We start from the raw sequence: 56370 nt of genomic DNA, 5'->3' as shown, positions 1-56370 counted from the left end.
CATCGCAGCGTTCCTGCGCACCCGGGTGTACAGGCCGGAGTCGCTGGTGTGGCTGGAGGGCTACCAGGCCCTACTGCGCTGGCGGGCGGAGAACGAGATCACCGGCGTCTACGCCGTCCCGTACGACGTGGAGACCGAGGTCGGCGTCACCAAGGACTTCCCCCTCGGACGCTGGGTGCACCAGCAGCGCAAAGCCCTGCGCGCCGGGGAACTGGAGGACCGACGCAGGACGCTGCTGGACGCCCCGGAGGCCGGGATGCTCTGGGAGCCGGGCGAGGAAGCCTGGGAGGCCAAGCTAGCCGCCCTGCGGTCGTTCCGGCGGGCCACCGGGCACCTCGCACCGCGTCAGGACGCGGTCTGGGGCGAGGGTGAGACGATGGTGCCCGTTGGGCAGCATCTGGCGAATCTGCGCCGGAAGGGCGGTCTGGGGAAGGACGCGGAGCGGGCGGTGGAGCGGGCGAAGCAGCTGACCGCGGTCGACCCGGACTGGGACTGCCCGTGGCCGCTGGACTGGCAGCGGCACTACCGCGTCCTCGCGGACCTGGTCGACGCCGACGGTGTCCTGCCGGCCATCGAACCCGGGGTGCTGTTCGAGGGCGATGACCTGGGCAAGTGGCTGGAGCGGCAGAAGAATCCGGGCACCTGGACGCAGCTGTCGACCGAGCAGCAGGAGCGGCTGGCCGCGTTGGGCGTGCAGCCCTCTGAGGCCCCGTCTCCCGCCCCGGCGGCCACTCGTACGACGAAGGGCCCGGGTAAGGCGCAGCAGGCGTTCCAGCGCGGCCTCGCGGCCCTCGCGCAGTGGATCGAGCGGGAAGGCCACCGCCCGGTACCCCGGAAGGCAGTGGAGACCTTGCCCGACGGGACAGAAACCAAGCTCGGCATCTGGTACAGCAACACCAAGGCCAGGCGGGACAAGCTCACCGAAGAACAGCTGTTCTCGCTCCGGAAGTTGGGCGTCGAATGGGCGTAAGACAGGACAGGAGGCAGCCGGTCGGGGAGCGCCAGGCGACCTGCCCCTCCTTGTCCAGATGTGGCTCAGCTCTCGGGTTCGCCGATGTAGGTGTTCGGCATAATGATCTGTTCGATGTCAGGGGAGAGAAGTGGTACTGGTACGGCCTGCGTAGAAATCACCTGTGCGCCGGTGGCTTGGGCGGCATCGGCAATGTCACGGAGAACTTCGTGAACGACGTCGCTTGCGATTCCCTGCTGGAAGGGGTTGTCGAGCATGAGAAGTCCCGGGTACGGGCAGTCGCCTCCCAGGTCCCTGGCCAGGAATAGTAGGGCCCTGCTGTAGGCAAGGAAGAACAACACTCGCGCTTCGGCTCCGAGAACTTGGTTCCAGGGGCGGGTCCCGACGTAGAAGGTCAGGTCGTCCGCGCTGATCGCCACATTCCCTGCTACCCAGACATCATCGCGGTGGCGGTTGAGGAATTCGTTCATCCGATCAGCGAACAGGGCGCAGCGGTCGATGGGCGTTCGCCCTGTGATGGGGGTTTCATCGAGTTGCTGCTTCAGTCGGTTCAGCCTGTCTTGGGCCGCCTGGCTCGTCTGCGTGGCGACAGTCTTGCGGGTGAGCATCTGCTCGATGGCGGGCAGCGCCATGAGTTTTTGCTCCAGAGTGGCGGTCTGGGCAGCCATCTCTTCGAGTCTGGCCATGAACGGTGCGAGGCGGGCGGCCCGGTCGACGTTCAGCTGCCTGGCAATGTCTTGATGGGTGCTTTGGGCGTGCCGGTGGTCGGCTTTTGCTCGGTCGAGGTCGCGGCTGGTTCGGGCGATGACTTCCTGGAGGTCGTCGGCCTCTGCGGCCAGGGACCGCTTCTCCAGTTCTCCGCGTCGTCTGCGCTGGTCCTCGGTCACTGGCTGGGTGCAGACGTAGCAAGTGCCCTCTGGGTGATCGCGATGGATGTCGATCTTCTGCTCGCAGGCAGGACACAGGCGCACCGGAAGGCTGTCGAAGATGTCGACGGAGGCTAGAAGGCGTTCCATGCGGGCGATCTCTGCCCGAACCGTGTTGTGAGACTGCATGTGGGCAGTCAGGACCTGCTCGAGGCCGGCGACGGCTTCGGCGGTGCTTGTGAGGCTCCGGGTCGCGTGCTCGTACTGCTGCGACAGAGTGGCGTCGTAGCCATGGCTCACTGCCTCGGCATCGCCTTCTTGGCCTCCTCCAGCAACAACCTGCTCCACTTCGCGGGTCAGCTGGGAACGTTGCCTGACAACCGCGTCGAGATCGGCCCGCAAGTCGGTTCTGATGGAGTTGACCTGCTGCTCGCTCCTGGGGGTCGGGAGCTGCAGGTTCTCGCAGACGGCTGCGACGGCTCGGTCTGCGCTGTCATGCACCTCTCGTTCGGCCGCCTGCGCCTGCGCGAGTCGGCGTTGTGCTGCCGCAAGCTCGAAGTCGTGGTTGCTGTACCTGGTCGGGGCGAAACCCAAGAGGTAGCTGATGACGGCTCGCCTCAGGAACTCTTGTTCCTTGTCGGCGAATTGAGTCCACGAGTCCTCATTGCGGTAGACGTGGCGTAGCAGACTGCGGAACGTCAGAGGTGTGAGCTCGGTGGCGGTGGTGGCCTGGATACCTTTGGGAATGCTGAGGATCGGCCAGTCGAGCTTGTGCAGAATGCGGTCGGAGAACTCTCCGACGGGGAATTCATCGCCGTTCAGTACGACCTTGTTCTGGCGCCCGTACTGGAGGCTACGCCGGATTTCCGTCGGAGTGCCGTCCAGGGTCAGTTCGACGCTGACCTCTACGTACTCGTCGGCGACAGCCGCTTTCAGGGCCTCAGTTGGGCTGTCCCGGTTGCCGAGACAGTAGTCGATAGCCTTGAGCGTGGTGGTCTTCGAGCTGTTCCTGACACCAGACAGAATGCTGAGACCAGCGGTGTTGAAGGTGTACGTGTCCATCTCGCCTGACGTGTGGACCAGCGTGACCGACTCGACTCGCAGTCCTTTACGGAAGGGTGTCGTAGGCGTCGTCATGGCCTGATCTCCTGGTTGTAGGCAAGGTCCGCCACTTCCTCGGGGAAGAGTTGGTAGACAAGGTTCTTTAGATCGGTCCCGGACCACTGCGCCAAGTTGTCCCTCATGGCACGGCAACGAGTGACGATGGGATGGAACTCGTCCATGTCCGCCAGCGCTGCGGCCGCTCGCTTTCCTCCCGACGTCAAGCGGACGCGCTCTGGTCTGTGGCTGGTGGTGATGGTGATGAGACCGCGGGCCATGAGGAAGGCCAGGAACTGTCTGTAGCGGGGGTCCCAGGGACCGAACCGGTACCGGATCATCGGGGCCTCTACTTCCTCGGGCATCGATGCTCGAAAGGCCTCCTGGCTGCTCAGGCTGCTGGCGAGTTCAGCGTGTGCGCGCTCGAGGAAGGCCGGGTAGCGCAGGAAGAAGTCGAGCTTTGCGAGCTTGGTTCGGCCAGCAATATGAGGACCGGGGTCGCTGCCGCACTCGGCAACCAGGAGGAGTAGCCGCGAGGCGTGGAAGTCGGGCGAGTCGTCAGGGTCCCACGGCCGGTGGGGCGGTGGGACGGCGTTTGCACCGATGCTATGACGCATCGGCGTACCGGTTCTGGCAGCGAGCGGTGATGTCCGCGAGTACGGCGTGAGCTCGCGCGAGGGTCACGGTGCCGCTGCTCACCGCAGGCAGGCTTTCGATACGGGTGAGGGTCTCGACGTATGCCTCTGAGCCGGCGGGGATGCGTCCGGCGCGTCGCTCAGCCATGACGCGTGTGCAGATGGCGTGGACGTCGTCGGCGAAGGCATCCATCGCCTCGCGGGCTGGACCTAGGCTGGCACGCCAGGCATGACGGTATTTCAGCGCGTTATCCAGATGCCCTGCCGCTTCGTCTGCCGGGACTCCGGCGACCGCGAGCTTGTCAGTGAGTTTCGTGAGAGGGGCAGTGCTTCCGTCTGGTCTTCGCCCAGTGGCCCGTGCGATCGCATCATGGAGCATGTCTTGGAAGTCGTGGGTGCCCACTGTGCGTGGCACTGGAGCAAGCGCGTCGCGTGCGATGCGAACCCCCAACCACACCAGGACGTCTTCGATGTCAGTAGTCATGGGCGGATGCCCCAAGACCTTGGTCACGATCGGTCCGAGCCGACGTAGAGCCCTGTCCTCAACCTGCTCGATCGTGCGGCCCTCAACCAGGACCTCTAGACGGTCGACGCACCAGCCGATGTCGCGCTCTTCGGGAAGATCCACGCCCTTGAGCCGAACAATGATGTCATCACGAATCTTCGACGGGACAGAACCACGTTGCTGTCCGCGATCGACGACGAACGCGTGAAAATCGACGTGCGGACTCTCATTGACGATGAAGGTGAACCGAGTCTCTGCTGGAAGCGGTTTCCCAAGGAACAGCTTTCCCAAGTAGCTCGTCTCCGGCTTCTTCGGAATGTCGGGTGCACACACGTTGGCGACACTGTGCCGCTTGCCAGCTTCTTCGATGGTTTTCACCTGGCGGTATGAGGGCGCGTGACCATTACGACAGACGATGTCTTCCAGGTCCTCCCAGGAGACCTGAGTCCACAAGCCCTCATGCATGTCGAGGCAGTCCAGAAGCGTCACCGCGTCCTGGTAAGCGAAGCCACGCCGACTTCGACGTCCGCCGTCAGCCGGCGCTGCAGACATCCGCACCCCGATGCGTCACGCGCCCGTAAGGCGACACAGAACTGGCCAACGCCCCTGAGGCTCGCACCCACACCCCCTAGATCATCCGAGGCGGCCAAGTACACCACCGAGTAACAGAGTGTGGCAATACGCATGACAATCAGCGACAAGGGCACTCACCTGTCCCCGCCCTCACGACTGTCGAGCGAATCGCCGGCGGACTGCATGCCCGGTGCCCGGGCTTGCTGCACAACCCTGGAAGGACACCGCCGTTCTCAGCACAGAGTCCGACCATGGAGACGATCCGATGCAGCGCCGCAAACTGCTGCGTGGTGCGCTGGCCGCCAGCCTCACCGCGCCTGCCCTAGCCGCCACCCGGAGCGACATCGACCCGCCCCTCTCCTCCGATGCTCCCCAGGACTGGCCGACCTCGAGGCCGCAGCCGAGAGCTACGGGTACGCGACTCACCTGGTGTTGGCGCCGGTCCTGTGCTGGGGCCCGGTACTAGGCCGCACGACTAGTGAACGAACTCGACCGCTGGCGCGCGTAGGTGATCAGTTCATCGTCATGTCTTGAGTGTGTGCAACGCGGAACCCTGTCGAGAGAGCCCAGCCTGGGCCGCCCGCGCCGGATCCAACGAGCAACTGATCGCGATGCTGGTCGAGCGGGCCCAGTCAGAGGGGCTGCAACCGAGGGCTACTGCAGCAGAGGTAGATGGCTGGTCACCACCGGGCATGTGCTTGCTCTGCCACCTTCAGGAGGGTGGCGCTGAGAACGTCCCGCTGCCTGCCGTGCTCTTTCATGGCATGGCAGTTCGGGCATAGAGCGACCATTTGTACTGGATGGTCCCGCCCGCCTTCGGAGATCCTTTTAACGTGGTCAACTTCTAGGATCGGCCGTCCGTCGTCCTTAACGTCGGCTGGTTGGCCACCGCATGCCGGGTTCTCGCAACGGCCTCCACATCTAAGGAGGACTGCTTTCCTGGCTAGATCAAGTCGAACTATTTCGTGGTTTACGCGCTCGACTCGACGGCCGCGTGTTGCCGCTTCACGCCGCTCGACGGAGGAGACGAGTTCCCGGTATCGGGCAATGTCCCGGCTGTCTGGTGCAGCGTCGACGTCTGAGGCGACCACCGCAGCTGGCACAACGGCAGGGACACGACTCCCTTCGCACTTCAAATGTCTGGACCGGCCGTCCGCAAGCCCCGCGTTTCCGCACACCGGGCAGCGTCGCTGCCCGGCTGAGCCTGTGGCGTTCGCAGGCTTCGGTATCGCACCGGCGTTCGCGCCAAGTCGGGAGTCTCGGGAGTCTGTTTCCACCTGATGGGACGGGTGTATGGCTGTACTGCTCGTAGCGTTCTGACCCCGCACACCTTGGAGAAGCGGAGCTAGATCGCTACGAAACATGTTCGCGGCAGTCACGACCCATGGCAGGTCTCGGCCGTGAGGTTTCCATGGGGCCCCGGCCTGTGCATCCGCGCCGTACGGTCGATCCAGTGTTGTTTCCACCTCGGCGGACCGTTCGCCAGGCTGCCTTGGGTGGTGGACGTGGTAGGCCCTCGTCGTACCAGCTGCAGGTGCGCGGGTCTGGCGCAGCTTCTGGCTGACAGATTCGAAGAGGGCATCGGTGCGCTGTGGAGATTCACCATCTATCTGAAGCAACACGCTGATTCGGCGGCTGTGCTCATGAGGCGGAGGGTCGCCAATACGGATGCGTAGGTCTCCATACGTGAACTCCTGCACCACGACCGTTCGCGCAGAGACCATGATGGTTGCGTCCGGGGCGTCCATCTGGTCGATCAGGTTCCGCAAGAAGCGGTATCGCGCTTGGGCTGCCTCTACCTCTCTTTTGGCACCCGGTTTTTTCCACCGGGACAAAACTTGGACCCTTGAGAATTGGGGCTGTTCGAGGCCCTGCGAGGTGATCTCCATGCGGTTCGGCTCACCCAAGCTGTTGATCATCCGAGTGGACCAACCGTATGCGACCAGATCATCCACTGTGATCAACTTCCCATGCGGCATACGTACTGCCAGTTCCGGTGGGATGGATTGGCTCACGCTGACTCCTTCGCTTCAGACAGTTCCTGGTAGAGGATGGTGCGGCTGATGCCGGAGTCGGCGGCGACTTCGTCAGCAGTGACGTCTCGGTCATCTTCGTCGCCGATTCGCTGCTGTGATGTCAATCGCATTTCTTACTCCTCTGCGGCCGGAGCCGAACCCGCGCCCAACAGCGTGGCTTTTATGCCCGAGCGCAGGCTCCGCCGCGACCACCAACAACCACCCCGCTGCGTTCTCCGCGGTAGCAGGTGTGTCTGGGCCCCGGACCAACTGGTCTGGGCACGCAGGCCTTCTACAGATCGAACTCCAGGTGTTCCACGTCCGTGAAGCGGACTTCTTCGAGGCTTCCGGCGCGGCGGCCGCTGTCCTGGAAGTAGACCTCCTTGAGCGCTTCGGCCGCGATCTCCTGGAGCTCGTGGTCGCCGGCGCCGGCTTCTTGGGCGTCGAAGAGTCGGGCGGCGTACTGCGGTGGCAGGGCGACGGTGAGGTGGCGGATGCGGTCCTGGTCGGTCGACCCGATGGGGGCGGTGTAGCCGAGGCGGGCGCGGGTGTCGATGACGATGCCGCTGGTGGTCGCCGCCTTCTTGCGGGCCCTGGCCCGGATCTGTGGCTGCCAGCGGGCTTTCACCTCGCGTTCCATGCGTGTGGCGAGGTCCGGGCGGGGCTTTTTGATCTGGTCTTTCACGTACCGTTCGACGGTGCGCTGGGAGATCCGCAGCATCTGGGCGACCGCCTTGGTGCCCCCCAACTGCTTGACCAGGTAGCGCATCTGCGCGGGCGCGCTCTTGGGCGCCGGGCGGGTGAACGCCTTCTGCACCGCAGCGTCCAGGCCGTCCCCGAACATGCTCATCGCCTGCCCACTCCCCTATTCGCCGTTGTCGGCGTCGGTGACGGTGCCGTCCTTGATGTACCGGGCGAGGTTGAGCTCCGGTGCGGTGAACCGCTCGCGGACCTCCTCGCCCCACAGCACGCTCTGGGTGCCCTCGTGCTTGACCAGGCCGGGGTTGATGCCGAGCTTGAAGCCGCCCGGCAGCGGCTTGCCGTCCCGGTAGGGCAGGAAGTCCAGCGGGCTCTCACCGTTGGCTGCGTAGACGACGCAGTCGGACAGGACCGCGACCGGGTACTGCCCGGTGAACGCCGCATGCTTGACGATCTTGCGGTGCAGGTTGATCCGGGTACGGGAGATGACCGCCGCACGGATGTCCGGCCGCCAGGTGGGACGCGACAGCGCCCGCCACGGCTCGCCCGGCCGCCAGCCCTCACCCCGGGGCCGCTCGCGCAGCTTGCCCAGGCCGCCCTTCACCGTCGCCTTGATGGCCGAGACGACGATCGCCAGCTCCGGGTCCCGGTCCTTGTAGCCGTCCATCGCCGCCAGGAAATCCTCCGGCGACAGGTCGGCGTGGACGCCGAGGTCGGCCATCGTGACGAGGTAGGCGTCACGCAGCCGGTTGTACCAGCCGTCCAGGTAGCGGCCGTTCTCGTACCGCACGTAGGCCTCGACCGGCGTGACCTCGTAGCCGAGCTCCGCCGCGTAGGCGACAGTCGGGGTCGCGTACCAGGCCGGGCCCTTAGGCCGGTCGCCCTTCGGCGTGAACGGGCTGGGCAGCAACGCTGCGTCCAGGTCTGCCCACTTGTCCTTGCCGACCTTCACCCGCGACAGGTCCACGTGGGAGAGGTCGACCAGCCAGGAGCCAGGCAGCTTCGGATCGAACACGGGTGCCTTGACGTGCGTGGGTGCGCCGAGGCCGACGGTCAGGCCGTTGGCGCCGGCGGCGAAGGCCATGTTCACGTCGATGCCGACCAGATGCCGCAGGGTGCACTCGGCATCGGTCATCGGCCGCGCCCAGTCGTACGCCTCCTCGAACAGCTTCTCCGCAGGACCGCGGACGTAGAAGCGTGGCAGGTCCTTGAGGAGGGGGTGCCCGTCGGGGGCCTCACACGGCGCCGGGTCGACCGGATCCCTGCCCAGACTGCCGGGATTGTGCTCGGAGTGCCGCTTGCCGTCGGCATCCGGCTCGGAGGCCCTGGTCGGCGGGTGCAGCGCGGTCATCAGCTCCAAGCCGGTCACCGCCGTCGACCCGCGGGGCGTCATCACCCGGGACGCGAACACGCCCAGGACGCGGGCGAGTTCGGATGGCGCCAGCTGCCCCACCTCACCCCAGTGCCGGGTGCCCAGCGCGTGCCAGGACGGAATGCACAGCTGCACGCACTGGCGGTCCGAGCCCTGCGCGGGGCGGTAGATCCGCGCCCACGGCCCGAGCCCGCGCTTGGTCAGCTTCCACTCCGCGCGCACCAGTTGCCTGACAACCTTGTGGCTCTCCGGAATCCGTCCGGCGAGACGCTCGTCGTCGGCGAGGGTGACGGGCAGGCCGTAACGCTCCAGCGCAGCCTCGGTCAGGACCAGCAGCGGGTCACCGTCCTTGCCCGGCCCGGACAGCCGCGGCTGACCGAGCTTCGCCTCCTTGAGCGTCCAGTCCACCAGGGACGGCAGAGACTTGGCGGGCACGTCCAGGATCAGGCCGCCGGTGCAGTACGCCAGCACCTGACCGTCCTCGACGTCGACGACCGCCAGCGGCCCGTTCACAAACCGCGGATCGGCAACGTCAGCCGGACTGCCGGCCGGGGCCGGCTTCTGTGCGCCCGGACGACGCGACGTCGACGACGGCCGGGCGGTACGCGACGAACGCGGCGCAGCCTCGGAAGCCGGGGCGGCGGGGGCAACAGGGGGCTGGGGGTGCTCGGTTACGGTCCCAGCCACAGTCTCGGACGCCGGACCGGTGGACACAGGACGCGCCTGCGCCGGGGCGGGCGCGGATGCCGCCGGAGCAGCCGGCTCGTCCGGGGCGGGGTAGAGCTCCGCGAGCTGCCGCAGCAGCCGTGCGTACGCCTCACGTTCCGGACCGCGCGGCTCGGTCTTGCCGGACTCCCAGCCGCTGACGGTCGCCCGCCGCACGTCCAGGGCGGCCGCGACCTCATCCAGAGTCAGGCCGTGCGCGGTACGCAGCCGCTTGCGCTCCACCGCAGGCGGCAACGGCGACCGGGACGCGACCAACGCATCAACCGCATCGAACAACTCAGACATGCAGCACCTCCAGAACATCACCCTACCCCCGAAGACCGTACAGACGGCGTATATTGACCGTACGAGTTGCGGACGAAGTGCGTCCGAAGGCCAAGAATGGCCCCGAGAGTGCCCTGCGACAGTGGACGATCGCGGTAACCGCGCCGGCCAGTGATACCCGGACCGGGATCGGCGCCGAGAGGCCAACGGCTGCGACCGTTGGAGTCCGTGTCCGTGCGCGTCGGCCCGGACTGGTGAGTCCGGGCCGAGGTGTTCGCGGGGTTCCTACGGGACGGGCGGAAACGCGATGGCTGCCGCCCAGGCGGTGGCGGCCGCACCGAACATCTCGGTACTGCCCGGCAGTCCTTGGATGAAGAGGTAGGTCGCAACGGCGAATGAGAAGCAGCCAAAAGCCGTCAGTGCGATCCGCGTGCACGTCCGGGCAACGCGCAGGGCACGGCGGCGCCGGGCGCGGCGGGAGCGACTGCGCCGGCGGGCGCGCTGGTGTCGCTGCAGCACGCGTACGTCCGCCTCGATCACCGCGATCTGCCGGCGGCGGTGGAGGTCGGCCTCGATCACCGTGATCTGGTACCGCTTGAAGTCGAGGGCGGCCTCGGCCGCGCCCGCCTCGCCGCGGCGGCCGGCCAGGTCCAGCTCGGCCTCGGCGAGAAGCTCCTCGAGGAAGTTCCGCTCGCCGGGCGGCCTTCCCTCGGGCGTCGGGCCGCCGGGCGAAGGGTTGGGGGATGACATCGCGCTTTCCTCCTATGCACGTGGCCGGGGCCGAAATGCCTGTGGCCCGACCGGGGTTGCTTCCCAGTCGGGCCACAGGCTTCATCCGTTACACGCGGTCCCTGTTCCTTCTGTGCCGCTGGCCTCGCACGCGTTCGTGGATCCTTCTGTAGGAGTGGAACCGCGTGGCGGTCCTGGGCCTGCCCTCAGGTTCGGTGTCGTTCTTCGTGCCCATGTGGAGGTGGCTCGAGTACTGGGACACCGCAACCGCAAGAACGGGAGTGATCAGGTGCAGGAAGGCGAGGTTCTGGGACCAGATCGCCATGGTCGTCGCGGCGCAGATGCTGGCCAGGCCGGCCAGCATTCCTGCCCGGGGAAGGGCGCGGCCGGGGCTGATACGGGATCGCTTCTCACGCCTTCTCGGGGTGCTGCCGGGGCGCCGCGTGGGCGGCTTGGCGATCATGCGCCTGGTCCAGCGGGGAGCCGTCTTGGGCTGCGGCTGGTTCGGCCGCGCAGCAGTTGCTGAAGCGGGGCTCGTGTTCGTCTTGTTCGCTTCGGTGTTCTGCGGTGCGGTGTTCTTCGCCTCGAACAGGAGGAGCTCCTCGCCGCGCTGGAGGATCGCGTCGAGGCGGGCGGCTTTCGTCTCCTCGCTTGCCGGGTCGTGGAGGGGCTCGGCGAAGAACTCCGCGAAGTCGGCCTCGAACTGCGCGTCGGGCTCCGCGAACAGCTCCTCGCCGGCGAGTGGCAGCGGCGGGTACGTCGGCGCGGGAGCGGCCTGGATGTCGTCGCGTTCGTCGTTCACTCGCCTGTCCCTTCGTCTCGCATCTTCTTGGCCTTCGCGCGCCCGCGCGCCAGGTGCTGGCGTTCGAGGTTCTCGCTGATGCCCTTGATCAGGGCGCGTTCGGCTGCCGGGTAGCCGTCGTACTCGAGCTGGACGCTCAGGCGCTGTTGTTCGGGCAGCTTGGCCATCACCTCTTTGAGCTCGGTGATCTCATAGGCGTTCTCCGGGAGGGCCTCGGCGTCGGTGACCTCCGGCTCGCGGCCGCGGCTATGGGCGAGAACATCGCCGTTTCTCCGGTCATGGGCGAGGTCCTCGGCCGTGCGGCGGTGCACGTTGTTCCTGATGATGTCCACGCACCGCCTCTGCAGAATGCGCAGGAAGTACCTCACGCGGTTTTCTTGATCTAACTCTTGCAGTGGCTCCCATTTCACCCACATCTGCGCCATCGCTTCCTGAGTGGCGGCCTCCGCCTCCCACTGCAGCAGCCGGTAACGGTGATGATTCCGGCCGTATCGCACCCCGTTGAGGTACCACTGCCGATAGAACGCCTCGAATTCCTGCTGTCTGCGGTGGTGGCCGGTCATGGGCGCCCGCCGTGTTCACCGGTCGTCATGGTCTTCCCGTCGCGCGTGCCGCGGGCGCCATGGCGCCCCGATCCGAAACAGTCGCCCGCCACCCGCCCTTCGTTACACCCGGCGGCCAGAAACTTTTTCTGCGGGAGCCGGACACCGGCCCGGCGCAGCAGTATCTGCTCGCGACGGCCTTGTCCGAGACGGTTGGAGCGATCCCGCCGAGAGCGGGGGGATAGTGCGGCCGGCAGTGCGGTCGCACGACGAGCGTTGGGCTCTCAACCTGGCCGCGGCCCGGCAGTTGCGCGTGAGGACCATCTGCGGCCTGCCCGATCTCGCGTCGAACGGGCGGGCGATACCGATGTGCGGGTGGAGTCGTTTTTGGATAACGCCCGGCCAAGGGCCGGGAAGCTGAGTGAACAGCGGAAAGCTGAACTGACGGCGTCGGGGTTGCGGTTGGTCCGAGGGGCGGGGTGGGTGTGCCCGCTCGGGCCCGGGCGGCGTGCCGTGGGGTGCGGGTTGGTGTGGGGCTGGGTCGCGTCGGTGGTGGTCTGAGGAGGGTTTGGGATGTGGAGCAGTGAGGACAGAGCCCGCGATGTGGTGCGTCGTCAGGGGCGCGGGCTGAGCATCAGCGCGTTGCAGGACAAGGTCGCGGAGGCTGTCGTGCGGGCGGGCAAGTTCCGTGAGCAGGCCGCTTCCTCCGGCGATCTGGGCGTGTTCGGCCGTGATCCGCAGGAGCTGGCGCAGATATGGGCCGCCCGGCACGTGGAATGGAAGCGCATCGTCGCGCTGGTAGAGGACAGCGGCCAGAACACGTATGACCCGGAACTGGACCGTGAGGGGACGGGGTGGGCGCGGGAGCGTGAGAGACGCCGGCTGGGTGCGCTTGAGCGGCACGAGGGGTGGCTGGTGCAGCGACGTGAGCAACTGGATGAGCTGCACGTCGAGTTGTGGCTGACCGCGGACACCAGCCGCAGGCTCGGGGCCATTGCTGACGGAGCCGGCCTGATCCCCGAGCAGGTCCTGTCCCAGCTCGCCGACAGGGCCCGCATGAACGACGACGGCACGGTCACCGTCGAGCCCTTCACCCCGCACTGAACAGCGATCACACAAGCCGGAGGCCCTGCGGTACGCCTGACACCGCCCGTTCTCATGGATGCCCGACCCAGGCCCCGAGAGTGCGACGCCACGCGCAGAGCCTCGCACAGGCGGCCGCGCAGAACCCCGACGCGCGTTCTGCCCTCCACAACCTGCAACCCGCTGGCCGAAGGATCCGGGAAGCACCGCTCGATCAGGATCGGCGGGCAGCCACGTCCCGTGCACTTCCCCGTACCGGCCGACCTCGGGGCATACGGAGGAGGGGCGGAGCGCGACGCCACCGCCACGCGGGCCGCTGTGATCACCATCGTCACCCGTCTCGGCTTCGCGATCGGACCGCCGCACGCGAGGCCCAGCACTCCGAGAACGGGAACGGGCTTCGTATCCGGGAGCCGGGGGATGTCGTTGAACGGTGCAGCGCGTACAGGGGACCCCCGCCCCGTGCGCCCCCTGGAGGGTCCTGCTCCTGCCGGCGATAGCAGGAGCAGGACCCTCACCTCTGCGCGGTCCGGTCGCACATCCATGCCATCTGCTCGCGGACCGAATAGATCTGTCCGGCACCGGCGGCGCTCCGCAGCGCCTTGAGGACTCTGCCCGTTCGACGGCGTCCTCGGACAGCGTGTACGGCTGGCCGCTCATCTTGACCGCCGGACGCGGCAGGGACAGTCACGGTGACAGTGCGGGTCGGGGGGGTCTAGTCCTCGCTGGGAGGGTCTTCTCGCCAGGCTTTCCGTGCGCGATGCAAGGAGCGGAAGACTTCTGGCAGCTGATCGAGGATGCCTTTGACTGCGAAGAGCAGCACCGATACCACGCCTGCGCCGGCGAGGACGGTGAGAACGGCGGCGTCGCCCACCGGTCATGACCTTTCCTTAGTGGTGGTCAAACCGATGCGCACGGCAAGTGCAGTTCGACCACGAAACGTGGACAGAACTGACTCCCTGCCGACACCAAGAATTCAGGGCTCGGCAAAGCCCCGAGCTGGCTCACTGCGGTACAGCGTGCAGGACTAGGTCCTGCGGGTTTACCACCGCTCCCCCGGTCACCCTGTGTCGGGGGCTATACCGGCTTCGCAATGGTCTTCCTGGCACCCCAGACATGACGTCGGGCCGCCCAGGGAGCGGACAGTCCGAGCTTCCGCTCGGGCTGAGATTGCTGGGAACGTAGCACAACTCGCCGCTGCCACTTTGCTGTTGTGGCGCTCCTACCTTCCCCTGTGCTAATGCCCGATCACCCGTCCTCAGTTGCCTCTCCTGCCACACGGCCCGCGGTCGCCGAGGTCACCAGCCCGCTCACCCCCAGCGACCGGTGAACCCCGACGGCAACGCCAGGAACCAGACAGCATGCGGCGTCGCCAGCGTCAGGCCGGTCAACGCGGTCTGTCGGAAGGCCGGTTGGGATATCTAGGCTCTTTCCATGTCGAAGCAGCAGCGGGGCAAGAAGCACCGGACACCGCAAAAGCGGGTCCCCCGTCCCTCCGTACCGCGTCCGCGCAGAGCGGCTCCGGCACTGCCGGGGAGCATGGATCACATGGCGCGGATGCTGGAACACGCCAAGCCGGACCAGCTCGTGGAACTGGTGCTGCCCTTCCTGTGGGTGGCCCTCTCCGACGGCCGCGCTCCGGCGAACATCTGCATCGATGCCTGCCTGACCCTGCGCAACGCCTACGGCCAGCTGGGAGTACGGGCCGAACTGCTGCCGGTCACCGTGGCCATCCGCAAGAAGAACGGCACCGGAACCGTGTACGGCTCCCTCACACCGAGCTGGACGGGAACATCGTGGAACGGACACTGCGCCCTGGTACTCCCCGACTCCGAGCGGTTCGTCGACCCGACGATCGAGCAGTTCGACGAGGTCCGGAAGATCGGTATGGGCCCGATGGTCGGCAAGGTGGCCATGTCGAGCCGCCCCGACTCGCTGGTGGAGCCGGGGACGCAGGTGATGCTGCAGCGTGGCGACCTGGTGCTGACGTACACCGTCGCCGCTCCCCAGGCCCTGGCCTCCATCGTGGAACACCCGCAGGCGATCACCCACGCCGACGGCCACCGGCGGACAGGGGTGAACACCGCCTCCCTCACACTGGCTGCCCTGCGCACCGAGGGCGTACGCGACCGGGCGATGCAGGCACCCCACCCGAGGCTGCACGCTCTGCTGCAGGCCATCGGAGACGCCCCCTACGAGTCGGACGAGGCGCAGGACGTGCGGTTCTGTCTGTCGGATCAGAGCGGCCAGGAGCAGTGGCTGCGGCTGGACGAGATCCCGCTCCCCCCGGACACACCCGCCGCCTGGCCGCGTTGAGGATCAAGGAGCAGCACGAAGCCCCGAAACCATGACCCCGGCGCTTCGCTTGTCCGGACCGGGGCCGGGTCGTGATGTCCATCAACCCGTCTGGTCTCTATATACGAGAGCAGATCAGTTGGTGCGTGTTGGCCGGGAGAGGCTGTAGGTGAATTCCTTGCCACCTCGATCGGGTCCGCTTCCACGTTGACGATGGAGGGCTCCAGCTTCAACAAGTCTCTTGAGCCGATTGTTGGCGTTGGGCAGCGAGATGCCAAGCGTCTCCGCAAGTTGGGCTGTCCGGAACTCGCCGAGCTGGCGTGTCTGGGCGTAGGTGTCGGCGAGGACGGCGGCGTCGCCGAGGAGTTCGTGTGTGTCGCCGTCGACAGCGATCTGCTTGCGGCGCTCGAGGCAGACAGTGACCCCTTCGCGGGTCTCTTCGTCCAGTCCAGTCAGTTGGACGCCATCGGCAGGGATGTCCCCTGCGGCCAAGTGGAGGTAGAGCTTGCCGAGGAATTCATCGATGAAGCTGTTGGTCATGGCTTCGACGCCGCCGAAGTCGATGGTGAGCATGGCGACTGGAGCGGCGGCGGTCAGTCGCTCTTCCAGGTACCGGCGCGCTCGGTCGCCGGCGGTCCTGGTGGCGAGAAACGGGCCGTGCTCTTTCACCGGGTAGGTGAGCAACGTTTCACGTTTCTGCGGTTTCATTTAATTCATTGAAGCACAGTTGGTTCAGGGTCGGTACGACACTCTCAGCCACGACCAGGTCCCCCGCACAGGGACGCTGGTGGGGGTAGTGCGCGTGACAGAGGCGGCGTCGGCATGTCGGCCGGCGCGCAGCAGGCCGTCGCCGCTGCGCAGGACGAGACGGGTGGCGGCAGTGTCGCTGGTGTCGGACAGCAGGTCGGGCAGGCCGTTGCCGCGCGGTTCGCGGGTGCCGCTGACGCCGCGGCGCAGTGCGTGCTCGAGGGCTTGATGGCTGGTGTCGATGTGGGCATTGTCGGGGTTTCCGAGGAGATGGCTGAGGACTCCTATGCCGGTGTCGCAGACGGCTATCTCCAGGCGGCGGTGGCCGGTGGTTTTGCCGCTGTAGGCCTGGGCGGCAATGAAGGCTCCGCATGGGCCGGCTCCGTGACTGACGGCATTGTCGATCAGCTCACCGACGCCTTTGAAGACTTTTCGGCCGTCGCGGGCGCCGAGGTGGTGGATGGCGATCCGCCCGAGCCTCTCGCCGACGGTGTCGGCGGTCTCCGGCTGCAGGGGAGTTACTTCCAGCAGGGTGGTGGATCGGTCATAGCGGGTCTCGTCCGGGGTGCCTCCTTCGACCCGGGTGGCGTGCGGCAGTACGGCGAGCAGGTCCATGCGCTGGATGTAGGCAGTCACGTCGGGGGACGCGGGCAGCAGCAGTGCGGTGTCGGTTCCCCTGGCGGCGTGGGCGTGGGTCGAGGCGGCCACGGCGGTCAGGTCGAGGGGCCCGGCAAATAGCAGGCGGCGGGCGTCCAGGACGAAGCGGCTCGGGTCCTCGGCTCGGGCGACGGCGAGGTTGTCCCGGAGCAGAGGGTGTCGTCCGGCGAGTTCCAGTTGCACAGCTGACCAGCATGCCAGGCGTTCGGCTGCGGAGGGGGTTCATCCGTTCGGACGTGTCCGTGCAGCACCCGCCTCACGCGTGCTACGGTTTCACTGACGTCAATGAAACCGAACGGAGACATCATGCAGGACACCACCGGCTCGGACACCACCGGCCACCCCCGCACGTACGAGATCGTCGTCAACGGCAGCAAGCGGACGGTCACCACTGAGGTGGTCACCTTCGAGCAGGCGGTCTCCCTCGCCTTCGCCCAGGTGCCCACCGGCCCCAACGTACTGATCACGGTCAGCTATCGGCATGCCCACCAGAAGCCCGCCGAGGGCACCCTCACCGCAGGTGCCGGCGTGCACGTCAAGAACGGAACGGTGCTCAGTGTCACCGCAACTGACAAGTCGTAGCCCCGATCTGAAGCGCTTGGCGGACGAGGGGTACGAGGTAGAGATCCGCTCCGGGATGCTGCTGGTGCACCATGTCCCCTACCTGGACCGCGATCGCACCGTGCGGTACGGGACCCTGGTGTCGGAGCTGTCCCTGTCCAATGACGTGACTGTGGCGCCCAACACTCACGTGGCCATGTTCACCGGCCTCGAACCGTGCGACGGTCTCGGGCAGCCCCTGGAAGCTCTCATCAACAGCCGGGGCCGGCAGACGCCTGCACTGGATGTCGAGATCGACTTCGTCTTCTCCAGCAAGCCAGCCGCTGGATACCCGGACTACCACGCGAAGATGACCACCTACATCGCCATCCTGGCCTCCCCTGCCCAGCAGTTGGACCCAGAGGCGAGCGCGACGACCTTCTCCGTCCCTGGCGTCACCGGGGAAAGGTCCGTCTTCCGCTACGCCGACACCGCCACCAGCCGGGCCGGCATCGGCACGGCCGCGGCACGCCTGGCAGGACATCGCATCGCCATCGTGGGTCTGGGCGGCACCGGGAGCCACGTCCTCGACCTCGTCGCCAAGACGCACGTCGCCGAGATCCACCTCTATGACGGCGACGTCTTTCTGCAGCACAACCCCTTCCGCTCCCCCGGCGCCACGGCTCCCGAGGACCTGGCCGGCTCCCCCAACAAGGCCGAGCATTACACGGCTCTCTACTCCCGCATGCGGGACGGTGTCGTAGCCCATCCGGTCCGTGTGGGCGACACGAATGTCGGTGAACTGCGTTCTTCGGATTTCGTCTTCGTCTGCGTGGACGACAACGGCGCGCGCCAGCTGATCGTCGAGCGCCTCGAACAGGACCAGGTCGGGTTCATCGACGTCGGGATGGGCGTGTACGAGACGGACGACGGCCGGCTCTCAGGCTTGGTCCGAGTCACTGCCAGCACTCCGTCCCGGCGGGAGCACGTCCACCGCAACCAGCGCATCCCGCTCGCCGACGGATCCGGTCCCAACGCCTACGACCGCAACATCCAGATCGTCGACCTCAACGCGCTCAACGCCGTCCTCGCAGTCATCAAGTGGAAGAAGCTCCAGGGCTTCTACCTGGACCTGGAGGAGGAGATGCACAGCGTCTATCAGATCGACGGCAACGTGCTCACCAACGAGGACACCCCGTGAAACCGGTCCGCCTCACCCACCGCTTCGTCGACTACATCCCCGAGCACCTGGAACGCGGCGTTCTGTACGTGTCACTGACGTTCACAACAGCGGTCCATCTGTGCGCCTGCGGATGCGGCAGCACCGTCGTCACCCCGCTCAGCCCCACCGACTGGTCCCTCACGTTCGACGGGACAACCGTCAGCCTCTCCCCCTCCGTCGGCAACTGGAGCTACCCCTGCCAATCCCACTACTGGATCCGTCGCAACACCGTCTCCTGGGCCAGCCGCTTCACTCCGGCGCAGATCGCCGCCACACGCGCACGCACCGGACGCACCGACTCCCCTCCTGCCGAGCGACCGCCGCTGGCCGTCCGCATGCGTCGCCGCCTTCGCCGCGCGCTGGATCGTTCCAGTACTCCTGGTCCCGAGGGACGGGAGTAAAGCGCGCGGGGTCGTCGGTCGGCACTGGTACAGCCCAACTCCTCAAGGAATTCGGTGAGTAGGCTGTCGCCGTCAGAGCGTCGCTACCCTCCACGCCCTCGTCGCATAGGCTGATCGTCCTCTTTGTGTGAGCGAGCGCAGCGGAGCTGCATTGTCCCTGGACGCCATGGGCGCCCGCGTCTCCTTGCCCGAACTGCGGCGCAGCCGCCTCCGTAACGACCGACCGCGGGGTCCGCAGACACAGTGACGGTCCACCGCCGATGATCTTGTCTGGTCGGCCCCAGCGATTGCTCACGCGGGGCCTTCCTCTGCGGATGCCTGCCACTTGATATGAACGCGCTCACGGCGTGCGCGAACCGGTTCGCACGTCCAACACAGCCAACCCTCCGGCACCGGCGCGGCACTGGCATTGGTGCAACCGGCTGCAGCGCACGCCGTACGCTGCGGCCGCCGGGGAATTCTGGCCGCCCTCTCCTGTGCGTCCTGTTTCCGCTCCTCCGCGGCCATCGCCGGCCGCTGGCGCACGATGTGCTCCTCGTGGCGCAGCGGACTGAAAGCAACCCATTGCGCCGGTACGGCATCGGCCGCGTATCCGGATGCGTGGTAGGGGCAGCGCTGCTTCATCCATCGGTTGTACTCGTCGGGAAACAGGGCGTGGAGCCCGTAGACCCACATCGTCGTGCCCGCCCACAGCACGTCTTGTCCGGCCCTTCCCGGCAGGTAGGGGATCTCTACCTCTTCCCAGCGGCCCTCCCCCTGCGACACGAGGTCCTGGCAGCGTTGCCCTGTGCTGTCTGCTCGCGCGACGCACTGCAGCGCCTCGACCCGGCCGGCTCCCAGCCACAGCATGCTGTTGTACGCGACCACGTGACGAACGTCCTCAACCTCTTGAACATGCTGGTCGGCAACGTCCTCCTCACAGCGAGGCGGCAGCAGATCCGGAATGAACTTGCCGGAGGCGATGAGTTCATCCGACCTCTTGCGGAACCTGGCCCGAACGTCGGCAATCGGCCCCGGGACCTCGTCATCGTGCGTCACCTGGGGGCAGAAGGCCGGATGCGGGACCCAGCACGTGGCCTCCCCCGAGTCACCGTGGAACGCGACACCGCCGCTGACGTGCCACCTCATCCGAGGAGGGACCAAGGCAGACGGCACCTGCTTCGGCACCATGGGAATGCGTGTGCGGTTGTCCCGGTCGAAGTACATCATCGACAAGCCGCAGTAGCGGCACTTCGCCACGGCGTCCTGGCGAAGAGTGGTCGAGAAATTCGAACGGTGCAGCCACATCGACCGGCCGACGGCCACTCCACGCTGGTCATCGACCTTCGGAGTTCCGTCCCAGTAGAAACGATCAGACACGATCCTCTTCTACCTCTGGGAGGCTCCCGCACCAGTGATTGATCCATTCGAGGGCGCGGCCACCGGGACGGTGACAAGCAGCAGCGCGCTGAACGCAATCCTCAGGCGTGCGGTCATCGTGATGGGCGGTCGAAGCACTGGCCGACGCAGGCTGCTCTGCCGTGTCGAGGCTCCTGCACGCACCGCCCCGGGACGGTCGCACGAACCACTTGCCGCCCTGCCGCCCCACCGATGCCTTTGTGTACAAGCTCCGCGAAAGGGCCGGAAAGCGCCGCGTCAGCCGAAGCCTGCACGGGGAGGGATGGGCTGGTTGACCGGTCAACTGCGAGGGGGCTGCGTGGCACGGCGGGACTTCGAGAAGATCCTGGGCGAACTCGGCGACATACGACAGGCGGTGCACGACTCTTCCACCGGACTCACCGCGCTGCGCAAGGACCAGGAAGACCTGCGCCGCAAGGTACTGGAAACCGTCCAGCAGGGCACCGCAGGGCTGCGTGAGGAGAACCGGGAGCTGCGGCGCCGCCAGGAGAAGATGCTCACCGACCTGGCGGATACCCGTACCGGGGTCGAGGCGCTGCGGCGGGAACTCGCGCAGGCCTTCTCACACATCGTCGGTGCGCCGGACCCGGCGCGTGCAACAGAGCACGGGTCGTCCTTGGAGCTGGTGGAGCGCGAACCGCGGCCGCTGGAGGTGGCGGACGTCGACACGGGTGACGGGTGGAGGGAAGAGGCAGTGAACGAGATCTCCGGCCCAGTCGGTGAGCGTGAGGAAGAACAGCCGGCCCGGGACGGGCTGCCGGAGGCTGTCACGGTGCCGGCATCGACCCCGCAGGTCTCTGCGGTGGACGATGCCGGCCCGGCGGGGCCTTCGGCAGGCTCAGCTGCTCCGGCCTCGGGGGATGGCGGACAGCAGCGCAAGCAGGACCGCACGCAGCACCTGGAGAGTGTGCTGCGGGCTGCGGGCATCGCCTCGGCCCGCGTGGTCTGTCATCGGGACACGTGGTCGTTCCTGATCGAGCAGACCTCCCAGCACCCCCACTTCCGGCTCCCCGATCGCATCACCGACCTCGACGACGGAATGATCGAAACATCCTTGTCCGGCCGCTCCGTCCTGGCCGTCCTGGTCACCATGCGCACAGTCAGCGACGACCACGCCGCAGCCGACGAAGACATGGCTACCTGGGCCCTGGCCTGCGCGGTCTACCAGCGCACCCGGCTCGCCGTCACCGACACCACGCACACCCGGCCCGACGGGGCCCAGGTCACCACCATCGTTCTCGACGACCGCCCCACCACCACCAGCCAGCCGGCCTGACGCCTCCCGCCCGCCGGTGCGGCCACATCCGAGAGCGGTCGATGCGCTGCATTCCCTCCGGCCTTCGTCCGTTCGGGAACCGTGTCTGCCGACGCTGGAGATCGTTCACCAGAGGTCGCGTACACGGGCCCGAACCTGATGCGCGAGCGCTGAGGACTCTGCTTCCGCGCCCGGTCCAGAGTCCTCAGCCATAGCCCGGTCCCTGTAACCGCTCTGGCAGGGGCCGGGCTACCCGGCACACGCGGTTTCCCCGGCCGGCGCAGCTTGCTCCCGCCCTCAAGCCCCGCGCATGGCAACGGCAACTGAACGGCCTCAGGGTGCTCGACGTGCCGCCGCCAGACGAGCCCGCGCTGGGGCCTGCGAACGGACGGCGGGCATGGTGGCGGTGTTGCTGGTGGTGCCGCTGGCCGGTGAGACAACGGGGCCGCTTCTACACCGCGACGCCTACGGGCCACAGGTCAGCAACCTGAGAGCGTGGTGGCGGTGGGAGACAGAGATCCGGGCCTCACCGGTGGTCTGCCAGGCCAAGCTCGAGGGCGGTGCCGGTAAGACGGCTACATGCGGAAAGTGATCTGCGGGGCGGGGAGACGGGCGAACTCAGCGGCCCGTTCGGGGTAGACCATCCCGAGGCCAAGCATGGTGAGCAGATGCTCGCAGGATTGATTCAGGGTGCTTTCGAGGGTGACCGGCTCCCACGCCCAGGTGATCGGCCGGTTCCTGTGCAGCGAGACCGGGTTGGTCCCGTCGTCGGCTGTTGAAGCGCGCCGGCGAACCGAACGCCATGGTGCCGGTCGCTCGTACCTCGAGGACTCCCACTGCCGAGCTGTGCTCGTGCATTTGCCGCCCCTAGAGTCCACAGCCGAACTCCAAATGGGCCTACCGGGCTTGGACGTGAGGCGAGGGCAATGGCTGGTCTCACAGTGCTTCTGCCGGATTTCTGACGTGCTCGCCCCTGGTTCTGGCAGGGTGATCGGATGAACCGGGATCAGGCCTATCAGGGCCGCAGCGTCATGTGGGGCACGGTCCTGCCGTCACGCGTCGCATACCTGATTGAGTCCGGAAGCGCCGATGGCTTCCGCACTGCCGTGCAGACATCGTCGGCCCGCTGGGGCGGGGTCTGCGAGCTGATCATCGAGGTCGATCCTCTCTCGGGTGTGTCAGCAGCAGCTCACGACCTCGCTGGCCGCGCCAGCCTGGAGGCTGCTGTACGCGTCGACGTCGCAGTCGAGTCCGCCGTCGCAGCGGCGGAATACCTCAATCTGCCCCTGATCGACCTCGAAGACATCGAGACCGATCCTCGAACTGCCTACAGCTACCCGCTCACAGCTGTCGCGGGCGGCGACCCGCTGCTCGTCGCCCAGGAGAACGGCCCGATCTGGCAGGTGGCCGCCGCGGGCGACGTCACCGATCAACGGTCCTTTCGCCCCTGGGTGCGGCGCCCCCGCGACGGCTCCGAGATCGGATTCGCCCAGGACAGACCTCACCAGACGCTTCTCGAGGACGGCTCCTGGCAGTTCGAGGAACACGCGACCGACAGCATCGAGAACACCTCCGCCGTTATTTGGCTGGTGAGCGAGACCCATCCGGTCCCCGACTGCATTGAGTTCTGGAACCTGCGGGCCCTCAGTCCACGCGCGCGTGCGACCCGCATCCCGGTCTTGCTGATCCCCTATCCCGAGGTCGAGGCCTGGCATGCGTACGACCAGCATGTGCGGGGGCTCTTGGGTCGCCCCGGCGACCGCAGCGTGGACGTGGTGCTGCGAAGCCACAGCGTGCCCGAGCCTGAGATCCACCGCATCGCGTCCTCCTGGGGGTTGGAAGAACTGCCGGGCGATTCCATCAGCTTCGGTCTTCCCGCTCCCTGGGCCGGCGGTGCAACGCGTAGCGCCCCGTTCACCTACCGGATCGGTACGGATCCCTCTCCATGGCTGGCGGCGCGGCGGCAGTGGGGACGCCAGCAAGACCTGGACGTACACGTCTTCCTGGACCGCCCCACGGGGGTCCGCTTTCGCTCCCCTGTCAGCCTGTCACAGCCGGCCCAGGTGCTGGTACGGCTGGCAGGAGAGGCCCTGGACGGCCTACCGCGCCACCCGCAGACGGCCAGCAGCATCCACCCACAGGCGCGTTGGCACGGCGCTGAGCTCGAGATCGGCGTCGTCACGGACAACGACGTCGTTCTCGAACTGAACATCCCCTCCCTCGAAGACGCCACGATGCGCTTGCTGAACAGCCTCACGGAGAAGTGGGAGCTGTCCGACAAGGGGCGGCTGGGCGCAGCCATGCAAGCGCAGGAAGCCCCGGCAGCTCTTCTGGAACCGGGCCTGTACGACGTGGTGATGCAGCTGTTCACCCCGCGCAGCAAAGAGCTGGCGAAGGAATTGAAGCGGGCTATCGCCAGCGGCAGTGACGAAGCTGCCGTGCTGGAACTCGCCCGGTCCTGGGGTGGGCGTGCACGTCGGCGCTATCGCAAAGTCGCCGACATCAATCTGCCCGGCCTCCCGGCGGCCGAGCTGAGCGAGAGGCTCTGTGCGCTGGGCTGGGCTGAGCGAGGGCTGGAAACCGTCTGCGCCCGATGCGGCGAAAAGTCCTTCGTCCCTCTCTTGTCATCCACACCCGACGCTTCCTGCCCGGGCTGTGCAACGCCAGCCCGCTACACGGCAGACAAGAACGGCCCTCTCACCCACTACCGGCTCGACACCTTCGTGGACCAGGCAGCCGACCAAGGCGTCCTTCCTCACCTCATGGCCATCGGCACTCTCCACCGCGCGAAACCGCACTCCTCCTTCCTCCCCGGGGCCAACCTGTGGGTCAAGGGACATCCTCAACGCGAGGTCGACATCATCGGCACCCTCGACGGCCGCATCCTGGCCGGAGAAGTCAAGACCAGTCCCGGCGACTTCACTGCAGAACAGATCGCCCACGACATCGCCACCAGCGCGAGCATCGGAGCCGACATCCACCTGATGGCAGCCATCCATCCCATCAGCGAAACAAGCCGAGAACTCGCCGAAGCGCAATGCACCGAGCACAACATGAAGCTCCTCGTCCTCGACAACCTCCGCGAGCCGACCACCTCCAACGAGCAGTAGCCACTTACATGGAGAACACCACGAACCTCGCAACCGAGGAAGAACTCCCCGCCCGCTACGAACGTGTGTGGGACACCCTCATCCCCGCCCGAGCCGACTACCTGGCCAGCATCTCACCGCACTACGACGAAATCTTCCTGGAAGTCGCCCACCGGGCACAGCTCGCCGGCAGCCTCGGCAAGATGGACATCGCGGCACTGGTGGTATGGAAACGCCTCTCCGCACAGACCCCGTGGGTGTCGGCCCTGCTGTCCCTGCCCGATACCCACGTCCGCTCAGTCACCAAACGAGCAGTCGCCGCAGTCCGCGACACGGCGCCCCGTGGTGAAGCAGCCCGAACAGGGCGCGCCATCATATGGGAACTGCCCGGCTTCCGTACCGGCGACGCCCTCGCATCCGCCGTCCTGACGGCAGCAGCGCCCACGCGGATGGCCGTCTACGACCGCCGCGTCCAGCACGCCCTGGACGGTCTCGGCCTGACCCTCACCCGCGCACCGGGACGCTACGGCCGCTACATGCAACTCCTTGACGACCTCCTCCAGCACGGCGGAGCACGCGCCACCGGATGGACTGCACGCGACATCGACACCGCCCTGTACTGGGCTGGCGGCAACCCGGACCAGGCACCGCCGTCCCGTTCCGCATAGACCACACGAACCCCCACCAGCGTTCCGCGCCAATCAACCGGCGCTGGCCCCGAAGAGCACGCGTACGCGCAGGGGTGCGAGGGCGGCGTCTGCAAACCATCACCTGGCTCCCCCGTCCTGACAGGACGCCGTCACTCGAGCCTACATCTGTAAGTGAAAGCGGGGTGGCACCGAGTGGAGCGCAGCGATGTCCTGGTAAGAGCGGGTGTAGCGGGTGGCGGTGTTGAAGGTGAGGCCGAACAGTTCGCAGATCATGCGGGCGTCCCCCGCGGCCTTGGCTTCGTCGACGAGGCGGTCGGCGCGCAGGAGGTGACTGGAGGAGGGGTAGCGGCGGTAGAGCCAGGGAAGGCTGACCGGCGTGGTGGAGACCGCGGTCTTGCGGGTGAGGAACAGGTGAGGGTTGGCGGTGTACGGCCAGGTCGCGGCGCGGTGGGCGAGATAGGCGTGCAGGCGGGCTGTGACCGGGTCGGCGAGCAGGACGGTGCGATCCGGCAGATGGAGCCGGCTCTGGTCGAGGTCGCGCAGGCTGTCGAGGGTGAGGGTGCGGATCTCGGTGGTGCGCAGGGCGTGGAAGGCGAGCAGGGCGGTGACGGCGGCGCGGGCCGGGTCGGGTGAGGTCAGGGCTGCGCGGATCGGGTCGGGGTCGGCGGGCAGCGGGATGCTGCGGTGGAGGGTGCCAACCCGCAGATGCACCGCGGGATTGCGGGGTGCGCCGTGGTGGGTGTGCAGAAAGGTGAAGACGGTGCGCAGGGCGGAAGCGGTGTCGGTGTAGTCGTTGCCCCTCAGGCGGCAGGCGTCCAGGTTCTGGCGGAGCTCGGCGGCAGTGACGTGGGTGAGGTCGTCCAGGCCTGCCGCGGCGAGGCGGGTGAGGACGGGCAGGGCGAACTGCAGGTGGTGGCGCATGGTGGCCGGGGAGCCAGCCAGGCAGCGGGGCGGCTCGGTTCGGCCGTGCAGGCGAGTGGTGAACCAGTGGGCGACCTGCCGGACCAAAGGCGTGAGGGCAAGGCCCAGGCGAACCTGCTCCTGGCCCAGGCGTTCGCGGAGATCCTCGACGCGGAGTGTCCGGCCGAGTGGCGCACGAGCGAGGGTGTGCCAGACGTGCCAGCGCTCGTCGAAGCGTGCGACGACCGCCGGTACGTGAGCGTGAAGGCCGACGAAGGCGAGGAGCTCGATCCCGCGGATGCCAAGGCTCGCCTCGCCGCGAACGGGAGAGCTGTCGATCTCGCGATGCTGTATCTCCGCTACTGGCACCCGCGCCCCGAGCAGCTCGAGGGGTTCGTCGCCGACGCCCGCCGGATGACGCCGCTCATGGTCGACCACGTGTGGGGTGCGCTTTGGATCGCGTGCACGGCAGTCCGCGCACTGTGACCCAGCAGGACAACGCTGTGCCACCGAGCCGATCGAGAATCGGCTCAGGTGAACAGGGCGGCGAGGACCTCGGTCACTGTGGCCGCGAGGGTGATGACTGCGGCAAACGCCGTGGCGGCGCGGATGATCGCGGTGGGGTAGGTGGCGCCGTCCAGACGGGCGAGTTTGCCCGCGCCGGCCGCGGCCAGCAGCGCGACGACGATCACAAGGGCGATGGTCAGCAGAACAATGGCGACGACCACGGAAGGCTCCCTATACACGATGGGCTGTTGATGTCGTTGAAGGTCGCCTAATCGGTGTGCGTCGTGGTTCGCCCGGACAAAGATGAACACCGGTGAACACACCTCGGGGGCGGGGGGCAGGACGTGCACGACGGACAGGACGGCGACGATCCGGCTGCGGCACTGACCGAGCTGCGCAGGAGGCTCGCCGACGGGCTGGCCCTGGCCCGGCTGAGCCAGACGCAGCTCGCCGCCCGGGCGCACTTGGGGCGTACCACCGTGTGGGAGGCGCTCTCGGTGGGCAAGCCGGTGCCTTCCGCGGAGACCGTGGCGGCCCTGGCTTGCGCGCTGAAGCTGCCAGCAGCCGACTTGCTGGAGCTGCAGCGGGCCGCGGCCGAGACGGCAAGACGCGGGCTGACGAGTCCGATCGGGGAGTGCTCCGGGCGCACACCCCGTACCTCGGCCGCGCTGCAGCGGGTTGAGGTCACCGCCGGCGCACCAAATCGTTCGCAGTTGTGGCCACACCGGGTGGGAGTGCTACCTGTGCTGGCGAACTGTCGGCAGGAGCGTCCCGCTGACCGCGACCTCGACGCGTTCATGGCTTCCGGCAGGGGAACGGCCGTGGTGTGGCAGGTTTTGTCGGGGATGGGTGGCGTCGGCAAGACGCAACTTGCCGCAGCTCTTGCTCACCGCACGTGGCAGGCAGGGGAAGTCGACTTGCTGATGTGGGTGACCGCTGCGTCCCGCGACGCGGTGGTCATCGCCTACGCTCAGGCCGCTGCCGACATCACTGGACTGCAGGACGACGACCCTGAGCAGGGGGCGGCTCGCTTCCTGGCCTGGCTGTCAGAGCCGCATCACAGACGGTGGCTGATCGTGCTGGACGATCTGCAGAATCCTGGGGACCTCAACGGGCTGTGGCCTCCCGCTGGCCCTTCGGGCCGGACGGTGGTCACCACCCGTCGCCGGGATGCTGCCTTGTTGAGTGGGCGGTACGTCGTGGAGGTGGGCCTGTTCACGCCGGGGCAGTCAGCGGCCTACCTGGGCGTCCGGCTGAGCGCCAACAGCGATCTGCCCTCCGATCACGACAGGCTGGCCGAGGATCTCGGGCACCTGCCGCTGGCATTGGCCCAAGCAGCCGCCTACATCCTCGATCGGGGCTTGTCCTGTGCCGAGTACCGGCGCCGCCTGCGCGACGTCCGCAGGCGCCTGACGGACCTAGCTCCCGAACCCGAAGCTCTGCCGGATGAGCACCGGGCCACCGTCGCGGCCACGTGGTCACTGTCCATCGACCACGCCGACACCTTGACCCCGCCAGGGCTGGGCCGCCCCGTCCTGGAGCTGGCAGCACTGCTCGACCCCAACTCGATCCCAGCCGAGATACTCACCACGAGCGTGGTCACCGCTTACCTCCGCAGCCGGCGCAGTTCTCAGGAGCCCGTCGAAGCCCACGATGTGCGCGACGTGCTGCACGGCCTGCACCGCCTCAGTCTGCTCACGCTCAATCCGGTCGGCCCGACAATCCGGGTGCACGCCCTGATCCAGCGTGCGGTCCGCGAGTCTGCGCACCCGGAGCACGCCAACTTGTTGGCCACGACCTTGGCCGACGCCCTGGTATCACTCTGGCCAGACATCGAGTGCGACCCTTCCCACGGGCAAATGCTACGAGCCAACACGGCGGCCCTGCGCGCCGCCGCAGAGCCGGCCCTGTGGAACACCACAACAGGTGCCCACCGCGTCCTGTTCACAGCCGGCACCAGTCTGGGCGAGTCTGGCCTGGTCTCGGCGGCCGCCGCCCACTACAGCGACTTGGGCTCCACGGCAGCACAGCGGCTTGGCCCCGAACACCCTCACACCCTCGCCGCCCGCGCCGGCCACGCACGCTGGCAGGGCGAGGCCGGGGACGCCTCGGGCGCCTTAGCCGCCACCGAAGCCCTGCTGGCGGACCGACTGCGGGTACTGGGGCCCGACCACCTCGACACCCTCACCACCCGGCACAACCTGGCCTACTGGCAGGGTGAGTCCGGTGATCCCGCAGGGGCGGCGACCGCGTTCGATGCTCTGCTGAACGACATGGTGCGGCTGCTGGGCCCCGATCACCCCGACACGCTTACCACCCGCAACGACCTGGCCTGGTGGCGGGGAAAGGCAGGTAAACCGGCTGAGGCGGCCGCGGCGCTGCAAGCGCTGCTCGGTGACCGGCAGCGGGTACTGGGGCCCGACCATCCGCACTCGATGATCACCAGGAACGACCTGGCCTGGTGGCAAGGGCTCGCCGGTAACCCCAATGCCGCCGTCGACGCGTTCAGGGCCCTCCTCCCCGACCTCGTGCGAGTGCTGGGCCCCGACCATCCACGCACCCTGACCACCCGCAACAACCTCGCCTGGTGGCAGGGCGCAGCCGGGGATCCCAACGGCGCACTGGCCGCCCTGGAGGAGGTCTACCTCGACCGGTTGCGAGTGCTCGGCCCCGACCACCCCCACACAATGATCACACGAGGCAGCCTCGCCTACTGGACAGCGATGGCAGGTGACCCGGACGCTGGGATCACGGCCTTCAAGGCACTCCTAGCCGACCGGCTGCGGGTGCTCGGCCCCGACCACCCGCACACACGTGCCAACCGCCGTCAGATCGCCTACTGGAGCAACTACCCGGGTGACCAAACCGCCGCCGGAACCCTGCTGAGCGACATGGTGCAGGTACTCGGCCCCGACCACCCCGACACGCTCACCGTGTGGAGCCACGACTCCACGCAAACCTCGCCACCCTGAGGCGTCTGAAGAACGAGACTGTGACGAATGGCAATGTGAGCACGCTCGAACACTCGGCCATCGTGTCGTCGTGGGTGGACACCAGGGTGCCGTCCACGATCAGCACGGCGCCCTTCGCAAACCGTGGAGGCGGCAGCCGGACAGCCAGGACACAGTCCGTTCCACGACCGGCGGTGCCGGCCCAGGCGACGGGACGACTCGATGCCTTTGCGGGCGAGACGGTGCCGGATGCCTCGAGAAGCGAGCCATCGCCGCAGGTGGCGGTAGTCGTAGCCCTTGTCGCCGTGCAGCTTGGCGGGCCGTCAATATCGCGGGCCGCGACGGGAACGGATGGGTGGGATGCCACGTGCCAGCGGGAGGAGGGCCTGGCTGTCGTGGAGGTTGGCGGCGGAGATGCCGATCGACAGGTGCAGGCCCTGGCAGTCGACGATGAGGTCGATTTTCAATCCCTTCTTGCCGCGGTCGGTCGGATTCGGTCCTGTCGGTTGCCCCCTTTGAGGGCCCGGACGCTGACGGAGTCGATCGCGCACCGCGACCAGTCCAGCTCGCCCAAGGCGCCGAGTTCGTCCAGGACCAGGCGGTGGAGCTTGGCCCATACCCTGGCCTCGGTCCACTCGGTGAACCGCCAAAAGGCCCTCAGGTCAGCCTGCTGCCGATCATTGAGACTAACCGGAGGCCGGCAGGGCCATAGCCCTCAACGCCCGTGCCGAACATAGTCCAGCTGGGGCCTCACCCACCTCGATGCGGTTCTCGTCGAGACCGTTGGCGATCCGCAGACAGTCCCCGGCGAAGGCAAACTCCACCGCCACCGTCCCAGCCGCCAGGTCACGCGCTCGCCTAGGGAACACCCAGAGCAGCTACACGAAGAAGGTCACCAACTATGCATAACTGACGGTAGTGTCGTGGGCACCGACGTGAGGGGGATCTGATGAAGGTGACCGTGTTCCAGTTCGAGGGAACTCCTGAGGAACTGGACGCCTCGCAGGTATTGAAGGAGCTGGCAGTCCCATACCGTGGCCCCGTTTCGGTGGCCACCGAAGACGGCACGGACGGTGGGATGCTGCCGGCCCGGATTCCGGGAGTAGCCGACGAGGGACAGGAAACGGTGCGTCAGCTGCTGGGCCGCAGCCCGGCTCCCGGCCTGTTCGTCCGGTTTCTCGAAGAGACGACCCGGTGGGACAACGTCGGTGTCTACGGCATCAAGCGCAAGAACGCACTGCCCGACGCTCCTCTGGACTACAGCCGCTACCTGCGCCTGCGCCGGCAGGGATCCCAGTTCGGCGGCTTCGCCTACGTCTACGCGGAGTACAGCACCATCAATCTCCGGCTCAACTACAGCCAGCAACAGCTCGACGAGCTCGGCATCAAGTCCGCCCGGACCCTCACCACCGGGCACCGGGAATACCGCGTCAGCGTCGACCTCACCGACGAGACAAGCCTAGCCGACGCCCTTCAACTGGCCGAGCTCGCCTACAACGCCACCTGAACGCAGAGAGTCCGCAGCCCCAGACCAACAGGAAGAGCTGGCGTGGAGGTACGACCTCACCAGTGAGAAGCCGTCGACGCGAGCCTCCGGGCCATCGAACTGTCCACCCGAGCGAGGGCTCCGGACTCAGGTGATCATGGTGACCGGTACCGGCAAGACGCTCCGTGTCGACGATCACGTAATTCGGCTCTGGCGACGATCACGTGACGTGCCCAGGTCGATGCCTCGTGGCACGCAGGGCCCTGTGTGATCGGGGAGGATGACCGGCGTGCTTATCGCGGTGTGTTGACGACCTGTTTCCGCATCTGAACGCTGTTGCCGTCGATCGGATGAAGTCCGACGGGGTGTCAGTAACGTTGTCCGTGCGGTCTTCCGCGTCGGTCGTGGCGTGTTCCGGCTGCGGATCGAAGTCCTCGCGAGTCCACGGTCGCTACCGTCGTTCGCTGGCGGACTCGCCGGTTGCCGGGCGCGGGGCGAAGCTCGTGGTGACGGTGCGCCGCTTCAAATGCGTCAACCATGCGTGCTCCCAGACAACGTTCAGTGAGCAAATCCCGGGCCTCACCATGCCGTTCTCCCGGCGGACGCCGACGCTGACCAAGGCGCTGGTGTCGATCGCGCTGGCGCTGGCCGGCCGTGCCGGATCCCGGCTCGCCACTCAGCTGGGCATGCCCTGCGGCCGCGATCTGCTCATCAAACTGATCCGCGAACAGCCTGTGCCCGAGGTCCCGGCGGTGACCGTGCTCGGCGTCGACGACTTCACAATCCGGCGCCGGCACTCCTACAACACCATCCTGATCGACATGGAAACGCACCGGCCGATCGACGTGCTGCCGGACCGTGAGGCCCAGACGCTGGCCGATTGGTTGACCAGGCATCCCGGCGTCAAGATCGTGTGCCGAGACCGTGGCGGTGCCTACGCCGAGGGCGTGCGAGCCGGCGCGCCGGACGCTCTGCAGGTCGCGGATCGCTTTCACCTGTGGAAGAACCTCTGCGAAGCGGCGCAGAAGACGGTCGTGGCACACCACGGCTGCCTACGTCAGACAGTTCGCGCCGAGGCCGAGGTCCAACCCGAGGAGCACGCGCCCCCGCCGGAGATCCCCGGCCCGCCGAGCCGGGACTACCCGCTGGCCGCCCGGACCCGACAACGCCACGCCGACGTACAGGAATGCCTGGCCCGCGGCTTGTCCAGGGCGGCAGTCGGCCGCGAGCTGAACCTCGACATCCAGACCGTGCGCCGCTTCGCCGACGCCACCACCGTCGAGGAACTGCTGGCCAAGGCCGAGAACCGGGCCAGTCGACTGGACCCGTGGCGCGACGTGGTCAACCAGCGCTGGAACGCCGGAGTCACCAACGCCCAGGACATCACCGCCGAACTCCGCGTCCTGGGCTTCACCGGCAGCGTCCAGATCGTCCGCCGCTACCTACGGCCGCTGCGTCCGCACGGCGACGGACGCAAACGCGGCCCCGGAGAGTCCGCGTCGACCACCCAGGCGATCCCCAAACCACGCCAGGTCAGCCGATGGATGCTCACCCACCCCCGACCACCTCGACCAGGACGACGCGCTCGGGCTGAAGACCGCAGTATCCAGCTGCGAGCATCTCGAACGCCTGCACGACCACATCCGCACCTTCGCTGCCATCATGACGCAGCGACGTGGCGCCGATCTCCCAGGCTGGCTGGACACCGTGGACGCCGACGCCCTCCCGGCACTGCGCACGCTCGCCACCGGCTTGCGCCGAGACCTGGACGCCGTCATCAACGGACTGACCTTGGAACACAACTCAGGAGCAGTCGAGGGCGCCGTGACACGCATCAAGGCCCTCAAACGCCAGTGCTACGGGCGAGCGAACTTCGACCTTCTCAGATTACGAATACTGCTGACACCTTGACCACGTCACGTGATCGTCGCCAGAGCCGAATTGGGCCCAGGCGGTCACCCAGTGGCTGCCGGCCTGGCAGGGACGGCTGACCCCGCACCCGCTCCGGAACTTCTGTGCCTCCCACCTCTACGCCCGCGGGGTGGTGTCGGCGTACACGTGAACGTACACAGCCGCGTACGGATGAACGTGCTCAATACTTGATGCGGTGAGGTCGGCGCCTCGACAGTCTGCTCCTGTGTCTTCGGGGTGGCAGAGAGGCGGCTGACAGTGGTTCTGGACCCGCATCGCTGGCTGGAGTTGAGGCGTTTCCGCGGCCTCCACAGTCGACGATTGCGCGGGACCAGTACTCGCGGATGACCGCCAACTTCTCCTCGAAGTCGGCATCCCACCACCTGCTGGTGAAGACGCCGGGAACCGTGAGTGCCCGTCCATGGACCCGCACGGCGCACACGTCCCACCACTCAGCACTGCGGCCTTGGTGGCGCCGCTTCTCAATCCGGGCGATCTCGGACCACGGGACCGATCTGCGACTGACGAAGGTGCGGAACTCCATCCCATTCGGCGTGAGGTGCGTCCGACCGTATCCACGGTTGATCATGTAGAAGAACCCGACCAGCCAGAACCCGCCGACGCCGCCAACCCACCACCATCGATCCGCCGCCCGCTCAGACAGTGCCACCGCCACCGCCGCGCCGACGCAGACCAGCGTCAAGTACCCGGTCCACCACCAATTCATCCGCCGGGCAGCGGCGTCGAGACCGATCCATATGCCGGGCACGCCCGTGATGCTACAGACACCAGATGGAACCCGTCATCGCCTCCGCGAGCCCAGGAACACAAGCCACCCAGACCACAGTCTTGACTATTACTCGCCCCGGCGACCACGCACAGTGACATCAAGATCGGCCTCACCGAGGAATAGGTACCACCTCAACATGCGGGCCTACCAGTCGCGAGGCCGTGCTACGGGTCAGGTATGCCCGTTACTTCCGGGCGAACAAGCGCCGTCCTTCTCCTTCCAATGGGCGAGAGTGCGCCGGGCAGTCCTGGTGAGAGGGTGATCTTCACCGAGCACTCGCACCGTGTCCTCTAGCAGTTCAGCGAAGGCTGCCGCAGCCCCCACCGGATCCCCTGCCTCTCCCCGCCAACAGGCGAGGTTCCCCCGGGCGGCGAGAGTACGAGGGTGATCTTCACCGAGCACTCGCACCGTGTCCTCTAGCAGTTCAGCGAAGGCTGCCGCAGCCCCCACCGGATCCCCGGCCTCTCCCCCCCAACGGGCGAAGTTCTCCCAGGCGCGAAGGGTACGGAGGTCCTCTTTACCCAGCACCCGTCGGCGATCGGCGAGCAGCTCCTCCAGGGCAGTTGAATCCCCCATCTCTCCTCGCCAGTAGGCGAAGTTGTGGCGAGCGGTCGAGGTGTGAGGGTGGTTCTCTCCCAGCACTAGCACCATGTGCTTCACGAGCTCCTCGAAGACGGCCACGGCTCCGGCCACGTCGCCTGTCCGCCCCCACTGGCAGGCGAGGTTGTGCCAGGTGGCGAGGGTGTAGGGGTGGTTCTCTCCTAGCACCCGCACCATGTGCTCCACAAGCTCCTCGTAAGCGGCTGCAGCGTCGGCAGCATCCCCTGACTCACCCTGCCAGTGGATAAGCCCGTGCCGGGCGGCGAGGGCGTCGGGGTGGTCAGTACCGAGGTGTTGGCCGATAGTTTCGGCGATGTCCTGGTAGTGGTCGCGGGCTGCGGTGGTCTGCCCCGTCTCGCCGAGGCTGGCGCCCATGCGGTACAGCACCGGATGGGCGTCCGGTTTGTACAGGGCTGGGTCTGCGTGGTGGGCCAGCGCTTGTGCGTTGGCGCGCAGGGCCTGGGCGAGGGCGGTGTTGCGTTCGATATCGGGCCAGACCGCGAGGAGGGCGTCGCCGGCGGTACGCGCGCTCTGGTGGTGATGGTGGGCAGCAAAGGTGTCACGGACGGCGCGCTGGATGAGCTGGTGCACGCGGACGGTTCCGTCGTGGGAGCCAGGGGTGTTGGGGGTGTGATCGATGAGGCTGAGCCGGTGCAGGGCCCGCAGGGCCCTTCTTGCGTCCCGTACGGAGACCGGGGCCGGTTCTCCGGCGGGTGCCGGGCCGGTGCGCGTGCGGTGTGCGGTGAGGTAGGCCAGGGCGGGGCTGCTGGTCAGGACGTCCTGGGGGATGCCGTTCGCGTCGAGCATGGCGGTGAGCTGGAGCATGGGGCGGGCCAGGCCGGCGGGGCGCAGGGTGTCGGCGCGGTCGATGCACAGGGACCAGGCTGCAGCGACGGTGGTGGTCTGGTCGCCAGGCAGGGCGTCGGGGGCGGCATCGGCGAGTGTCGTGGTGCGGTCGGCCAGCAGTTCCTGGTAGGTGGCCGCATTCTCGCCGGAGTCGATGAGGTAGGCGGCTGCCTGGGAGAGAGCCAGCGGCAGGTGGCCCAGGTCTGCGGCGAGGGCGGCGAGCTGTTCGGCAGGCTCGTGGCGGTGGCGGGCGGCCAGTTTGGCAGTGAGGTAGGCCAGGGATTCGGCCTCGGTGAACAGACCGACCTCGATCAGCTGTCTTCCGCTTTCGGTGAGGGCGTCGTCCCGGCGGCGCGTGGTGACCAGGGTGCGGCCGTGCGGGCTGGTAGGCGGCCACAGTCCTTTTAGATCCGTCGGGTCGGTGACGTCGTCCAGGACCACGAGCCACCGGCAGGGCCGTTCCTGCGATTTGGGTTCCAGCCAGGACAGGAAGGACCGCGCCGCCTGCTGCGGATCTGATGGGCCCGCGCCCAGCACCTCCATGCCGGCCTGCGCGTACCCCGACGCGACCGCGGTGGCGTTGTCGGCGGTGGTCCACACCAGCACGTCCACCTCGCCGTTCTGCCAGGCGGTGCGGGCGTAGTCGGCGGCGAGCTGGGTCTTGCCCACGCCTCCCATTCCGGCCAGCACCTGTCCTGCCGCAGGCTGCTCTCCCATCAGTACCGCGGTGTGTCCGCGGTCCAGCGCTTCCCGCAGCCGTGTGCCCTCCGCCCGGTTCTGGAAGCACCGCGCCCGTGAGGGGATCACGCCGACCTGGTGCGGCCACGATGCCGGCGGGCGCGGCGCGGCATGGTGCTGGTGAACCTCCCCGATGATCTCGGCCGCGACGCTGCGGTCTCTCGCGGTGATGCTCTTGCCGCTCGTGGTGGGGGCCGGGCCGTCAGCTGGGCTGCTTGTGGTGGTGCCGGGTACGGTCAGCCCTTCTCCGGGCCCGGCACCGAAGGGGTTCCGAGGGACACGTTCCCCATCCTCAGTGCGGCCGCCGATCCGTGGTCGGCACGGATGTCCACGTTCCCGCCGATGGCCTGCCCGTCGCCGGACGCCGACACGGCGCCCGTGCGAGCCTCTGCGGCCTTCAGGTCCTTCACCGCACGCTCCATGGCGTCGGCAAAGCTGCTGTCGTCCTCGGCCGCGTCCTGCAGCGCGTCGGTCAGCCGCCGCCGCGTCCGTTCGGTCGGCTCCTCACCGCCGGCCGCGGCCTCCTCTTGCGCCCGCTCCAGCGCCCGCTCCAGAACCGGGTCCTGCCCCAGCCTGGAGCTGATCAGATCGTGCAGCCGGTCCATCCCGGCGTCCAGCCCGCGGTCGACCTCAGTGTCCGCTCGCCCCGCCACTCGCCGGGCCTTGCGCACCAGCCACGCGAACACGTACCCGGCCGCGATCTCTACGCCCGTCATCCAGCCCCCTCAGTCCACAGTGACAGCACGTCAGACCGTACCCGCACCCCACCCGGCCGAGACGCGCCCCAGAACGAACGGTCAAACCCGAAACCGTGACGATCACAACCCGCCTCCACCCAGCGTCAAATCATGTGACACCAAACCGCACTCGCTGCATCGCTCCTACTCGACCGCCAAGTACCACACCCCCCGCTTCGTACTCGTCCCCGCTCTCCGCGAGGAACTCGAAGTCCTCGTCCCCGCCGACCGCCACCCCGGCCGCGCGTGGAAGCAAGGCCCGGCGCTCGCCGTCGTGCCCGCGCCCCGCACCGAGCGCCCGGTCCGCATCGGGTACGCCAGGACGTCGACCGCGCGGCAGGAGCTGGCGAGCCAGCTCGAAGCCCTGCACCGGGCGGAGTGCCACAAGGTCTTCCAGGAGCAGATCAGCACCCGGGTGAAGATCCGGCCCGAGCTGGAGAAGGCGCTCGCGCTGGCCCACCAGTTCAAGGAGGCCGCCCCCGGGACGCCCGTCATCCTCACCGTCCACGAGCTCAAGCGCCTCGCCAGGAACGCGGCCGAGCTGATGACGCTGTCCGCCGAGCTCCAGGCCGGCGGCATTCAGCTCGAACTCCTCACCGGGATCTACGTCCCCAACGGCATGGGCGCCATGTTCTTCGCCGTCCTGGCCGTGGCCGGGCAGATCGAGCGCAACTACATCCGGGAGAAGACCCTCGAAGGCCAGGTCATCGCCGCGTCCAAGGGCAACCACGGCGGACGCCCGAAGGTCATCGACGACGACATGCTCACCTTCGCCGTCGCGCTCAAGGACAAGGGCGTCCCCGTCCCCGAGATCGCGAAGAAGCTGACCATCAAGACCGGGAAGAACGCGGGCAAGTCCCCGTCGGTCGCCTCGCTGTACCGGGCGCTCGCGGAATCCGAGGAAGCCGCGGCCGACGACGGCCTGCCGCTGCGGCCCACGCCCGTACGCATCCGCCGGCCCGAGGACCCGCTCACCCCCGAGGAGATCGACCTCCGCGAACGGCTCCAGGCCCAGCCCCACCCGAACGCCGAGACCTGCAGCTAGATCCTGTGATCGTTCTAAGCGCCAGCGGCTGTACCGGGTTCCCCAAGGCCGCACACCACTACACGGCGTTGGTGCCGTCCTTGTAGTCGATGACGGCAGCCAGCTCCTCGTACTGGAACCACTGCGGATCGGCCGCGAGCTCTCGCACGCGCTTGACGAACGCTGTCCATGCCGGATGAGACTGGAGCTGAGTGGCGTGCTTCCAGAAGGTGACCGCGAGGTCAGTCATACCTGATGCCTCTCGGCACTGCGGGTTCTCGGCCCATGCGGTCAGAATGCCGTCCAGCTGCTCGGGCTGGATCAGGCGTGCGCACGGTATGACCGTCATCTCGGTGAAGCGCTCTGCGGTGCGCCAGCCGCCAGCCGAGACCAGGATGGGCGCCAGGAAGTCGGTGAAGTAGGCGGAGGGCTGCCGCTCGATGACGACGGCCTGCTGGGCCGGCGACAGCCCTGCAAACTTGCTGCCCAAGGCAGGGATGCGGTCGCGAACGGCGTCAAGCCCGGTCAGGGCAAGGGTGGAGGCCACCACGACCGTCCCAGAGGAGGTGTTGACGACGGCTGGCCTGCGCTCGACGTAGGTGCCGATCTGTTGGCACACCGTCTCATCCAAGGCGTCCACGAACACGTCGAACGCGCCCAGGCGTGCGATCGTCTTCAGCTGCTGTTCGATGGGCAGCCCGTTGAACGTGATCATCGCCTTGGTAACGGCCTCCCGAACGGCGTCCCGGTCGTGCTGGGCGAAGGCGATCAGGCAGAGCGCGTGCCGGTCGGCAGCCACGCTCGCGGTGATGCCGACGTCCTCGGGCACCTCAAGTTCGAGCATGGCGTGCTTGGCCGCGATGCCCAGGATCTGCTTCCAAGCGCTGGACTTCACACGCTGGGCGAACATCTGCACCAGGTAGTCGGCATGGCCGACGAAGGAGGGGTCGCTCACGTGAGCCGTGTACCGGGCGAATGCCTTGCGGCCCTGGGTGGGCGGGTGCACCAGCAGCGCGTCCAGTGCTGCCACGAGGTGGGCCCGCGCGTACTCGCCGCTCGGGGTGAACACGTCCCCGAGGGGGCGTAGGGAAGGGTGCGCGCACAGGTGGCGGTCCTGCTGGAGGCGTTCCAGCTGCCGGTGCTCGATGAAGTCGATGAGTTCCAGGTCGAGCGCGTTCTGCAGGAGCTTGCTCTCGACCTGCTGCATCGTCTTGACCGCTTCGGCGTCGGCCGTGCTACGGGCGGCCTCGATCCTTTTGACGACGTCGGCGGCCTTGCCGTCGCCGTCCTCGGCGAGCTGGTAGAGCTTGTGGATGATGTCGGCGCAGACCGCAGTCCAGGTGGCCACGATGGCGGCCCGGGGGGTGCCAGTGCTGTGGCAGCGATAAGCGTCCGCGACCAGCGGCCGGACCTCCTGGTGCCAGACTCGGGTGATGCGCTCTTCCAGGTTCAGCACCAGGTGCTCGCCGTTCCGTCGGGGCCCGCGCGGTGCGGGCAGGCCCGGCGGCCGGCCGGGCGCGGAGTTCTCGTCCCCCTATGTATAGGCGGCGGACGCCCGGGTGGGCATCAGGTTTCCCGACAATGCCCGCCTACAGCGACACCGCGAGCTGGCCGGAGTTCTGCCCGGGGCTGTCGTCTCAACCATGTCAGCCCACGGCCTACCCCGACCCCATGATCACCGGCTTAGCGTTAACCGCTGTACCGCTGTGCTCCAAGGCCGTACCCATCGAGAAGATTCTGGAACGGGCCATGGAACACCTACCCGTCCTTGATCGCGGACACCATCGAGAAAGTAGCCGCCTGGTCGTAGACGCCGAGCGGCTTACTCCACGCCCCACCGACCGGCAAACGCCTCGCCCACCCCGACAACACGAGAACGTCCTGCCAGACGAGGGGCGTGGCCGGAGCCCGGTTCCAGTCCCTCGTCCGCGAGTGGGTCTCCGACACGAAGAGCCAGCGCGACAAGCTCACCCGATCCTCGGGGAGTTGGGCGCGGACTGGGCGTGAGCAACCACAGGATCTGATCAAAGGGTGTTGGGCCTAGTTACACACAGCTACGCTGGCAGCTCTGTGCGCGAGGGGGGTTCATGCTGTTTGAGCAGCGGATGTATGCACACGTCAAGTTCCTCGAGTTGATGGCGGAGCTCTACGAGAACGAGTTCGAGGACTTCTTCCATCGGCTGATGTGTTTGCGCTATCCAGACTTCCTCGACGTGCGCACGGCTGGCAGTCTGGGTGACAGGTCGGCCGATGGCCTCAGCCTGCATTCGCGAAAGCTGTACGCCTGCTACGCACCCCAGACCGTGAAGCCGGACAAGATCCGCAAGAAGTTCGGCGGAGACCTAGCAGGAGCGGTCGCCAAGCGAAATGGCGAATTCGACATCTTTGTCTTCGTTCACAACGACAGGCGGGGTGTGCATCCGGAAGTGACATCTCTGTTGGCAAGCGCGCGGGACAGCATGCCTTCGCTGCGATTCGAGCAGATGGGCACCCGGCGACTGTGGCACGAGTGCATGCAGCTTGATCAGATGGCGGCCGAGGACGTCCTCCGCTGTGAGATCCCCATCAAGGACACGACTTTCGGCATCGGGATGGAGGACCTGGCCCCGTTGCTGAAGCAGCTGCAGGACATCCGCACCGAGTCCAACCCTCTGATGTCCCTGCCTGACGTGCCGGTGGAGAAGCTGGACTTCAACCGGATCGAAGGAGGAGACCGGGAGGACCTCCTGCGGGGCATGCGTCAGAGCTACCTAATAGACGCGTTCTACGCCGGCACCAGAAGCGAGCTGGAGCACGACGAGGTGGCGGAGGGCTTCCGCCTGTACTACCAGCAGGTGCGTCGCGACTACAGCGACGCCGACGACGTCCTTTGGCAGCTCAAGATGTACTTCCTGGGGAACGCCCAGCCGCGACCGAAGGTGCTGCGCGCCGCCCTTGTTGTCCTGGCGCACTTCTTCGAGCGATGCGACATCTTCGAGACGCCGCCCGCCGGCTGGCAGCCGGGCATCGGGTTGACCGCATGATCACTCCGACGAAGGGGCTCGCTCCTGACCGCTGCCTGCTCGCTGTCGGCGCGCAGGTTCTCCTCCAGCTCGATGAACCGCGGACCGTCAGTCAGGCGTGGGCGAGGCTGAAGAGCTGGCGCGCTGATCATGCTCATACCTCGCCGGTATCGTTCGAGTGGTTCGTTCTGGCCCTGGACATCCTCTTCGCCATGGGTGCGGTGGAGCTGGCCCAGGACGTTCTCATCGCAAGGAGTAGGGATGCTGCGCCGTCTGAGCGCTGACGACGCGCGGTTCAAAACGGTGGAGTTCTCGCCGGGACTGAACCTGCTGGTCGCGGACACCACCTCGTCGTCGGCCGAAACCGACAGCCGGAACAGTGCCGGCAAGTCGAGCGTGATCGAACTCGTTCACTTCCTGCTGGGAGGCCAATCCTCCAAGTCGCTGGCCACGAACAGGGCCCTGCGCCACATCACCTTCAGCCTCGCTATGGACTGGCCAGGACAGGACAGTCCGCTTGAGGTACGACGGCGCGGAGACAGTCCCAAGGTCGTGTCGCTGAGCCGGGATGTATCCGGCGTGGCGGCCGACACTCTCTTCTTCGACGACCAGGACGTCGAGCTGTCTGTTGATCAGTGGAATCGCGTCATCGAGCGGGAACTCTTCGGGCTGCAGGGCGACCATCCCGGGGTGAGCGGTCGGACGCTCCTGTCGTTCCTCATCCGCCGGGTCTCCGCTCACGGCTTCAACGAGCCGACCCGGACGTTCTCCCGGCAGCCCGCTGCGGAGGCGTCGTCGAACCTGGCCTACCTCCTGGGGCTGGACTGGCAACTGGTCAACGGGTACCGCGAGCTCAATGCCCGCAAGGCGACCAGAGACCAGCTGAGGAAGGCCGTCAACGATCCCGTATGGGGACGGATCGTGGGCTCTACGGCCGATCTGCGGGGCCAGATCACTCTCGCCGAGGCACAGGTCGAACGGCTACGGGCGCAGGTCGCTGCCTTCCAGGTGGTGCCTGAGTACGAGCGCCTCAAAGAGCGCGCAGACCAGGTAAGCCGCCGGATCAAGCAGCTCGCCCAGGAAGACGTGATCGACCAGCACAACCTTGAAGAACTCCGGGGCGCGGTCACCGAGACCACCGACGTCGAGGTGTCCTACCTCGAGCCGGCCTACCGCGAGCTCGGGGTCATCCTCAATGACCAGGTCCGGCGTCGCTTCGAGGACGTCAAGGCGTTCCACCACTCCGTCGTACGCAACCGGCGCAGGTTCCTGGAGGAGGAGATCCAGGAACTCACCGAACGTCTGGCCGCCCGGCGTCAGGAACGTGCAGACCTGGGCGAGGACCAGGCCCGCCTCCTGCGCGAGCTGGCGGATGGTGGAGCGCTGGAGGCGCTGACCGCCCTGCAGACAGCCCTGGGACGGGAGGAGGCCGCTCTCGGTGCCCTTCGCCACCGCTTCGACGCAGCGCAGGCCCTTGAAGCCAGCGCCCGGCAGATCACCGCCAAGAGCGTGGAACTGCAGCAGGCCGTCGATCTCGACCTTCGAGAGCGCCGGCAGCAGACAGACGAAGCGATCCTGCTGTTCTCCCAGTACGCCCAGCGCCTGTACGGCGAGGGCCGCGAAGCCTACCTCGCGATCGAGGCCGGCCGAAGCAGCCTGAGCATCACGCCCCGGATCGACGCAGACGACAGCCGCGGCATCAACAACATGGTCATCTTCTGCTTCGACCTCACCCTGGCCGTCCTCGCACACCGCCACGGCCGCGGCCCTGACTTCCTCATCCACGACAGCCACCTCTACGACGGCGTCGACGAACGACAAGTCGCACGAGCCCTCGCGCTCGCAGCCGAAGTAACAGACGAAGAGCGCATGCAGTACATCGTCACCCTCAACACCGACACCCTCAGCACCGCAGCCCAACGGGGATTCAACCCCGAACGACACATCCGCAGCCCCCGCCTCACCGACGACGACGAGGGCGGCCTCTTCGGCTTCCGCTTCAAAGCCGCAGGCAAGGCGTAGCGCCTAGTCGTCGCGTACGGCGGCCTCTGGATCCAGTCGCGCTGACAGCGGACAGCGGGGACGGGCAGGGTGATCCTGTCGAGCCTCGCTGTCGTCGGTCAGTCGAAGTTGAGCGCCTCCTGTGCGAAGTCGGCCGGGACCGGGCGGGGCGGGGACGGTAGTGGCCCGTCCTGACGTGCGGCCTGCCAGCGCTCGGTCAGCTCCTCCTTCCACCCTTTGGGCGGGGGCCACGGGACGCCCCAGGCGGCGAGCTGGTCGCGCTTCCAACCGCCGGCGGGCGTGCGGGCGGCTTCGATATCTTCAGGCGAAGGCAGGTCGGGCATGTCTAGCAGCCTCCCACGCGCGGCAGGTTGGGACAGGCTCCTCGCCAGCTTCTCTCCTATGGAGCGCCTTCCAAGTACTGCTGGACACGGCGGTGGGCTGTCTGCACTGGGTTTCCGCCGTCTTCGCCTTGCAAGATCCAAGTCCGGGAGAGGTAGTAGTCGGGATGGCGGATGGTGGTGAGCGTCCTGCCGTCTGGCTGAAGACGATGCTCGGTGAAGCCATCCAGGGCACCGGCTGCGACGGGTGTGCGGGTCCACGGATTATGCAGTATGTGGAAGCCCTCACTGAAAGTCTCGTGGTCCTGTGGCCCGTAGTCACCGATGACATAGCCGAAAGGCACGGCCACGGACGCATTCGGGTCAGGGTCGTACGCAAGACCGACGCGGGCCATGGCCACGTCTTCCGGCCCGTAGCCGCGTTCGGTTCCCATGCGGGAGAACTTCGACACGGTGGCGCTGTTGGTGAAGATCACGGCGGCCAGGTGCTCGGCTTCGGGCTGGGCGAACAGGCCGCTCGGGATGCTCTTGTGCTTGTACCGGTGTTCTATGACGACTTGGGAGTTCAGCACGAGCGAGCCGCGGCTGTCGCGAGTGGGGATGTCCCGGATCCCATAGAGGTAGGTCGCCAGGGAGCTGACGGTATGGATCAGAGCACTGGGGTTATGGAAGGACTGCACGGCGATCACGAAGGGGACGCCGTCGATGTGCGGCTTCTCCCAGTAGGCGTGGCCCTGCGCATCGCGGTGTTCGAGTTTGCGGCGCAGGGCTTTGCCGATCTGCATGGTGAACTCCGCCTGTGATTCCTCCATGTCGTCGGGGATGAGCCGGCGTACTGCAGCGGCAATGTCTTCGTCGTCGGTCGTCTCACCCTGGGGCGGGTTGGTAGTCGTCGCTTCGATGGCCACAGGGGTGTCGCCGGTCGTCAGGAAGTCCGGTGCGGGGCTGGAGCGGTCCAGTTCCTTGCCCTGTTCACGCAAGGCGGCGAAGAGGGCAAGCTCGAAGACGCGAGCGGAAAAACCTGCGGTCTGGAACTCGCGGACGAAGCTGTGGTCGACGTCGGGAAAGTCGGCAAAAGTCTCGTCCATGAGGCGGCGCGCGGCAGTGTACGCGTGGGCTCCGCTGAAGTCGCGGAACTCGCGGCTGACCTTTTCCGGCGTCATCTTCCGGGCGAGGTCGAACAGGCTTCGGGTCATCATCGGCCTCCAACACGCCAGTCAGGCAAGAGTGGGGGGAGCGGGTGCTGTCGGTATCGGCTAGCTGGGGCCGCCGCCGCGCTGGCGGCATTGGACCAGCCAAGCGGAGCCGGCTGGAGCCTCGTGCGTCCCTGGGGCATTACAGCAGGTCTTCCAGCCGGGCGAGCAGGCTGGCGGCGGTGGCGACGGCCGCGATGGCCTCGGCGCGGGTCCAGGTGAAGTTCTCGGTGGTGCCGGAGTCGTCGTGCGGTGCGCCGCTAAAGAGCGCGTAGACGCTCTGGGTGAGCATCGCCCAGCGTTCCTCCTGGTCCCGTTCCCCGGCCTTCTTCTGCACCGCCTGGTCGTGGACCCTCCGGGTGTTGCAGGCCTCGCGTACGGGATCGAGGGCCGCTCGGGCGAGGGCAACGGCGTGCTCGTACCGTCCGTCACGGATCGCGGTCTTCGCCTCACGGATCCGTCGCGCGCCGGTGGCCCGGGCCTCCACAGTGGTGACCGGGATGAGGACGTCGACGAACGCGCCAGCATCGAGCTGGGTGAGGGCGTTGCTCCACGTCGCGTGCGGGATGCGGATGATCTCCTGATCGTCGGCAACGGGCCAGTGCTTCGTCTCTGCCAGGGCGGTCAGGGACAGTTCGGCGCGCAAAGCCAGGTCGTTGCCCGCCCGCGTCTTTTCCAGTCCGCGCAGCTGCTGGTCGGTCACGCTCGTCTCGAGCGTGAGATTCGTGGCGAAGGACTTCAGCCCGACCGGTCGCGACGTGTGAAGGGCGCCGATCCAGCTCGCGGGGCCTGGTGCCTCGTGCATCCAGAGGGCGCCGGAAACAAGGAACGGTGCGTCCACGGTGTAGTCGCCGTGGGCAGTCACCTCAAAGGTCAGGGCGAAACGGTGGACGTCCCAGCCCTGGAAGAAGTTGACGTGCTGCTGCGCCCGGATGTTGACGGTGTAGTCGTTCGAGCCGAATCGGAAGTTGGCCATCGTTCCTCGCCTGATTGTTCGCTTGCCTGATGGTGGCAGGTCAACTGGTCTCGGCGGCAGCAGTTTTCCCCGTCGAGCGCATGGCGCGACGAACCACCATTCATTATCGTCACATAGACGATAATGAATGGTAGGGTGTTCCGCGGACGGGCGATACGGCACATTCCTAGCGTCGCCTGTGAAAGGAGCACCCCTATGGAAACTGACGGCACGGCGCCAGAGCCCCTCGCACAGGCGCCTCTTGCGGTACCTCCCGGCCGCATCCTGGACGCCAAGACTGCGCTCGCCCTGAACGTTCACGCCAGCCCGGGGGTATACGCGCTCCTGCTCGGGTCCGGAATCTCGCTGACGTCCGGCGTGAAGACCGGGTGGGGCATCGTCGAGGACTTGGTCAGCCGCGTCGCCGCAATGCAGGAGCCCGACGCCCCTGACGCCGCGGAGAAGGCGGTGGCCGACCCGGCCGGCTGGTGGGCGCAGTACTACGACGACGCCCTCGGGTACTCCGGCCTTCTGGGCGCGGTGGCCCCCACGGCAGCCGCTCGCCAGGCACAGCTCGCCCGGTACTTCCAGCCCCAGGAAGACGATGAACCCGGCGCGAAGGGTCCCACACCCGCCCACCACGCGATCGCCCAGCTTGTGAAGCGGGGAAGTATCCGCGTCATCCTCACCACCAACTTCGACCGGCTCACCGAGCGGGCCCTGGAAGAAGCAGGTATCTCGCCCCAGGTCATCAGCCGGCCGAGCCAGATCGCGGGGATGATGCCCCTCCCCCACGCCCCGGTGACAGTGATCAAGCTCCACGGCGACTACGCCGACCTGGACCAGCTCAACACAGTGGACGAACTGGAGACCTACGACTCCCTGCAACAGGACTTGCTCAAGCGGGTCCTGGACGAGTACGGGCTGATCATCTGCGGCTGGTCCGCAGACTGGGACACGGCACTCGTACGGGCCCTGGAAGCCGTGCGTCCCCGCCGATATCCGTTGTTCTGGTCGTCCTTCAGCACGCTCGGAGAAGCCGCGAAGCGCCTGACCGCCCAGCACGACGTAGCCGTCATCCAAGGCATGACGGCGGACGAACTCTTCACCGACCTCCGACAGCGCGTCGAGGCCCTGGACCGGATGGCGGCCCCGCCCCTCACCCGCGACATGGCCGTCGCCCGTCTCAAGCGGGCCCTGCCCGACCCGGTGCGCAGGATCGAGGCCTCCGACCTCGTCCACCAGACCGTCAGCGACATCCTCGACAGAACGGCGGCAGCGGCGCGTCCTCTGAACGGCCCCGTACTGGCCGAGAGCCTGCGCGGCTACCGGACCGACTGTGACGTCCTGGTTCATCTCCTGGCCCACGGCGTCTTCAACGACGACGGCACACACGACGCCCTGTGGCTGCGCGCAGTCGAACGGCTCACCCGTATGCGCAGCACGCTCCCCGGCTCTTTCAATTCCGTGTTGGAGGAACTGCGGCACTACCCGGCGCTCTTGGCCACCTGGACCATGGGAGTCACCGCCGTCATCAGCCGACGCGAGGAGTTCCTGGCAACCATCATGGCCCAGCCCACCTGGACCACCCTGTCGGGCAGGACCCAGACCCAGCCGCCAACCGTCTACCTCAACCCCGTCCGCGTTTTGCCTGCCGACCTCAGCTCCGTGATGCCCCCACCGGACGGGCGGAAATGGCGTTTCCCGCAGAGCACCTTCCTTCGGCAGGAAGCACGCGAGCCGCTGAAGAGCATCGAACCCGACAACACGGCATACGAGACCGCCTGCACCCGCTTCGAGTTCCTCGCCTCCCTCATCTCCATGGACAACGACACGCAAAACTCTGCCTTCCCATGGATCGGCCAATTCATCAGCGACCTGCACTGGGAGTACGACACCAGCATCGCCAACACGATCAAGGCCGAACTGACACCCAGCTGGCCACTGCTACGAGCAGGCGCGTTCGGGGGCGACGTCGGACGGGCGCAAGCGGCCTACGAGCGCCTCGTCCAGTGGCGGGCACAGAACCTGCGGCACCTCTAATAGCGATCCCCTCAGGACTGGTGGCACGACAATTTCGGGAGCCGTCCTGCCAGGCGCGCCGTGAATGTGGCTGCGTATCGGACGTTCTCAAGGTCAGATCCGCTTCCGCACCTGGCGTCCGACAGTCCACAGGTCGCCGGGGGCACGGACGAACGCACCGTGGGTCTGCATGTCCCGCTTCAGCTGCGCGGCGGAGACGGTGTGGCCGCGCCGGGCGAGCGCGTCACGCAGTTCGCCGGGCGTCAGGGGCTGGCCGCAGCGCGCGAGGTACCGGGCCGCGAGCTGCTCGCTGGTGGGGTAGGCCGGAGGCTCCACCACCAGGAGCGAGTTGCTGAGCGCCCGGTGCTCGGCCATCCCGGCTTGCGCCAGCTCCAGCATCGGCTTTGCCACACCCCCTGCCTGCGACAGGCGGCGTCTCCAGCTGTCGCGGGTCAGGTAGCCGTGGCGGTGGCACCACCACAGCAGCCCGCTCACGGCGGCCGTCGCGGCCAGCGGGTTGTGCGCGGCAAGGACCGCCAGTCGGTTAACACCTGCACCGAACAGCTGGAACACAATATCGATGAGTACCAGCGCGTTCGCAGCGGTGGCTTCCAGGCCGGCCAGGCGCAGCACGCTCTCTGCGACAGGGATCCAGTCGATGACGGCGTACCCGAAGCGGGAGAAGACACTGTCCTTGGAGACGATGACGCACGGCCCCAAAAACTCCGCGAGCGCCATGGTGGGCGCGTCGTCCGGGTCGCCCCGATACCTGCGCGGCATCTTGGGGTCGACCCGCAGGATGTGCCGGGTCTGCGGGGCCAGGTGGTCGCGGATCTCGAGGTCGACCACTCTAAGGGCGGGCAGGATCTGCTCATTGAGTACGCGGCGCGCCTGACCTTCCGACGCGTTAAGGTCGGCGGCCACTTTGGCCAGATGTTCGTCGGCTTCGCCGGGGACGTGCGCGGCAATGTACGGGGTGGCACGGCCGGTGACGGCCAGCGCGGTGACTCTGTCCTGCCGGCCGCCGTGCTTGGCCAGGGCGCAGGCTTCGACCAGCAGCGCGTTGGTGTCGAGGACGGGCAGCAGCATCCGCCGGTCCAGCACCATCGGGTTCAACGCCGATCCGGAGGGGATCAGCGGTGGTGGTACCGCATCGGCACGGTCGAGCGTCATGGATCAAGTGTCGCCAACGCCACTGACATCCGTGCGGGATTTTCGAGCCTGGACCGCCTGGGTGATGCCCGTCGGTCGTCTGTTGGAGCACGGCCGCATATGTCCCTCGCTGGCGAGGGTGCACAACTGCGCGGTGCCGGCCGCGTGCACGCGCTGCGATCCTGGCGACAACAGACCTGCCAACCGTTGTGACCTACAACGCCAGTTGGCCACTCTGAGCACACGGTTGGCCGGAGCGGCGATCAGAACAGGCATACACCGTCCAGATAAGAGTCCCGGCTGGCAGGCTCGCTCCATGGCAGATGACGTCGTGGGGGGTCAGGTCGCCGACCTTCGGACCGAGTGCGAAGAACAAGCCCGGACGAACCGCTTCCGTCGGCAGTTCTGGCGGTTCACCCATGCCGCGCTTGGGCTGCCCGCTGCCGTACTGGCCGGGATCTCGGGCGCAGCGGGGCTCTCGTCAGCAGATGCCCGTATCCCGGCGGCCGTTCTGGCGCTCGTCAGCGCGGGCCTCAGCGCTGCTATCGCCTTTTTGAAGCCGGAGGTACATCAGCGCGCGGCTCACGCACGCCGCAGGGCCTACCTGGCATTGGAAGTGGAGGCCCGCTTCGCGCTGACACAGGCGGCATCCAGTGGCGAGCCCGTACCTCTGACCGTCTACAGGAATCTACTGGAGCGCCGCAGGATGATCATTGCCGGTCAGCTCGATGAACTTGTTCAGCGAATTGCTGTGGGGGAAGGGTCGGCCGACGCGGCCAGCGAGTAGGAGTCCCGTGCGGCGGATTCCTACGACGGAGCAACAGGGACCGACTCTGAGTGTCGGAATGGCCGCACTCCGCGTGCTCAGTCTCACCGGTCCGGGCTCGCAGGCTGTTCGGGACTCGGCTACAGATCGAACTCGAGGTGCTCGACGTCCATGAACCGGACTTCTTCCAGGCTGCCGGCGCGGCGGCCTCCGTCCTGGAAGTAGACCTCCTTGAGCGCTTCGGCAGCAATCTCCTGGAGTTCCTGGTCGCCGGCGCCGGCCTGCTGGGCGTCGAAGAGGCGGGCGGCGTACTGCGGTGGCAGGGCGACGGTCAGGTGGCGGATGCGGTCCTGGTCCGTCGACCCGATCGGGGCGGTGTAGCCGAGGCGGGCTCGGGTGTCGATGACGATGCCGCCAGTGGTTGCTGCCTTCTTGCGGGCCCTGGCGCGGATCTGCGGCTGCCAGCGGGCTTTCACCTCGCGCTCGAGGCGTGCGGCGAGGTCCGGGCGGGGCTTTGAACTCGTCCGCTCCGAACTGCAAGCACAACGAGCAGGGATTCTCGAGATGTGAAGCTGCCAGGTATGCGACCTCCCTGAGCCGGTCAGACTTCGGTGAGACGGGTCAACGGGACCCAGAAGTGATGCGGCAGTGGATCTTCACCGCTCGGAGCGCCGTGTCCGGGCAGCTCACGGATCGTTGGACCAGAGGTCGCGTACGTGGGAGTGGACCTGATGCGCGAACGCCTGAGGGCCCTGGGTGCCGCTGCCCGGTCCAGGGTTCTCAGCCGTGGCCCGGCCCGTGCCCGCGCTCTGGCAGGGCCGGGCCACACTCTCTTCTTGTGGGCCTGTCCCGTTCACGGCCTGCTGTCCAACGCGCGTGTCATGCCCGCCATCGGTCGCCGACCACTGCCCCGCCCAGGAGAGCCGGCATGAGCATTGGATCCCTGCGCGATGCCTCGGTGGTCGTAGCGCGCGACAACAACGATCTCGTCGCGCTGCTGAGCGCCGACTTCCCCACCCACGCAGGCCCGTATCTGTTCCCTCCCGGAGGCCGCCGCGAAGACGGCGAGAGTCCACTGGAGTGCGCCCGCCGCGAGCTGCGCGAGGAAACCGGCGTGAGCGCCGAGCACCGCTGGGCTCGCACGCGATCACCCTGCAGTCCCCCGCACGCGTCCACCTCTTCGAAGCCCGCCACCTGACCCTGCGAGCCGAGGAACTGACCGTGACGGAACAGGACTTCCAGCTGATGTGGTGGCCGATGCAGGACGTGCTTCACGCGGTGCGCGAGGGACGTTTTCTCCTGCCTGCGGGACCACTGGCCCTGCTCCTGGCCGAGCACCGCTCCAGCGGACGCTGAACCCCGGTACCGAGGGGCACGCGTGATCGATCGACCGTGCACAGGCGGCGGGCTGCGGAGCGCTCGAGGCTGTCGCGCAGCCGCTGCGAGCCACAAACGGCCCGCCCCGTGCAACTTCCGTTCTAGTGGTCGTCGCAACACCCCAGCTCAAGGAATGGGGTCTGGTGCAGGTTCGGGTGACAGGTTGACCTGCCCCACCTCTCAGGTTCCAGTTGTGGTGGCTACTGACCTTGCCGGATTAGCTTCGGGGATTGAGGGCGAGGCCGGTCCCGGTGAGACAGTCGTCGATGAGTACGGGATGCCGCTGGATGTGGGCGAGGCCTCGGCGGAGGGTCTGGGTGAGGTGGTCGGGGTCGGTGAAGGCGGTGTTGGCCATCCATCCGCGCTGCAGCAGGGACCAGATGCCTTCGACGGGGTTCAAGTCCGGGCTGCAGGAAGGTAGCTGGACGATGGTGAGCCAGTCGTGGTCGGCTGCGTACTTCTTCATCCCGGCGGCACGATGGGTGTTCAAGTTGTCCCAGACGACAACGATCGGGGCGGCGAGTTGCAGGTGTGCCCGGACCAGAAGGTCGCGGTAGTCCTGCCAGGCGAAACTCTTGCGTGCTCCTTGGAGGAGCGAATGGAAGCGGGGCCGGTAGATCAGCCGGGACCTTGCGCCGGGCCGGTAGCAGCACAGTGCGGCGACCGAGATCCGGCGCCGGGAGCGTCCCCGCACCCGGACCACGGGAGTCTGCCCGCGCCGGCCTCAGGTGCGGGCGCGAGGCGGCGTCATCGCGAACCCGGCCTCGTCCTCGAAGACGATGAAGGCCCCGAGCGCCGCCACGGTGCTTCCACCTGCGGCCACACGTCCTTCTTCCAGAGCCCGACCGCATGCTCGTCACGCTCCAGCGCACGACGGGCCGGACGCTGCCACGACCAGCCGTGGCGGTGCAGCAGCCACCACACTCCCGCAATCGAGCAACTGACCTGGAACTGGCCGCCGATCAGGGTTCGGACACGCTCCAGCGTCCACCACTGATCTTCCCAGCCATGCACGGCCGGTCCTTTGGCCAGCTCCACTTCCAGCAGGGCGAACCGTTCGTCCGACAGCTTCGGCAGCTTCGCGGGTCCCTTCGACCTCAGCCCCTCCATGCCGCCTTCACGCCAGTTGCGGCGCCACTGTTCCACCGAACGCTCGCTCACCCGCAGGTCCTTGGCGATGTCCGAAGTTCGGTCGCCTCGTGCGAACCTCTGCCCGGCCTGGAGCCGGATCCCTTCTCGCGCAGCCCGCCGCTCAGCAGTCAGGCCCCCACCATCCGCGTACCGCACAACACCGGCATACCGCAGGGATCACCGAACGTCACCGCCCGAAGGCAATCCGAAAAGGTCAGTAGCTGGACAGCGAGCCGACGCCATACCGCACCCAGGGCACCGCCTGCTGCACTCTGGACGGCAGAGTGCCACCTCAGGCGCTCGATCCCAAGCGACACGGCTACCTTCACTGAACTCGCTTAAGTGTCCGCGCCCAGCCTCCCTGGGTCGGCACGATGAGCATGTTCGGTGTACCGCAAGCGCATGGCAGTGCTAGCGGCCGGACCAGCGGCAAAGACGAACGCCGCGCTGTCGTCGAGGCGTCTTCCTGTACGGGCGTCGACCAGGACCGGCTCAACCTCCTCGCCGCTGGCAGCGTCCACCAAGATCATGGATCGCTCGTGCGGCGCCAGATGTCGGTTCCCCCAGGCGGCGAGAGCCACGATCACCGGCCTCAGGGACCGGCCGCGCTCAGTGAGGACGTACTCGTAACGTGCAGGCTTGTCCTGGTACGGCCGCCGTTCGAGCAGGCCCTCCGCGACCAGTGTCTTCAGGCGCGCAGTGAGCATGCTGGTGGAGATGCCCAGGTTCTGCTGGAACTGGTCAAAGCGTGTGTAGCCGTCGAAGGCGTCATGCAAGATCAGCAAGGTCCACCACTCGCCGACGTGCTGCGCCGTCGTCGACAGCGGGCACTCCCGGTCCTCCAGCCGTATACGGCCCGGCATGCGACCTCCAAGAGTTGCTGCTAATGTCGAAGTAACCGACTTCTATTTTAGCACTAACCGAGGTTCGGTACCCGTGACGCATGGACCCGCCGCGCAGAGGAAGAGCCCGTGACTCAGAACCCGACGAAGATCGACCCAGCCGACCTGCCCGAGGCGATCGCCCGCTACCTGGCGGGCCGCGCCGCCAAGGATGTCTCCGCCGCCGCGACGGCCTTCGCGCCGCACGCCACCGTGACGGACGACGGGCAGACCTACGAGGGCGCCGAGGCCATCAAGGGATGGCTCGGACAGACCGACACCGAGTTCACATACACGACCACGCTGACTGGTGCCGAACGCGACGCAGCCGACCGATACACCGTCCACCAGCACCTGGAAGGGGACTTCCCCGGCGGGAAGGTCGACCTGCGCTGCCGATTCGCTCTGACCCACGGACTGATCAGCGAACTGAACATCGCCCCCTGACCGCCCACACACACTGGCCCGCCCGCCCCGGCAGAAAGCACCAAACAACATGAGGACCTGGTTCATCACCGGCGGCACCCCCGGCGGATTCGGCATGGCCTATGCCGACGCCGCCCTGGCGCTGGGGGACAACGTCGTCCTGACCGCCCGCCGCCCCCACCTGCTCGACGACTGGGCCGCACGTCACGGCGACCGGGCGCTCGTCCACCCCCTGGACGTCACCGACACCCGGCAGGTCGACGAGGCTGTCCGGACCGCCGAAGAGCGTTTCGGCGGCATCGACGTCCTGGTCAACAACGCCGGTCGGGGATGGTACGGCTCAGTAGAGGGCACGCCCGACAGCGAAGCCAGGGCCTCCTTCGAGCTGAACTTCTTCTCTGTCACGCAGATGCTGCGCGCCGTCCTGCCGGGTATGCGAAAGCGCGGCAGCGGATGGATCATCAACATGTCCTCCGTCGCCGGCCTGCGGAGCGTGCCCGGCTTCGGCTACTACAGCGCCGCCAAGTACGCCATCGAAGGGCTCACCGACGCGCTGCGGCACGAAGTTGCCCCGTTCGGCATCAAGGTCCTGGCCGTGGAACCAGGCGCTTTCCGGACACAGGCCTACGCGTCGTTCGCCGACGAAAGCGTGAACGAGACGGTCGACGCCTACCTGCCCCTGATCGAGTCCGTCCGCTCCACCATGATCGAACAGGACGGTCGGCAGCCCGGAGACCCCCACCGCGGAGTACGTGCTGTCCTGGACGCCATGAACAGCGCCACCCCGCCCCGGCGTATCGTCCTGGGCGCCGACGGCTATGAAGCCGTTCAGGGGCAACTGACGGACATTGCGGCAGAACTAAGGGCCTTCGAGGGAGCATCGCGCAGCGCGGACTTCCCCACCATGCCGGACGCCGTGGGGAGGCCGTAGACGGTGCAGAACAGTTCCTGGGGCCTGCAGCGGTCGGGCGGTTCCGGGAAGCGCAGCCATTTCAGGCACTCGGTGTCACTGCGGAAGGGGGCAACGCACTCGAACGTGTAGGCCACATCGTGCAATCACGGAGCCGGGCGTGCGAATTCCCAATCGATGATCCTCACGGGCCAGTGGCCCTGCCACGCGACGTTCCACGGGCCGAGGTCTCCGTGGCAGATCGCCTCGCCTTCGACGGGCCCGCCCCCGTGCCGACGGTCCAGCCTCTCCTCCGGCGGACGCATCGCCCGCCCGCCCCCTCCGTGGTTCCCGACAACTCACAGCCCGTGCCGGTCGAGGATCGTCATCAGCTTGCGCCGGCGCCTCAGTTCCGCCCGCAGAGCGACGACATACGCAGTGAACTCGCCCTCGGTGCCCAACGCCCGGTGACAGTCGCGGGCGACCAGCAGAAGCTGCGCCATGCGCTCGTAGACGCCATCCCCGGTCTGCTCCTTGAGGGGCTCAACCAGCCGCAGGTACACCGCGAGCGCGTCGGCCGGGCGCACCTCGCGCGAGAGGTCGGCGAGCCGCTGCCACTGCCGGTCGTCAGCGCGGTCGGCCGCCTCCCGCCAGGCGGTGTCCAGGTCACCGTCGTCGAGCAGCGCGTCGATCAGTGTCGGCCCGCCGTACGAACCGCCATGCTCCCGGCCGACGTCGTCCCGCAGGGCCGCAAGTGCCGTCTTCCGCTCGGCCCCCCAACAATCCGCAGCCCAGGCGGCGACACGCAACTGCTGGTAAGCGGCAAGGGACCGCTCTGCCCGAAACCGGTCCCGGCGGACCGCGACCGTCTCGGCCACACGACCCGCCCGCGTATAGCGGTTACATACGTAGTCGACCAGGCGGCCGTCGACATGGACCTCGGTGACGGTATCCCGCAGCCCGCGCTCGGCCCACGCCAGCGCCTCATCCGCGCGGCCCGCCGTATCAAGCTCCTCGGCGATGCGCAGATGCGTGGCACCGGACGGGACCAAATCCTTCGCGTACAGGGCGACCAGCGCGTCCGCGTCGCCCTCCGCCTTGACCAGACGCTCCATCAGATACCGCTCCGCCCAGCCGCGCGGGCTGCGCCGCCGTGCCTCCTCCGCCAACTGCCGCATACGGACCAGTCCGGTAGGCCCCAGGATGTGGGCATAATCGAGCGGATCGAGGTCCGTGGCGTCGTTCTCGTCGCCGAGCACCTGCCCGACCAACCACTCGGCCAGCCGCTCCGGATCCGGGCGCCCGACATCGCACGCCTCCAGATGGGCCTCGGCCACCGCGGCGACCGCCTGCCCGACCACGCCGTCCGAGTCGTCGATCTCTCCGTACGCCTCCCCCAGCGCCCGGATCGCCTCCTCGGCCAGGCCGACCGCCTGGTCCCCCAGGCCTCCGGAAACCAGGGTGCGCAGCGCATCCGCCGCCTCCGCGACCTGCCGGGCGTACCCGGGTACGTCCGCGTACTCGACGTACCCGTACCGGGCGAAGGACCGCGGATCGATCAACGCCAGGATCCGGTCCCGGACCGCGCCCGTGTCGGAGCGCGCGGCAGCGGCCCGCAGCTCCAGACGCCGACGCAGCTCTCGGTCTTCACCGATCTGTTCCCGTACCAGCGTGAGCAGTTCGTCACGGGACAGAGCCGTGAGCCACGTCTCCAGACCTGAGGCCCGTGCCCGGGCAGCGGCCCGCTGACGCGGGATCGTCTCCGCCTGCCCCAGCACGGTCAACCCCAGCGCCACGCAGTGCTTGCAGAAGTTGCCCTCTTGCCCGTACGGGCAGTCGCACCACCCGGAGACGCCGGCATCCCCGCCCAGGGTGAGCTCCACGTCGTAAGCATCCGTCCCGTGCACGACCGCGGTGACCGAGCCGTCCCCCACCTCCACACCGCTCACCGCGCCCAGATACCCCAGCCCTCGCTCGAAGGACCGAGCCCCCGCCAGTGCCCGCAGATCGTCCTCGCCGAATCCCAGAACTTTCCGTGCCACACCGGTATTCAACCGCTCACCCGGGGGCTCGGCAGGCACGATGTGTCATCTCCGTCCAGCGCCTCCGCCGAGGGCAGCGCCGCGAGCCTGATGCAGACGCACACAAGGACATGTCCCCACGGTCGAACATCGAGGAGCCCCCGCACTGGTGGACAGACGCCCGTCCCGCTCGGCCCTGTTTCCCAGCCCTGCCCATATCACCGAACTTCCGCCACTCCGGCTTCACTTGGCCGCGCCCCTCAGCTCAGCGATGAAGCCCGGTGCTTCAGCGCCGGATCAAGTTGACTATCGGGGGCGCGCCGCGAGGCCCAGTTCCTTGCATAGCGCCGCCCAATGCAAGGTCAAGGAAAACCCAATTCGGGGTGCACGGAGGCGGCGAACGGGGGTATCCGCTCGCCCATACGGACGAGCACACGGGAGGGATCGTGGCGGACAGCGGGGTCGCACAAGCAAGACCGGCGGAGGGTGCCGCACAGGCGCAGCGGGAGGAGTCCGAGGCCGAGCGGGCCGACCGGCGGTGGAACGAACTGATGCAGGAGATCCGGGTCGCGCAGACCGGCGTCCAGATC

At 67.4% G+C, this 56370-nt stretch carries 52 protein-coding genes and 3 pseudogenes (1 of these 55 only partly in view); 25 read left to right on the top strand and 30 right to left on the bottom strand.

Annotation, left to right across the window (positions count from 1 at the left end):
- Positions 1 to 970: the end of a Helicase associated domain protein gene (locus ACFYYF_RS39925; protein ID WP_388783986.1), read on the top strand. It extends 1667 nt beyond the left edge of the window; 970 of the gene's 2637 nt are visible here — the last part of the coding sequence; its start codon lies off the left edge, out of view; the stop codon is at positions 968 to 970.
- Between the two features lie 65 nt (positions 971 to 1035).
- On the opposite strand, the gene ACFYYF_RS39920 is transcribed toward ACFYYF_RS39925, so the two are convergent.
- The 10 genes from ACFYYF_RS39920 to ACFYYF_RS39875 form a co-directional block, all read right to left on the bottom strand.
- Complete coding sequence (locus ACFYYF_RS39920) at positions 1036 to 2973, bottom strand: hypothetical protein (RefSeq protein WP_388783983.1); 1938 nt, start codon at positions 2971 to 2973, stop codon at positions 1036 to 1038.
- Positions 2970 to 3551, bottom strand: a complete 582-nt coding sequence (locus tag ACFYYF_RS39915) for a hypothetical protein (RefSeq protein WP_388783980.1) — start codon at positions 3549 to 3551, stop codon at positions 2970 to 2972. The genes ACFYYF_RS39920 and ACFYYF_RS39915 overlap by 4 nt, the downstream gene beginning before the upstream one ends.
- On the bottom strand, positions 3541 to 4626 hold the full coding sequence (locus ACFYYF_RS39910) for a dsDNA nuclease domain-containing protein (protein WP_388783977.1): 1086 nt from the start codon (positions 4624 to 4626) through the stop codon (positions 3541 to 3543). Before ACFYYF_RS39910 ends, ACFYYF_RS39915 begins: the two co-directional genes overlap by 11 nt.
- 701 nt (positions 4627 to 5327) lie before the next feature.
- Complete coding sequence (locus tag ACFYYF_RS39905; protein WP_388784002.1) at positions 5328 to 6011, bottom strand: HNH endonuclease; 684 nt, start codon at positions 6009 to 6011, stop codon at positions 5328 to 5330.
- A 647-nt stretch (positions 6012 to 6658) separates the two neighbouring features.
- Positions 6659 to 6793 (bottom strand): hypothetical protein, encoded by a 135-nt coding sequence (locus ACFYYF_RS39900; RefSeq protein WP_388783974.1) that lies wholly within the window; start codon positions 6791 to 6793, stop codon positions 6659 to 6661.
- Positions 6794 to 6954: 161 nt separating this feature from the next.
- Positions 6955 to 7512, bottom strand: coding sequence for a telomere-protecting terminal protein Tpg (gene tpg, locus ACFYYF_RS39895; protein ID WP_388783972.1), 558 nt, complete (start codon positions 7510 to 7512; stop codon positions 6955 to 6957).
- 15 nt (positions 7513 to 7527) lie between these two features.
- Positions 7528 to 9744 carry a telomere-associated protein Tap gene (tap, locus tag ACFYYF_RS39890; RefSeq protein WP_388783970.1) on the bottom strand — a complete coding sequence of 739 codons (2217 nt, stop codon included), beginning with the start codon at positions 9742 to 9744 and terminating at the stop codon, positions 7528 to 7530.
- Between the two features lie 264 nt (positions 9745 to 10008).
- Positions 10009 to 10473 (bottom strand): hypothetical protein, encoded by a 465-nt coding sequence (locus ACFYYF_RS39885; protein WP_388783967.1) that lies wholly within the window; start codon positions 10471 to 10473, stop codon positions 10009 to 10011.
- 88 nt (positions 10474 to 10561) lie between these two features.
- Positions 10562 to 11254 carry a hypothetical protein gene (locus ACFYYF_RS39880; RefSeq protein ID WP_388783964.1) on the bottom strand — a complete coding sequence of 231 codons (693 nt, stop codon included), beginning with the start codon at positions 11252 to 11254 and terminating at the stop codon, positions 10562 to 10564.
- A complete protein-coding gene (locus ACFYYF_RS39875) occupies positions 11251 to 11817 on the bottom strand; it encodes an RNA polymerase sigma factor (protein ID WP_388783961.1) in 567 nt (188 codons plus the stop codon). The genes ACFYYF_RS39880 and ACFYYF_RS39875 overlap by 4 nt, the downstream gene beginning before the upstream one ends.
- Positions 11818 to 12369: 552 nt before the next feature.
- Here ACFYYF_RS39875 and ACFYYF_RS39870 point away from each other — a divergent pair.
- Positions 12370 to 12900 carry a hypothetical protein gene (locus ACFYYF_RS39870; RefSeq protein ID WP_388783958.1) on the top strand — a complete coding sequence of 177 codons (531 nt, stop codon included), beginning with the start codon at positions 12370 to 12372 and terminating at the stop codon, positions 12898 to 12900.
- A gap of 1413 nt (positions 12901 to 14313) precedes the next feature.
- Entirely contained in the window at positions 14314 to 15195 is an 882-nt protein-coding gene (locus tag ACFYYF_RS39865; protein WP_388783955.1) for a hypothetical protein, read from the top strand.
- Between the two features lie 114 nt (positions 15196 to 15309).
- On the opposite strand, the gene ACFYYF_RS39860 is transcribed toward ACFYYF_RS39865, so the two are convergent.
- Both ACFYYF_RS39860 and ACFYYF_RS39855 read right to left on the bottom strand, forming a co-directional pair.
- Positions 15310 to 15882, bottom strand: coding sequence for a winged helix-turn-helix transcriptional regulator (locus tag ACFYYF_RS39860; RefSeq protein WP_388783952.1), 573 nt, complete (start codon positions 15880 to 15882; stop codon positions 15310 to 15312).
- A 24-nt stretch (positions 15883 to 15906) separates the two neighbouring features.
- Entirely contained in the window at positions 15907 to 16761 is an 855-nt protein-coding gene (locus tag ACFYYF_RS39855) for a hypothetical protein (RefSeq protein ID WP_388783949.1), read from the bottom strand.
- Positions 16762 to 16863: 102 nt separating this feature from the next.
- On the opposite strand from ACFYYF_RS39855, the gene ACFYYF_RS39850 reads away from it, so the two are divergent.
- From ACFYYF_RS39850 to ACFYYF_RS39840, 3 genes are read left to right on the top strand one after another with little or no spacing between them, the layout of a single operon-like run.
- Positions 16864 to 17160 carry a multiubiquitin domain-containing protein gene (locus ACFYYF_RS39850; protein ID WP_388783946.1) on the top strand — a complete coding sequence of 99 codons (297 nt, stop codon included), beginning with the start codon at positions 16864 to 16866 and terminating at the stop codon, positions 17158 to 17160.
- On the top strand, positions 17060 to 18319 hold the full coding sequence (locus tag ACFYYF_RS39845; protein ID WP_388783943.1) for a ThiF family adenylyltransferase: 1260 nt from the start codon (positions 17060 to 17062) through the stop codon (positions 18317 to 18319). The genes ACFYYF_RS39850 and ACFYYF_RS39845 overlap by 101 nt, the downstream gene beginning before the upstream one ends.
- Complete coding sequence (locus ACFYYF_RS39840; RefSeq protein ID WP_388783940.1) at positions 18316 to 18741, top strand: DUF6527 family protein; 426 nt, start codon at positions 18316 to 18318, stop codon at positions 18739 to 18741. The genes ACFYYF_RS39845 and ACFYYF_RS39840 overlap by 4 nt, the downstream gene beginning before the upstream one ends.
- Before the next feature lie 291 nt (positions 18742 to 19032).
- Here ACFYYF_RS39840 and ACFYYF_RS39835 read toward each other — a convergent pair whose 3' ends face one another.
- Positions 19033 to 20100, bottom strand: coding sequence for a DUF6083 domain-containing protein (locus tag ACFYYF_RS39835; protein WP_388783938.1), 1068 nt, complete (start codon positions 20098 to 20100; stop codon positions 19033 to 19035).
- Positions 20101 to 20437: 337 nt separating this feature from the next.
- Between ACFYYF_RS39835 and ACFYYF_RS39830 the strand changes: the two genes are divergently transcribed.
- The 3 genes from ACFYYF_RS39830 to ACFYYF_RS39820 all read left to right on the top strand — a co-directional run bounded on the left by ACFYYF_RS39830 (position 20438) and on the right by ACFYYF_RS39820 (position 25151).
- Entirely contained in the window at positions 20438 to 21415 is a 978-nt protein-coding gene (locus tag ACFYYF_RS39830) for a hypothetical protein (protein WP_388783935.1), read from the top strand.
- A 974-nt stretch (positions 21416 to 22389) separates the two neighbouring features.
- Positions 22390 to 24504, top strand: coding sequence for a hypothetical protein (locus ACFYYF_RS39825; RefSeq protein WP_388783933.1), 2115 nt, complete (start codon positions 22390 to 22392; stop codon positions 24502 to 24504).
- 8 nt (positions 24505 to 24512) lie between these two features.
- Positions 24513 to 25151 (top strand): hypothetical protein, encoded by a 639-nt coding sequence (locus ACFYYF_RS39820; protein WP_388783930.1) that lies wholly within the window; start codon positions 24513 to 24515, stop codon positions 25149 to 25151.
- Positions 25152 to 25292: 141 nt separating this feature from the next.
- On the opposite strand, the gene ACFYYF_RS39815 is transcribed toward ACFYYF_RS39820, so the two are convergent.
- A complete protein-coding gene (locus ACFYYF_RS39815; RefSeq protein WP_388783928.1) occupies positions 25293 to 26054 on the bottom strand; it encodes a hypothetical protein in 762 nt (253 codons plus the stop codon).
- 66 nt (positions 26055 to 26120) lie between these two features.
- Here ACFYYF_RS39815 and ACFYYF_RS39810 point away from each other — a divergent pair, with 66 nt between their 5' ends.
- The gene (locus ACFYYF_RS39810) at positions 26121 to 26519 is read left to right on the top strand and encodes a hypothetical protein (protein WP_388783926.1); all 399 of its coding nucleotides are present in this window, start codon (positions 26121 to 26123) and stop codon (positions 26517 to 26519) included.
- Positions 26520 to 26563: 44 nt separating this feature from the next.
- Here ACFYYF_RS39810 and ACFYYF_RS39805 read toward each other — a convergent pair whose 3' ends face one another.
- Positions 26564 to 26761, bottom strand: a complete 198-nt coding sequence (locus ACFYYF_RS39805) for a hypothetical protein (protein WP_388783924.1) — start codon at positions 26759 to 26761, stop codon at positions 26564 to 26566.
- A gap of 123 nt (positions 26762 to 26884) precedes the next feature.
- Here ACFYYF_RS39805 and ACFYYF_RS39800 point away from each other — a divergent pair, with 123 nt between their 5' ends.
- Positions 26885 to 29512, top strand: coding sequence for a tetratricopeptide repeat protein (locus ACFYYF_RS39800; RefSeq protein WP_388783921.1), 2628 nt, complete (start codon positions 26885 to 26887; stop codon positions 29510 to 29512).
- Between the two features lie 129 nt (positions 29513 to 29641).
- Here ACFYYF_RS39800 and ACFYYF_RS39795 read toward each other — a convergent pair.
- Positions 29642 to 30146 (bottom strand): annotated as a pseudogene (locus ACFYYF_RS39795) (IS5 family transposase); the annotation flags it as partial.
- 294 nt (positions 30147 to 30440) lie between these two features.
- Between ACFYYF_RS39795 and ACFYYF_RS39790 the strand changes: the two are divergent.
- The 3 genes and pseudogenes from ACFYYF_RS39790 to ACFYYF_RS39780 all read left to right on the top strand — a co-directional run bounded on the left by ACFYYF_RS39790 (position 30441) and on the right by ACFYYF_RS39780 (position 32888).
- The gene (locus tag ACFYYF_RS39790) at positions 30441 to 30998 is read left to right on the top strand and encodes a hypothetical protein (RefSeq protein WP_388783918.1); all 558 of its coding nucleotides are present in this window, start codon (positions 30441 to 30443) and stop codon (positions 30996 to 30998) included.
- Between the two features lie 329 nt (positions 30999 to 31327).
- Positions 31328 to 32032 (top strand): annotated as a pseudogene (locus tag ACFYYF_RS39785) (ISL3 family transposase); the annotation flags it as partial.
- A gap of 535 nt (positions 32033 to 32567) precedes the next feature.
- Positions 32568 to 32888: a transposase gene (locus ACFYYF_RS39780; RefSeq protein ID WP_388784000.1), complete on the top strand. Its 321-nt coding sequence runs from the start codon at positions 32568 to 32570 to the stop codon at positions 32886 to 32888.
- A gap of 181 nt (positions 32889 to 33069) precedes the next feature.
- Here the strand turns inward: ACFYYF_RS39780 and ACFYYF_RS39775 are convergent, their stop codons facing one another.
- From ACFYYF_RS39775 to ACFYYF_RS39765, 3 genes are all read right to left on the bottom strand, one after another.
- On the bottom strand, positions 33070 to 33657 hold the full coding sequence (locus ACFYYF_RS39775) for a hypothetical protein (protein ID WP_388783915.1): 588 nt from the start codon (positions 33655 to 33657) through the stop codon (positions 33070 to 33072).
- A 192-nt stretch (positions 33658 to 33849) separates the two neighbouring features.
- Positions 33850 to 35841: a tetratricopeptide repeat protein gene (locus ACFYYF_RS39770; protein WP_388783913.1), complete on the bottom strand. Its 1992-nt coding sequence runs from the start codon at positions 35839 to 35841 to the stop codon at positions 33850 to 33852.
- A 257-nt stretch (positions 35842 to 36098) separates the two neighbouring features.
- Positions 36099 to 36578 (bottom strand): hypothetical protein, encoded by a 480-nt coding sequence (locus ACFYYF_RS39765; RefSeq protein WP_387303181.1) that lies wholly within the window; start codon positions 36576 to 36578, stop codon positions 36099 to 36101.
- Positions 36579 to 36597: 19 nt separating this feature from the next.
- On the opposite strand from ACFYYF_RS39765, the gene ACFYYF_RS39760 reads away from it, so the two are divergent.
- The gene (locus ACFYYF_RS39760) at positions 36598 to 37644 is read left to right on the top strand and encodes a recombinase family protein (RefSeq protein WP_388783910.1); all 1047 of its coding nucleotides are present in this window, start codon (positions 36598 to 36600) and stop codon (positions 37642 to 37644) included.
- A 58-nt stretch (positions 37645 to 37702) separates the two neighbouring features.
- Here the strand turns inward: ACFYYF_RS39760 and ACFYYF_RS39755 are convergent, their stop codons facing one another.
- Positions 37703 to 39079, bottom strand: a complete 1377-nt coding sequence (locus tag ACFYYF_RS39755) for a hypothetical protein (RefSeq protein WP_387303185.1) — start codon at positions 39077 to 39079, stop codon at positions 37703 to 37705.
- 631 nt (positions 39080 to 39710) lie between these two features.
- On the opposite strand from ACFYYF_RS39755, the gene ACFYYF_RS39750 reads away from it, so the two are divergent.
- The 3 genes from ACFYYF_RS39750 to ACFYYF_RS39740 are packed head-to-tail and all read left to right on the top strand — an operon-like array spanning position 39711 to position 42647.
- Entirely contained in the window at positions 39711 to 40646 is a 936-nt protein-coding gene (locus ACFYYF_RS39750; protein ID WP_387303187.1) for an ABC-three component system protein, read from the top strand.
- Positions 40643 to 40909 carry an ABC-three component system middle component 6 gene (locus ACFYYF_RS39745; protein ID WP_387303189.1) on the top strand — a complete coding sequence of 89 codons (267 nt, stop codon included), beginning with the start codon at positions 40643 to 40645 and terminating at the stop codon, positions 40907 to 40909. The genes ACFYYF_RS39750 and ACFYYF_RS39745 overlap by 4 nt, the downstream gene beginning before the upstream one ends.
- Positions 40887 to 42647 carry an ABC-three component system protein gene (locus ACFYYF_RS39740; RefSeq protein ID WP_387303191.1) on the top strand — a complete coding sequence of 587 codons (1761 nt, stop codon included), beginning with the start codon at positions 40887 to 40889 and terminating at the stop codon, positions 42645 to 42647. Before ACFYYF_RS39745 ends, ACFYYF_RS39740 begins: the two co-directional genes overlap by 23 nt.
- A gap of 98 nt (positions 42648 to 42745) precedes the next feature.
- Here the strand turns inward: ACFYYF_RS39740 and ACFYYF_RS39735 are convergent, their stop codons facing one another.
- The 3 genes from ACFYYF_RS39735 to ACFYYF_RS39725 all read right to left on the bottom strand — a co-directional run bounded on the left by ACFYYF_RS39735 (position 42746) and on the right by ACFYYF_RS39725 (position 45136).
- Positions 42746 to 42970 carry a hypothetical protein gene (locus tag ACFYYF_RS39735; RefSeq protein ID WP_387303193.1) on the bottom strand — a complete coding sequence of 75 codons (225 nt, stop codon included), beginning with the start codon at positions 42968 to 42970 and terminating at the stop codon, positions 42746 to 42748.
- A 56-nt stretch (positions 42971 to 43026) separates the two neighbouring features.
- Positions 43027 to 44163, bottom strand: a complete 1137-nt coding sequence (locus ACFYYF_RS39730) for a hypothetical protein (RefSeq protein ID WP_388783905.1) — start codon at positions 44161 to 44163, stop codon at positions 43027 to 43029.
- 139 nt (positions 44164 to 44302) lie between these two features.
- Positions 44303 to 45136, bottom strand: coding sequence for a hypothetical protein (locus ACFYYF_RS39725; protein ID WP_388783902.1), 834 nt, complete (start codon positions 45134 to 45136; stop codon positions 44303 to 44305).
- 195 nt (positions 45137 to 45331) lie between these two features.
- On the opposite strand from ACFYYF_RS39725, the gene ACFYYF_RS39720 reads away from it, so the two are divergent.
- Complete coding sequence (locus tag ACFYYF_RS39720) at positions 45332 to 47158, top strand: SIR2 family protein (protein ID WP_388783899.1); 1827 nt, start codon at positions 45332 to 45334, stop codon at positions 47156 to 47158.
- Positions 47159 to 47251: 93 nt separating this feature from the next.
- Here the strand turns inward: ACFYYF_RS39720 and ACFYYF_RS39715 are convergent, their stop codons facing one another.
- Positions 47252 to 48310: a hypothetical protein gene (locus ACFYYF_RS39715; RefSeq protein WP_388783896.1), complete on the bottom strand. Its 1059-nt coding sequence runs from the start codon at positions 48308 to 48310 to the stop codon at positions 47252 to 47254.
- A 295-nt stretch (positions 48311 to 48605) separates the two neighbouring features.
- Between ACFYYF_RS39715 and ACFYYF_RS39710 the strand changes: the two genes are divergently transcribed.
- Positions 48606 to 49076, top strand: coding sequence for a hypothetical protein (locus tag ACFYYF_RS39710; protein ID WP_388783893.1), 471 nt, complete (start codon positions 48606 to 48608; stop codon positions 49074 to 49076).
- Between the two features lie 119 nt (positions 49077 to 49195).
- On the opposite strand, the gene tpg (ACFYYF_RS39705) is transcribed toward ACFYYF_RS39710, so the two are convergent.
- The gene (gene tpg / locus ACFYYF_RS39705; RefSeq protein ID WP_388783997.1) at positions 49196 to 49690 is read right to left on the bottom strand and encodes a telomere-protecting terminal protein Tpg; all 495 of its coding nucleotides are present in this window, start codon (positions 49688 to 49690) and stop codon (positions 49196 to 49198) included.
- A 293-nt stretch (positions 49691 to 49983) separates the two neighbouring features.
- Here tpg (ACFYYF_RS39705) and ACFYYF_RS39700 point away from each other — a divergent pair, with 293 nt between their 5' ends.
- Both ACFYYF_RS39700 and ACFYYF_RS39695 read left to right on the top strand, forming a co-directional pair.
- Positions 49984 to 50253, top strand: a complete 270-nt coding sequence (locus tag ACFYYF_RS39700) for an NUDIX hydrolase (protein ID WP_388783890.1) — start codon at positions 49984 to 49986, stop codon at positions 50251 to 50253.
- A gap of 23 nt (positions 50254 to 50276) precedes the next feature.
- On the top strand, positions 50277 to 50411 hold the full coding sequence (locus ACFYYF_RS39695) for a hypothetical protein (RefSeq protein ID WP_388783887.1): 135 nt from the start codon (positions 50277 to 50279) through the stop codon (positions 50409 to 50411).
- Between the two features lie 238 nt (positions 50412 to 50649).
- Here ACFYYF_RS39695 and ACFYYF_RS39690 read toward each other — a convergent pair.
- The 3 genes and pseudogenes from ACFYYF_RS39690 to ACFYYF_RS39680 all read right to left on the bottom strand — a co-directional run bounded on the left by ACFYYF_RS39690 (position 50650) and on the right by ACFYYF_RS39680 (position 52426).
- Positions 50650 to 51183, bottom strand: a pseudogene (locus ACFYYF_RS39690) (transposase).
- Complete coding sequence (locus ACFYYF_RS39685) at positions 51180 to 51719, bottom strand: winged helix-turn-helix domain-containing protein (protein ID WP_388783885.1); 540 nt, start codon at positions 51717 to 51719, stop codon at positions 51180 to 51182. Before ACFYYF_RS39685 ends, ACFYYF_RS39690 begins: the two are co-directional and overlap by 4 nt.
- Positions 51720 to 51901: 182 nt before the next feature.
- Positions 51902 to 52426 carry a winged helix-turn-helix transcriptional regulator gene (locus ACFYYF_RS39680; RefSeq protein WP_388783882.1) on the bottom strand — a complete coding sequence of 175 codons (525 nt, stop codon included), beginning with the start codon at positions 52424 to 52426 and terminating at the stop codon, positions 51902 to 51904.
- A 108-nt stretch (positions 52427 to 52534) separates the two neighbouring features.
- On the opposite strand from ACFYYF_RS39680, the gene ACFYYF_RS39675 reads away from it, so the two are divergent.
- Positions 52535 to 52891, top strand: coding sequence for a nuclear transport factor 2 family protein (locus ACFYYF_RS39675; protein WP_388783879.1), 357 nt, complete (start codon positions 52535 to 52537; stop codon positions 52889 to 52891).
- 49 nt (positions 52892 to 52940) lie between these two features.
- The gene (locus ACFYYF_RS39670; protein WP_388783877.1) at positions 52941 to 53801 is read left to right on the top strand and encodes an SDR family NAD(P)-dependent oxidoreductase; all 861 of its coding nucleotides are present in this window, start codon (positions 52941 to 52943) and stop codon (positions 53799 to 53801) included.
- Positions 53802 to 53926: 125 nt separating this feature from the next.
- Here the strand turns inward: ACFYYF_RS39670 and ACFYYF_RS39665 are convergent, their stop codons facing one another.
- On the bottom strand, positions 53927 to 54085 hold the full coding sequence (locus ACFYYF_RS39665) for a phosphotransferase (RefSeq protein ID WP_388783875.1): 159 nt from the start codon (positions 54083 to 54085) through the stop codon (positions 53927 to 53929).
- A 33-nt stretch (positions 54086 to 54118) separates the two neighbouring features.
- Positions 54119 to 55801, bottom strand: a complete 1683-nt coding sequence (locus ACFYYF_RS39660; RefSeq protein WP_388783873.1) for an SWIM zinc finger domain-containing protein — start codon at positions 55799 to 55801, stop codon at positions 54119 to 54121.
- A 425-nt stretch (positions 55802 to 56226) separates the two neighbouring features.
- Between ACFYYF_RS39660 and ACFYYF_RS39655 the strand changes: the two genes are divergently transcribed.
- The coding region (locus ACFYYF_RS39655; RefSeq protein WP_388783994.1) for a DUF6328 family protein at positions 56227 to 56370 on the top strand (144 nt) is incomplete at its 3' end.

It is taken from the genome of Streptomyces sp. NPDC001914, from assembly GCF_042891215.1.
Lineage (GTDB): Bacteria > Actinomycetota > Actinomycetes > Streptomycetales > Streptomycetaceae > Streptomyces.
Note: the sequence above shows the minus strand (reverse complement) of the source record. Positions and strands in the feature narration are given on the sequence as shown.

Coding starts and splice junctions, on each gene's coding strand:
- ACFYYF_RS39920 (WP_388783983.1), bottom strand. CDS start 2,973: ATGACGACGCCTACGACACCCTTCCGTAAAGGACTGCGAGTCGAGTCG.
- ACFYYF_RS39915 (WP_388783980.1), bottom strand. CDS start 3,551: ATGCGTCATAGCATCGGTGCAAACGCCGTCCCACCGCCCCACCGGCCG.
- ACFYYF_RS39910 (WP_388783977.1), bottom strand. CDS start 4,626: ATGTCTGCAGCGCCGGCTGACGGCGGACGTCGAAGTCGGCGTGGCTTC.
- ACFYYF_RS39905 (WP_388784002.1), bottom strand. CDS start 6,011: ATGTTTCGTAGCGATCTAGCTCCGCTTCTCCAAGGTGTGCGGGGTCAG.
- ACFYYF_RS39900 (WP_388783974.1), bottom strand. CDS start 6,793: ATGCGATTGACATCACAGCAGCGAATCGGCGACGAAGATGACCGAGAC.
- tpg (WP_388783972.1), bottom strand. CDS start 7,512: ATGAGCATGTTCGGGGACGGCCTGGACGCTGCGGTGCAGAAGGCGTTC.
- tap (WP_388783970.1), bottom strand. CDS start 9,744: ATGTCTGAGTTGTTCGATGCGGTTGATGCGTTGGTCGCGTCCCGGTCG.
- ACFYYF_RS39885 (WP_388783967.1), bottom strand. CDS start 10,473: ATGTCATCCCCCAACCCTTCGCCCGGCGGCCCGACGCCCGAGGGAAGG.
- ACFYYF_RS39875 (WP_388783961.1), bottom strand. CDS start 11,817: ATGACCGGCCACCACCGCAGACAGCAGGAATTCGAGGCGTTCTATCGG.
- ACFYYF_RS39870 (WP_388783958.1), top strand. CDS start 12,370: ATGTGGAGCAGTGAGGACAGAGCCCGCGATGTGGTGCGTCGTCAGGGG.
- ACFYYF_RS39865 (WP_388783955.1), top strand. CDS start 14,314: ATGTCGAAGCAGCAGCGGGGCAAGAAGCACCGGACACCGCAAAAGCGG.
- ACFYYF_RS39860 (WP_388783952.1), bottom strand. CDS start 15,882: ATGAAACCGCAGAAACGTGAAACGTTGCTCACCTACCCGGTGAAAGAG.
- ACFYYF_RS39850 (WP_388783946.1), top strand. CDS start 16,864: ATGAAACCGAACGGAGACATCATGCAGGACACCACCGGCTCGGACACC.
- ACFYYF_RS39845 (WP_388783943.1), top strand. CDS start 17,060: ATGCCCACCAGAAGCCCGCCGAGGGCACCCTCACCGCAGGTGCCGGCG.
- ACFYYF_RS39825 (WP_388783933.1), top strand. CDS start 22,390: ATGAACCGGGATCAGGCCTATCAGGGCCGCAGCGTCATGTGGGGCACG.
- ACFYYF_RS39820 (WP_388783930.1), top strand. CDS start 24,513: ATGGAGAACACCACGAACCTCGCAACCGAGGAAGAACTCCCCGCCCGC.
- ACFYYF_RS39815 (WP_388783928.1), bottom strand. CDS start 26,054: ATGCGCCACCACCTGCAGTTCGCCCTGCCCGTCCTCACCCGCCTCGCC.
- ACFYYF_RS39790 (WP_388783918.1), top strand. CDS start 30,441: ATGAAGGTGACCGTGTTCCAGTTCGAGGGAACTCCTGAGGAACTGGAC.
- ACFYYF_RS39770 (WP_388783913.1), bottom strand. CDS start 35,841: ATGGGAGAGCAGCCTGCGGCAGGACAGGTGCTGGCCGGAATGGGAGGC.
- ACFYYF_RS39765 (WP_387303181.1), bottom strand. CDS start 36,578: ATGACGGGCGTAGAGATCGCGGCCGGGTACGTGTTCGCGTGGCTGGTG.
- ACFYYF_RS39750 (WP_387303187.1), top strand. CDS start 39,711: ATGCTGTTTGAGCAGCGGATGTATGCACACGTCAAGTTCCTCGAGTTG.
- ACFYYF_RS39745 (WP_387303189.1), top strand. CDS start 40,643: ATGATCACTCCGACGAAGGGGCTCGCTCCTGACCGCTGCCTGCTCGCT.
- ACFYYF_RS39740 (WP_387303191.1), top strand. CDS start 40,887: ATGCTGCGCCGTCTGAGCGCTGACGACGCGCGGTTCAAAACGGTGGAG.
- ACFYYF_RS39735 (WP_387303193.1), bottom strand. CDS start 42,970: ATGCCCGACCTGCCTTCGCCTGAAGATATCGAAGCCGCCCGCACGCCC.
- ACFYYF_RS39730 (WP_388783905.1), bottom strand. CDS start 44,163: ATGACCCGAAGCCTGTTCGACCTCGCCCGGAAGATGACGCCGGAAAAG.
- ACFYYF_RS39725 (WP_388783902.1), bottom strand. CDS start 45,136: ATGGCCAACTTCCGATTCGGCTCGAACGACTACACCGTCAACATCCGG.
- ACFYYF_RS39720 (WP_388783899.1), top strand. CDS start 45,332: ATGGAAACTGACGGCACGGCGCCAGAGCCCCTCGCACAGGCGCCTCTT.
- ACFYYF_RS39715 (WP_388783896.1), bottom strand. CDS start 48,310: ATGACGCTCGACCGTGCCGATGCGGTACCACCACCGCTGATCCCCTCC.
- ACFYYF_RS39710 (WP_388783893.1), top strand. CDS start 48,606: ATGGCAGATGACGTCGTGGGGGGTCAGGTCGCCGACCTTCGGACCGAG.
- ACFYYF_RS39700 (WP_388783890.1), top strand. CDS start 49,984: ATGAGCATTGGATCCCTGCGCGATGCCTCGGTGGTCGTAGCGCGCGAC.
- ACFYYF_RS39680 (WP_388783882.1), bottom strand. CDS start 52,426: ATGCCGGGCCGTATACGGCTGGAGGACCGGGAGTGCCCGCTGTCGACG.
- ACFYYF_RS39670 (WP_388783877.1), top strand. CDS start 52,941: ATGAGGACCTGGTTCATCACCGGCGGCACCCCCGGCGGATTCGGCATG.
- ACFYYF_RS39665 (WP_388783875.1), bottom strand. CDS start 54,085: ATGCGTCCGCCGGAGGAGAGGCTGGACCGTCGGCACGGGGGCGGGCCC.